This window comes from Streptomyces sp. GbtcB7, from assembly GCF_019091445.1.
Taxonomy (GTDB): domain Bacteria; phylum Actinomycetota; class Actinomycetes; order Streptomycetales; family Streptomycetaceae; genus Streptomyces; species Streptomyces mirabilis.
The window spans coordinates 401,199-457,350 of the sequence record NZ_JAGXJM010000001.1; the positions used below are offsets into that span (position 1 = coordinate 401,199).

Here is a 56,152-nt window from a genome sequence, read left to right on the forward strand (position 1 = left end):
ACACGGGCCGGTTAGTTCGCGGTTCGTACTGTGATGCTTCCGTCGTTCGCGTGGGCGGACACCACGTGCGAACTGGCCGGGTCCCGGGGCACGGACACCCGTACGGACCCGTCCCCGCTCTCGGCCGTCACCCGGTACGTGTCGTGGGGCAGCCCGATGGTGAGCGAACCGTCCTGGCTGCGGGCCTCGACCAGGTCGGGTACGACGCCGAGTTCGAGTTGTACGGACCCGTCCGAGGTCTGGGCGCGCACGTGGCGCGAGTCGATGCCGAGGGCGTGGATCGAGCCGTCGGCGGTACGCAGGTCCAGCGCGCCGGAGGAGTTCGTCACGCGGACACTCCCGTCCGACGTACGGATCCCGAGCGCCTCCTTGAACCCCTCCGCCCGTACGCTCCCGTCCCCGTCCACGACCTTCACCGCGACACCGCGCGGCACGACGATCCGGTGCTTGGCGCTGCAGTCGGCGACCACGCCGGAGCACTTCATCCGCAGCGTCAGCCGGTCGTCCTTCATCGCCCAGGTCACGCGCGGATCCCCACCGACGACGATGTGCCCCTGGAACCACCGGGTGACCTCGACCTTGTCCGCCCCGGCCGACGCGGCGACCACGAGCTCCAGCGCGGAGTCGTCCGAGTCCACGGTGAGCGTACGACCGTGCAGCGCGAACGCCCGATGCTCCGGATGCCTGTCGTCCCCGGCACTCGCCCCGCAGCCTGCGGCGGTCGCGACGAGAGCGCCGACGGCACCGGCGACGGCCGCGGTCCGCGCAGCTGTCCGTGTCCGAGTCCGAGCCATGAAGATCTCCCCCTGGAATGAAACGCCGACGCGCTCCGATGCCCTTCGCGCCTTTCGACCGTACGGTTCCGGGGTCCGCCGGGGGATCCGGGCTGCTCCCGGACCGGAGGTGGGGTTAACCCCCGGATACGGGTTTGCGGGGCATCCCCCCGGGCAATGTAGGCTGTCGACTCGTCCTGGGCGCGTAGCTCAGCGGTAGAGCGCCGCCCTTACAAGGCGGATGTCGGCGGTTCGAAACCGTCCGCGCCCACCAGGCAAAAGACCCCCAGCCGATCATGGCTGGGGGTCTTTGACATCCGGATCTGACATCAGCGCCGGGACTACTCGCGCTGCAGGCGCCTCGTGAGCAGCCGGTCCATGTGGCTGACCGCCTCGCGCTGCGTGTCCTGGACCACGTGGGCGTAGACGTTCATCGTGACGGCGATCTGGCTGTGCCCCAAGATCTCCATGACGACGCGTGGCGCCATGCCAGCCGCGGTGAGCAGGGTCGCGCGGCCATGCCGAGCATCGTGCAGTCGGATCACCCGCAGGTCCGCGTTCTTGGCGACCCGGGTGAAAGAGCGGTAGACGTTGCGCGGCTCGATCGGTCGCCCCGTTCGCGTGGTGAAGACGTGACCACTCTCTTCCCAGCGATCACCCGCACGCTCACGCATCGCGGTTTGCCGCATGCGCTGGTACCTCAGAGGCGCCACGCAGATGGCCGGCAGTGGCAGCACCTGCCTACGACGTCGGCCCTTGGGATCGTCCTCGTATGCCTCCCCTCCGACCCGTTGTCGCTGCTTGCGGATCCTGATCTCGCGCTTGTCGAGGTCGACGTCCTGCCACCGGAGCCCGATGACCTCACCACGACGGAGACCGAGCGCGATGGAGAGCACGAACGCCGGATAGAGCGGATCAGTCCGGGCGGCGGTGAGGAAAGCGAGCGTCTCGTCCAGACTCCAGGGATCGAGGCTGCGGGACTCGACCCGAGGCGCGTCGACGAGGGTGACGACGTTCCTGGCGATCAGCTCCTCGCGGCACGCTGCCGAGAGCGCCGTCCGGCGCGTCCTTTGGTTTTCGTCACACAATTCCAACGGCCGCCGGGGGCACCGCGGTTACGCTCGCGCCGGACTGCTCCGGGCGACAGCGTCCCCGGTCACGGGCGGGTGGTGAACCGGCCGTCGGGCAGTTTGCGCAGCCAGCCGCGATCAACGAGTCTGACCAGTCTCCCGCGCAGCGGTTCCAGCTTGGCCCGCACGCTGACGTCGACTCCCAGCATCTCGCCGACATGCCGGGCCATGACGGGTCCGGCAGTCTGCCGCACAGCGGCGAGGATGCGCTGGTAGTCCGGCGGGAGCATGGTCTCCTCCAGGTCCGGCTCGCGGTGCGGAATCAGCATCACCGACCGTCCACCCACCTGCCCGGGCATCGGCGCGGCTGAGGCGCGCTCGTCGGCGAGTTGTTCGCTCACCTGCTCCAGGACCCGCTCGGCGACGGCAAGTTCGTCCCGCTCGGCCCGCACCTCTGCCAACTGCTTGGCCAGCTGTTCTTCGAGTTCGTCCAGTTCCGCACGCCGCGCGGTGATCCGTTCCAGCAGCTCGGGATCCATGCACTGGGTCGTAGAAGGCCACCCGGCCTCAGCGAGCGGGAACCGCAGAGCTGTCCGCTCCTCCTCGGCGGCCTCCCGCACGTCTTCCACCCGCGCTGGCTGTCGGCGCCCTCGCGTCGTCGTTGATTCACGTGGCGGTGCAGGCCGTCTCCCAGCGCCATCCGGCCGCCGAGAAAGCGACCTGGATTGGCCAGTAGGTTCCGTCGGCCTCGACGTCGGAGCGACGGTGAAGGCGCCCCACACCGGATCGTCCACCCGGCGCCCTTGAAGGGCGAGTGCCGTACGCCGGGCCGCATCCACGCTGGACAACGTCATGCTTCGTGGTCGGGGTCGAGCACCACCATAAACCTGTTGCCTTCCGGATCCGTCATCAGGGCGTGCATACAATCGTGAGGTTCCACGAGAGAGGCACCCTTGGCGATCAGCGTCTGAACCTGTTCGGCGATCGTTCCGACAAGGACGGTGACGACCGGTAGCACAGCCGGAGATTCCGCTTCGCCGACGCTGTACCCACCCCAACCCGGGATGCCGCCCCAGAACCTGATCATTTTCTCTGGGTCTACTGCTTCAAAATGAACGTGCATGCTGCTGTCTCACTTTCATCTGTGCGACCGAAGCCGAAAACGGCCTACCGAAGCAATCCGGCAGGCCGTTACGGGTGAACGGACTTCAGCAGTCGATCACGGTGTTGTGCGTGTCTGCGATTCCGGGTTCGCTGAAGCGTCCGTGGTACTCGACCTGAAGGGTCACCTGAGTGTTGTACGTTTCCTTCTCTCCATCATGCACGCACGTGAGCCCTGGAGTGGTGTAGCGCCCGCTGCACCTCGTCCACCCGCTGTCCTTGTGCTTCACCGCGCGCCAGTACCCGTCGCGCACGTACTCCTGAAGATCGACCTGGACCCGGCACTGGTCGGGTGCCGGAGTTGAGCAACCCGTGTAATGGCCCTGGGCGTACAGCGGGCCGCCATGGGTGACCTGGAACGGTTTCTCACCCTGGAACGTGCACCACACGGGAAAGGCAGCAGTCCTCGCGACGGCCCTTCCCGTGCTGCCGCTCGGAGCTGCCGCAGCCGATGCCGTGGCAGCCGGCACCAGCAGGGCCCCCGCCGCGAGAAGCGGGACGACAAAACGTGCTTTCACTTTTCCCCCTAAGAAAAATCGAACGCGTGTTGCGCCGCCGACCACCCTCATGGGTTCACAGGCGCCACACAAGATCCGTGGCGCGAACTTTCCGCTGTTTGTCCGGTTCTCAGTCGTGGAATTGGCCGTTCCCTCCCGTCCACTGGCAGCGGGCCGGTAGAAACGACGAAGCCCCCGCCGGCCGAGAAGCTGACTGGGGCTGCCTGTGCGGTTTCGTGATCACAGATGCACGTGCGGATCACCTCGTTCAGCTCCTACGCCTGCTCGGGCGTCGACTTATTCGGGCCGTTGGTGAACGCCTCGACCGTCCGCTCCACGGCGTCCGGACGGTTCAGTACTGGGCACTGCCTGCGCCCCCACTCGACCAATGATCAGCGGGGCGAAGCAGACCCCGAATTGGCAACAGCGTCTGAGGAAAGCAGCCGGGGCCCAGTTGCCGCCCGACGATACATGCTCGGCTGCGCGCCTCTGGCGGAGAACGGCGGACCTCGAAGTCAACCGCTGACAGACGATCCACTCCAGAGACTCCCGCCCACGACCAGCGTGAGCATCCTGAGTACCGGTCACACCAGCCCTTTGACCTGCGACTTCAAGTTGGCGGAGGCTCAATGAGTTACACAAGACTGGTGAAGCGCGTGCCGCGGAGCTGCCCGAGCGATGCCGGATGTTGTGGCGCTGGCAGAGATCACAGCGGTGCCGCAGGATGTGGACCGCCCGGCCCTAGGGGGCCTTTTTAGCGAGGAGCTCTTATGGCACGCCACCCACAACCACCAGGTCAGGGTCCGGCTTGACGAGTGGTGGGCAGTCGACGAGTGATCGCTTTTGGGCCGTCCCTGGGCCGTCCAACGCCGCTCAGTGGCGACCGGTGATGACTACTAACGACAGCCGTAGCGAGCGACAGTCGCAGGTCGCACCATTCGATCTGCGACACACTGGTATGGCCATGCCTAAGCCTGGAGAACTGAGCTGACGTGCGCTGATCCCGCGCACCGGGAGCCGCACCAGGCCCCCGGATGCCTGCGGACCATCAGCGCAAGTGAAGAGCACACCGACCCAAGGCCGAGCGCCCACCCAAGTTGCTTCGGGACGAAGAGGTCTATCCGTCTTGCTCGCACGGACGTGCCAAACTTCCGCGCAGGGAGCGAAGCAACCAGTCCACCGGGGGACGACCATGGTGACATCGTTTGCGGGCTTTCTTCTGCCGCTGGTGATTCTGGTCGGGACGCTCTGGCTCGCGTGTGTTGTTGTCGGCCTGCATGGCCTGCTCCTCGGACGGATGCCGGGCCGATGGCTACAGCGCCACGTTCTACAGCCGAGGCTCTGGGGAGCGGGTGCCCTGCTCATTGCATGCGCCGGGTTCGAGCATCCATCGTTGACAGCAGTCGGAGTCGGCCTCGTCGCGCTAGGCCATGCGGTGAAGCCAACTTCGTGATCAGGCTCGTGCCAGATGCGTGCCAGGTTGTACGGGGAACAGCGGGGAACCCATCGACCGTCCAGCAGGCGTCTGCGTCCCTCCGTCGCAGATCAGCCCCGGAGCAAGCCCCAGATGCCCTGAGCTTCCCAAGCTGAGGTCCACAGCGGTCTCTGCTGTGCTCGCGGCCGCCGCAGTGTTGCGCACTCCGGGGTACGTCGTGAGCCGCAGGCCGCTGATCGAGCTACGTGCCGGGCCAGCCAATAGTCACATCGATGGCACGAGCCTCCCAGCCCGGGTTGTCCACCGCCACACGGACGTTCCAGGCTCCCCGGTCCCCCACCAGGCGTACGAAGCGGGTGAGCCCCTCGACGTCGCCGACAGCCAGGCGCCCATCCGGCAGGAGGAGTTGGCCGTCAAACACGGTCGTAAATCTCGGATCGGCCCCCGCGGGATCGTCGGAGTTCCGGAAGACGCGCACTCGGATGAGATCCAGCTGAGGCCGTACGCGGACTGCGACATGGGTGTCACAGCTTGCCGCATCCGCGTCTCCCAGGTCGAGGGAGGTCGGAACCCAGTCAGTCGCGCCCAGGTGGAGCACTGGGTGATTGACATACACCTCAACGCCTGCGATCTGCACCTGTGTTCTCCACTCGCCACGATCGATGGTCGTGCCAAAACCTAGCCAGCCAGGTGGGCCAGAGCCAACGCGGGGCGGGATCGCACCCACTAAGGCTGTCCGCCTGACATCACCGGCTGACATCAACGGCGCCGAACAGTGGCGGACAGGGACGACCACGGTCGGAACGAATGGCAAACCCAGAACCGCGTTCCAGGAGGCTATGGCACAGAGTGATCGAACTCACAAGGCGGATGTCGGCGGTTCGAAACCGTCCGCGCCCACCAGTCCTAGGACACGAGAAAGGCCCAGATCAGCGGGTGGGTACCCGGAGGTCTGGGCCTTGGTCTTTCTCGGCGAGATCGAGCAGCGCTCGACGGGGGCGGCGGGTGTGTGAGGGCGAGGGTGGCGTCATGTGCGTCGGATGACCAGCACGGCCACGTCGTCGAGGTGGTCTACCGCGACCGCGGCGTCGAGGACGCGGTCGGCGGTCTGCTCGGCGTTCAGTCCGTCGTGGAGGGCCGCGCCGGCCAGTGTTCCGGCTCGCTCCAGTCCGGCATCCAACGTGAGGCCCGGTCCTTCGACCACTCCGTCGGTGACCATCACCAGCGCGCTGTCCTCGTCCAGGGTGAAGGTCTCCTCGTCGTACTCGGTGTCGGGCACGACTCCCAGGACCGGGCCGCCCGGCAGCTCGTGGACGCTGTGGCTGCCGTCCTTCCGTGCGCACAGCAACGGCACGTGGCCGGCGCTGGTGCCGATGACCTGTCCGTCGCGTGGGTCGAAACGCAGCATGGTGCAGCTGGCGAATCGTGGGGGAACCATCGTCGTCAGCAGCTCGTTGGTGCGCATCAGCACGGTCCCCGGATCCCGTTCCTGGGCGGCGATCGCGCGCATGGACAAGCGCACCTGTCCCATGAGGGCGGCGGCGTCCACGTCATGCCCTTGAACATCGCCGATCTCCAGGGCGACCGCGCCGTCGGGCATCTCGAAGGCGTCGTACCAGTCTCCGCCGATGTCCAGCCCGTCCCGGCTCGGCCGGTAGCGGGCGGCGACCTCCAGGCCCGCGAGGTGCTCGGGCAGCCTGGGGAGCATGGTCTTCTGCAGCGCCGTGGCCAGCTCGACTCGTGCCTGCTGCAACCTGATGCGCCTCAGTGCCTGGCCTGCCAGGTCGGCCAGAGTACCCATGAGGGTCCGCTCATCCAGGGATGGCTGGTGTCCGCTGCCGTAGGTCACCAGCCATGCCCCGAGCGGTTGATTGCCTGCCTCGCTGAGGGGGGTGATCGAGGTGGCGTAGTCGGAGCCGAGTCGGCCGAGCCGCGGAAATTCGGCCCCGTGTGGCCAGCGGCGGATGTAATCCTCCCGGTCGGGGATGAACTGCGGCTTGCCGGTGCGGATCGACTCGGGCAGGGCGCTCGGATGGTCCAGCGGCAGGCCGTGCAGGACGCCGGCCTCCCACATGGCTATCCCGGCATCGGTGGAGACGCGCAGGCGGCCTTCGTCGACGAGTGCGAGCAGGGCGCCGCTGGCGCCGAAGGTTGCGGCGAGCCGGGTCAGGACGACCTGCTGCAGTTCCTGCTCCGTGGCCGCGGTGATCAAGGCGGAAGAGAAGTCGGCGATGTCCTTGGCGCGCTGTCGCTCGGCAGTCAGTGCGGCCTGCGCCTCCTCCTTGCGCTTCTCCTGCTTGGTGTCGTCTCGGACCAGCCCGAAGATCCGCTCGGGGCCGCCATATCCCAACTGGATCCGACGGGTCTGGGCGGCCAGTTGGTGCCAGCCCTCGTGCTGGGGGAGGTACCGCACCTTCACCCAGGGGGACTCCTGGGTGGAGGCCGAGCGCAGGAGCTGCCGCAAGGCCTCCCGGTCGTCAGGGTGCACCGCCGATACCACTCTGGAAAGCGACGTAGTGGGATCAGGGAAGAGCGCGGCCACGGCGGGTGCGCCACCGAGCCACTCCATCTGGTGGTCATTGGGCGAATACATCCACAGGCCGAGGTGGGCGGCCGTGGTGGCCATCCGGAACGGGATCAACAGACTGGTCAGGTCGTTCCGCGCATCCAGTGCGTGCACCCAGACCAACTGCTCGTCACCGGTGGGATCCTCGACCGGCCGCGCCTCGATCAAGCTGGCAACGGGTGCTCCGTCGCGCGCGGGGAAGTCCAGCACCCGCATCGTGACCGCCTTCGTCTTGGCGGCGTGGGCCACGAGGCTCTCGGCCGACATTCGCTGGCCTGCGGGCCACAGATCACCGAAGTCACGTCCCACGGACTGCTCCGCAGACCTGCCCAGTGCTGCGGCCATCGCGGCGTTGAGGCCGCGGATAGTACCGTCCAGCGTCAGAAGAGCCGCCGGGTCAGCCCCTTGAAGGAGTTCGTCCGAGGTGTCCATCTGCGGCTCCCTGGCCCATTACAGAACAGCCCCTTCATCCATAATCGCGCATTTTGCCGCGCCTTTGGGTTGCACGATGGAGATCTGAGGCCCAGGTCGGCCTGGTGCTCCGCCGCTGGATCAGGACCGCGCCGGACATGCCGTAGCGGGACCCGAGGGCGCCGGAAAATCGGTGGTCGCGCTTGTGGGTGCTGGCCATACTGCGGCCATGGATCCCGTGACTCTGGAGACCGCGCGACTTCTGCTCAGGCCCTTCGACCCCTCCGACGCGGACGCGGTGTACGCGGCCTGTCAGGACGAGGACATCCAGTACTACACGCCGGCGCCGTCACCGTTTCGGCGTGAGGATGCCGAGAAGTACGTCGGGGAGACCGCGCCCCGGGGCTGGGCCGGGGATCGCGACCACATTCTGGGTGCCTTCCGGTCGGACAACGGTGCGCTGGTCGGTTCGTTCTGTCTGACGAGGCTCTCCGAGGGGGTCTACGAACTCGGCTACTGGGCGGCCAAGGAGCAGCGCGGCCGGGGGTACTCCGCGGAAGCGGCCCGGGTCCTGTGCGACTGGGGTTTCGCCGTACTCGGGGCACACCGGATCGAGTGGTGGGCGATGGTCGGGAACGTGCCCTCCCGCGCACTCGCCGAGAAGCTCGGCTTCACCGTCGAGGGAACGCTGCGCCATCGCACCGTGGTCAGGGGTGAACCGCGTGACTGGTGGGTGGGCGGACTTCTGAAGCCCTGATGGCCGAAAGTTCTGGTGGTCGGAGAGCGCTCAGACAGTTGAGAGCTCTGACGGTTGGTTGAGATCTCTGACGGTCGAGAGTTCTGACGGTCGGACGTCCGGCCCCGTCATTCCTCGGCGAAGACCAGGTCCTCGATCGGGTGGGTCATGCGTACCGTCCCGCCGTCGACCTCGACCACGTGGTGCAGGCCGGTGAGGGTCTTGGCGGTGGGGCCCTGGGAGAGGATGCGGAATCGGTCGGCGCCGCCGAAGAGGTAGCTGGGGAAGCAGTCCAGCGAGGAGTCGGGCGCGAAGCGCAGGTGGTCCGCGAGGCGGCGGAAGAGCTTCGGGAGCAGCACCAGGTCGTCCGTGAGGGAGGACAGGCCGGTGATCGCCGCCCCGGTGGTCGTCGTGTCCTTGGCCCATACGCCGAGGCCCGCCGACCTCGCCTGCTGGGACACCGTGGTCAGCTCGGTGCGCAGGTCGGGGAAGAGGTTCGAGTAGAAGGTCGGGAAGACCAGGCCGAGCGTGAGCAGGTGGTGGTTGGCGGTGGTGCGGAGCAGCGGTACGTCCACGGTGATCCAGTCGCCGCTCTTCTTCCCCGCGGGTGGTGCGCCGCGACCGGCCAGCGCGACGCAGCGGCTGTGTACGTCGATCGCGCTCGCCAGGATGAAACCGGGCACGCTCTCCGGGGTGCTGGCGGTGACCTTCTCGCCGACGTGCTGGACGGTGGTGAAACCGAGCCAGCCCAGCAGCTCGTCCCGGGCGGCGTGGGCGAGGTCCAGCGGCTGGTGGACCTCGTGCGGGCCCGTGCCCAGATAGTGGGTCTCCAGCGCGTCGATCGCGTCGAGCCGCAGGTTGGCGCCGCCACGGCTGTTCCGGTGTGTCTTGTCGATCTTGTGCGTGCCGGGGATGTCGTACCAGAAGGCCGCGTCGTGCGGGTCGAAGCGGACGGTGTCGCCGTCCGGTTTCGCGTTCAGGATCCGGTAGTCGCCTTCGATGAGGAGCATGGGCATGAGTACCTCCGCGTCAACGCCGGTGACTCATTGTTGCCGCGCGGAGGCTCCCTCGTACCCGGAGAGGCACGGAATTACGACGTTTGTGGCGGGCCTTCGTGGGCGTGCTTCAGCTTCGTGCGGGCGTCCACCGTGTCCGGTGGGGCGACCTCCGACCAGAAGCGGTGGCAGGTGACGAAGACGGCGAGTTCTCGTTCGCGTTGGCGGAGCTTCTCGACCTCGGCCTGTTCGTCGGGTGTCCAGCCGGGGGAGGCGGGGCGTTCCACCTTGCGCCAGCCCTTGTCGTCGCTGAAGCCGTCCAGGGGTTCCACCGACCAGGGGAGCCTCTTGAGCAGGGCCAGGAGCTCCGCCCGGACCTGGTGCAGCTCCTCCTGGCCTGCCAGGAGGTCACTCGGGAAGTCATAGGTCGCAGCCACGCGGCAATGGTACGCCTGTTCGAATTTGAGGTGCGAGTTCCTTCGGGGACTTCACGCGAACGGGTGGGGCGTCCAGGGCGGACGGCTTCCTGTCGCGGCGGCCCGAACGGTCAGTCGTCGTCGGCGAGTTCGCGGCTGCGCGCGTTGGCTCGGTCCACCTCGGCCATGTGCTCCTCGGCCCAGGCCCTGACCATGGCCAGCGGGCCCTCCAGTGACAGGCCGAGCGGAGTGAGCCGGTAGTACACGCGCGGCGGCACCGACGGTTCCACCCTGCGGTCGACCAGGCCGTCGCGGGTCATGCCCTGGAGAGTGACCGACAGCATCTTCTGTGAGATCCCGGGCATCCTGCGCTGCAGTTCCGCGAAGCGCACCTCCTCCGGGGACGCCTCCGCCAGCACTTTGACGGCCATCGACATCCACTTCGTACCGATCCGGTCGAGCAGGCGACGGGTCGGGCACTGCGGATCGAACAGATCCCCGCGGTTCCCGTCGCGGGGCTGTGGCGGAGAAGGGGTCATGAGGGGGTCACCTGGGGCTCACTACCTGTCGTGGAAGTGCGGTCTTGGCGTCTCCAGGTTAGTTACCTAGTTTTTGGTTGTCACCATTCGTAACCGCCCCCCAGTACCTGGAGGTCTCGTGTCCGTCGCACTCCGGCAGGTCAAAGCCAACGGTGTCGAACTCAACGTGGCCCTGGCCGGCGAGGGCCCGGCCGTTCTGCTGCTCCACGGCTTCCCGCACACCTGGCAGCTGTGGACCCATGTCCTGGACGGGCTCGCCGGGCGGTACCGAGTCATCGCACCGGACCTGCGCGGATGCGGCGCGAGCGCGCGCACGGCGGACGGCTACGACGCCGGTACGCTCGCGGCCGATGCCGAAGCCCTCCTCGACGCCCTCGGAGAGACCTCGGCCGCCGTGGTCGGCATCGACGCGGGCACCCCGCCGGCCTTCCTGCTCGCCATGCGCCGCCCCGACCTCGTCCGGCGACTCGTCGTCATGGAGTCACTGGTGGGCAGGCTGCCGGGCGCCGAGGAGTTCCTCGCCCACGGTGCGCCGTGGTGGTTCGGCTTCCACGCGGAATCCGGCCTCGCGAAACCCGGCCTCGCGGAATCCGTCCTGACCGGGCACGAGGACCGGTACATCGACTGGTTCCTCGACGCGGGCACCCTCGGGCAGGGGGTGGATCCCGCCGTCCGTGACGCCTTCGTCCACGCGTACACCGGGACCGAGGCCCTGCGCTGCGCCTTCTCGTACTACCGGGCCCTGCCCGAAAGTTCCCGGCAGATCCAGGACGCCGTCCGTACGGCCCGGCTGACCGTGCCCACCATGGCCATCGGCGCCCACCCCGTGGGCAGCGCGCTCGAACAACAACTGCGGCCGGTGACCGACCACTTGATCGGCCACGTCATCGAGAACTGCGGGCACATCATCCCGCTGCACCGCCCGGACCGGCTTCTCGGTCTGCTGGAGCCGTTCCTTGCCCCGGCGGGGTCAAGGGGTCAGCTTCAGCATCATGGCCGGCGGCAGTGACGGGTTGGCCGCGGCCGCCTCCGCCACGCGGCCCTCGGCGTCGCTGAGCAGTTCGACGATGACCGGTACGGGCAGGGACGGGTGGGCGGCGGCCACCGGTCGCGCCTGTCGGTCGGTCAGGCAGGCGAGCAGGGCCGGCGCCGTCGCGTTGCGATGGCGGGCCACCTCGCGGAACGCCTTCGGGACCGGTGGGTCGTGTCTCGTCACGTACTCCAGGAGGGACGGCGACGCGTCCGGGTTCGTCGCCACCTTGGCCAGCACCCGGACTCCGTGACGGTCGATCATGTCGCGCAGCCGGGCCTCGGAGAGGCCGGGGTGAGGGGCGATGGACTTGAGCACCTTCGCGTCGGTGTCGGCGGCCAGCGCGTCGCGTGTCCCGGGCGGCAGATCACGTCGTGCGGCCAGGAGCATCCGTACGGCCGGGTCGGGAGACTCGGCCAGGTTCTCGACCTCGGCAGGGGTGGCGGCGGCGATCCGTGGCAGCAGGGTCGCGCCGATCTTGGCGGTGCCCGCCAGGGAGGTGAGCAGATCCAGTGGCACACGGGGATTGTGGGCCAGGCTGCGCCGCACGTCGGGGCTCACGTCGGTGGCCAGCGCGCGCAGGTGGGTGGCGTCGACCGCGGGGTTCTCGGCGAGGTCGCCCCGTATGCCGGGCAGCGGGTCGTCGGCCAGCCGTCCCCATACCTCCGGGGGCAGATCGGGGCGGCCGGCGAGCGACCAGCGCAGCAGCGCCGAGGAATGGCCGGCGAAGCCCGCGGCGGCCCGGGCGGGAGTGGCCGGGTTGCTCAGTGCCTGCCGCCACATGTCGTGCACGGTGGACTCGTGGGAACCGGTGCAGAACGCGCCCGGCGGCAGGTCGTCGGGCGGGTGCGGGTGCGGGTGCAGGTGCGGATGCGGATGCGGGCGAGCGTGAGCGGCCGGAGTCCGCTCCCGGTCGCAGACCAGACAGCGCCGCGCCGGAGGCAGCCCGTCCCCGGTCAGCAGCATCTCCAGTACGGCCGGCGGTGTCGCCTCGTTGGCCGCCACCGCGCGGCGGACCTCCGCATGCGGGTGTCGCGCGAGCCGGGCGGCCATGTCCGGCGTGGTCCACAGCGCGAGCTCGGCCACCACCGCGATCTCTGAGTCGGCGGCGAGCGTGTCCGTCACATCGGGGGGAAGGTCCGGGCAGGCGGCCAGCTTCGCGCGGCGCTCGATGACCGGATCCGTCGCGAAGCGGCGCGCCCACTCCGGGAGGCCGGCCCTCGTGTCGAGCAGGGCGAGCGCGGCCTGCGGCCGGGCCACGGGGTCGATGTCGGCGGACGTCAGCCGTCCCTCGTACGCGAGGTGTACGGCGGTGTCCTCGTCGCGGGCGGCCAGCGCGAGTACCTGGGCGCGGCCGAGGCCCGGGCGGGCGGCGAGTTCCGCGGCGATCTCGTCGTCGGCGACCGTGATCAGCCGGTCGACCAGCTCGGAGGGGAGGGCCGGGTTGGCGGCGAGCCCGCACAGGATGTGGTTCACGGGGGCACATCCTGCCCGGGGCGGGCGGGAAGCGCCCGTGGATTTCTTTCCGGTTCCATTGGCTCCCCGTATCACCAGAAATTGCTCAGCCCAGTAATTTGCTCAGCCCAGACTGTGCAGTTTGAACTGGACAGTCTGAACTGAAGGTCCTAGCGTGGGGGCATGGACGACAGCAGGGATGACACCGAAGGTGTCGACGGCGTCTCCGGGTCCGCCGCCCGTGCCGCGCGGGATCTGCGGGTCGCGTTCAACCGGCTGCGGCGGCGGATTCGGGAAGTCGCCGAGACGGAGGGTGAGGCGCAGGACCTCACGCCCTCCCAGGTGTCCGCGCTCACGCTGGTGAGCAAGAGCGGCGCCGCGACGGCCAGTGGACTTGCGGCCTCCGAGGGGGTGCGCCCGCAGTCGATGGCCGCCACGCTCGCCGCGCTCGACCAGTACGGGCTGATCGAGCGCAACCCCGACCCCGGGGACGGCCGGCGGCAGCTCGTCACGCTCACCGAGGCGGGGCGCGAGCGCATCGAGGGCACCCGGCAGGCTCGTGCGGAGTGGCTGGCCCGGGCCTTCGAGGACCGCTGCACGGAGGCCGAGCGGCAGACCGTCATCGAGGCCATGGCCGTACTGGACCGGCTCACCCGGCCGTGATGCCCAAGATATCCGGGCTTGCTCGCTCCGACCGGGCCTCGCGCCCCCGCCCCGCGGACTCCTTCGACCGGCGGCTGATCGCCCCGATGGTCCTGGGGTCGGTGCTGAACCCCATCAACTCCGCCATGATCGCGGTGGCGTTGGTGCCGATCGGGGCCGCGCTCGGGGCACCGCCCGCGCAGACGGCCTGGCTGGTCACGGGGCTCTACCTGGCCACCGCCGTGGGGCAGCCCGTCATCGGACGGCTCGTGGACACGTACGGACCTCGTCGTCTCTATCTCATCGGGACGGCGCTCGTGGGGATCGCCGGGCTGCTCGGCGCCCTCGCTCCGAGCCTCGGCGCGCTGGTCGCCGCCCGGGTGCTGCTAGGAGTCGGCACCTCCGCCGCCTACCCCGCCTCGATGAGCCTCACCCGCAGTGAGGCCGAGCGCACCGGGCGGGACAGCCCGGCCGGAGTGCTGACCGCGCTCGCCGTCTCCGCCCAGACCGTCTCCGTCGTCGGCCCCACCCTGGGCGGACTGCTGATCGGCGTGGGCGGCTGGCGCACCATCTTCCTCGTCAACGTGCCGCTGTCGGGGGCCTGTCTGGTCCTCGGTGTGCTGCGGCTGCCGAAGAGCCCGGGCGGGCGGCGGGAGAGGCGGAGCGTCGATCCGCTCGGCATGGCGCTGTTCGCCGGCCTGCTCGCCGCCCTCATGTTCTTCCTGATGGAACCGCGGGCCGACCACTGGTGGCTGCTCGTCCTCGCCGTCGGCGCGGCAACGGCCTTCGCCCTGCGGGAGGTTCGCGTCGCGGAGCCGTTCATCGACCTGCGGGTGCTCGGCGGCAACGTCCCCATGCTGGCGACCTTCCTGCGTCAATTCCTCAGCTTCACGACGGCGTACGCGTTCCTGTACGGCTTCACGCAGTGGCTGGAGGAGGGGCGGGACCTGTCCGCCGCCACCGCCGGACTCGTACTGCTGCCCCTGTCGCTCAGCGCGCTGGCCGTCTCCGCCGTCACCGGGCGCCGCGAGGCGATCCGGGGCAAGCTCGTCGTGGGCAGTCTGGTGCAGATCGCCGGCTGTGCCGCGCTGTTGGGCGCGAACTCCGGCAGTGCGATCTGGCTGCTCGGCGCCGTCGGGATCGTCATGGGCATCCCGCAGGGCCTCAACGGCCTCGCCAACCAGAACGCCCTCTACCGGCAGGCCGACCCCGCCCGCATGGGCTCCGCGGCCGGACTCCTGCGCACCTTCATGTACCTCGGCGCGATGGTCGCCTCCGCCGCCGACGCGGCCGTCTTCCCCCATGGCGCCGACACCGGGGGCCTGCACGACCTGGCCCTCTTCATGCTCGCCGGAGCCACGCTGCTCCTGGCGGTGACCCTGCTCGACCGATCCCTGCGCACCCTCGCGCCCTCCACCCCCCGAAAGGCCTGACCATGGCTGTCACCACGCTCGACCCGAAGACCGCGCTCGTCGTGATCGACCTGCAGAACGGCATCGCCGGAAACCCGGGCCTCGCCCCGCACCCGGCCGCCGAGGTCGTGGAGCGGGCGGCCCGGCTCGCGGACGCGTTCCGCGAGCAGAGCCTCCCCGTCGTCCTCGTCCGGGTCACCGCCGCCGCCGACGGCGCGGACGGCGTCCCCGGGCGCATCGACGGCCCCGCCCGCGCCCCCCGTGTCTGGCCGGAGGGCTGGGACGTCCTCGTCGACGAGCTCGCCGGTCACCCGGAGGACATCGTCGTCACCAAGCGGAACTGGGGCGCGTTCTACGGCACCGACCTCGACCTGCAGCTGCGTCGCCGCGGGATCACCCAGATCGTGGTGGTCGGCATCGCCACCAGCATCGGCGTCGAGTCCAGCGCCCGCGCCGCCCACGAGCACGGCTACCACGTCACCCTGGCCACCGACGCGATGTCCGACATCGACGCCGAGACCCACCGCAACAGCGTCGAGCGGATCTTCCCGCGTCTCGGTGAGACGGGCACGACGGACGAGATCCTGGAAGTGCTGGCCAAGAGCCACGCCTGAGCCGCGCGTCGGGTGAACCGTAGTCGGGGTGAACCGTAGTCAGGGTGAGCCGTAGTCGGGCTCAGTGGCGGCGGTTGCCCTCCAGCTCCTCCAGCTCCTCCAACTCCCGCACCAGCCCCCGCGCCACCGGCACGGCCACCCCGTGCCGGTCCGCGGCCCGCAGCAACGCGCCGCCGATCGCGTCCAGTTCCAGCGGACGGCCCGCCTCGGCGTCGCGCTGCATGGAGGACTTGGTGTCCGGCGGGAAGGCGTCGTAGCGGGCGAGGGCCACGGCCGGGTCCGCCGGGGCGCCGCACGCCCGGCTGACGGCGGCCGTCTCCGCCACCAGGGCCGTCAACTCCTCGCGGTGGCTCGTACGGACCTCGCCCAGCGGTACCCCGTAACGGGTCGTCAGGAGCGCGAACGGTGCGAGGAACGACATCTTCGCCCACAGCGTCGCCGCCTCGTCGTCCAGCACGCGGACGGTGGGGCCGGCCGCCGCCAACACCCCGGCGAGCGCGTCCAGTCGGCCGCGCGGCACGCTCTCGCCGGTCAGGTCGATCTCGGCGAAGGGGCTGCCGTGTTCGATGACCCCGGGGGCGGTCCGGGTCGACTCGACGCGGATGACGGCGGGGGCGACACGGGCGGCGCCGTAGCGGGCGCGCAGCGTCGCGGGGTGTTCGACACCGTTCAGGAACGGGACCAGCAGGCCGTCCCCGAGCACGTCCGGCCGTACCCGCTCCAGGGCCGCGTCGAGCGCCGTGTGCTTGACGGTGATCAGGCAGGCGTCGACCGGTTCGCGCAGTTCGGTGTCGGCCTCCACGGCCGCGGTGAAGTCCCCGAACCGGCCGCTGCGGACGCGGATGCCGTCCGTGCGCAGCGCCCGCGCCGTTTCGTCCCCGGCCAGACAGATCACCCGGTGTCCGGCCCGGGCCACCAGCGCCGCCAGCAGTCCGCCGACGCCGCCCGGGCCCAGTACCGCCACGGTCGACCGTTCCTGAGACCGTTCGTCGGCCCGTTCCTTCGACTGGTCCTTCGTCATGGCTGTTCGATCCTCTCGTCGGTCGGCCCCGGAAGGTGGCCGCCTCGACGTAGATCATCCCGCTACGGCAACAGGACCGACGCCCCGGGTTCCCACAGGTGTGCGCGAGACTGGACGCATGTGCCGCAGCATCAAGACACTCCGCCCGCCCGTGCTCCCCGAAGAGGCCACCGAGGAGGAGATCCGGGCCGCCGCCCTCCAGTACGTCCGCAAGGTGTCCGGATTCCGCGCCCCGGCCGCCCACAACCGTGAGGTGTTCGACCGCGCGGTCGAGGCGATCGCCGCCGCCACGGCCGAACTGCTGGACGGCCTGGAGGTACGGGGAGCCGCTCAGCCGCAGCGCGCCGGATAGCGCCTCACGCGCCCGCAGGTCCGCGTATCCGCAGGTCCGCGTATCCGCAGGTCCGCGTGTCCGCGTGTCCGCGTGTCCGCTGGTTCGTGGGTCAGGCGCCGGTGCCCGACTCCTGGGGTTCGGGACGGCGCATCAGGTACGCCGCGCCCGCCCCCGCGCCGAACAGTGCCAGGAACGACACCCCGGTCGCGAACCAGCTCGCGCCCAGCCACTGGCCGCCGAAGTAGCCGAGGGCGACGCTGTAGGCGGCCCAGGCCAGGCCCGCCACGATCGACCACGGCAGGAACTCGCGGACCCGGCGGTGGGCCGCGCCCGCGCCGAGCGAGACGACCGAGCGTCCGGCGGGCGCGAAGCGGGCGAGGACGACCAGTGCGCCCCGGGCGCCGCCGCCGCGCGCGAGGACCGCGCCGAGACGTTCCTGTGCGCTGGACAGCCGGCGCGAGCGGGCTATGGCCCGGTCCAGACGTTCGCCGCCGCGCCAGGCCAGCCGGTAGGCCACCAGGTCGCCGAGGACCGAGGCGGTGGCCGCGGAGAGGGTGAGCGCCATGATGTTGGGCACCGCCTGCCCGACGGCGGCCCCCGCGGAGCCCGCCGCCGCTGCCGTGGCCGCCGTGATGACGAGGACGCCGCTCGGCAGGACCGGCAGGAAGACGTCCAGCAGGACCGAGACGGCCACCGCCGCGTAGATCCATGGGCTGCCCGTCAGCGGCCCCACACTCTCCAACACCGAAACTCCCCTGTACTCCCCCGTTGGCACGACCTCGCCGCTACGTCGCGGGGGAGCGGCAGGCGGCCTGTGACAGCCATACAGCGTACGCGGCGGGTGTGACAGGAGGGTCACTGGGGGTTCATGTGCTCCTCACGGCGGGAGCGAGTAGGGGAGGGGCGAAGTCAGGGCGGGGACGAGTATCGGAGGAGTGGGACAGCGATGGTGGCAGGGATGATCGCCGGCGCCCTGGCGTCGGCCGTACTGACGGTGGGTGGCGGCGCGGGAGCGGACGGCTACTGGATGACGACGGACGCGCGGTTCGCGCCGCCCGGCGCCTTCGTTCCGTCGGCGGCGCTGACGTACGACATGCGGGTCGTTCCGGCGGCCGGCTGGATCGAGGTGAGCCAGCTGATGGACGAGCGAGGCGCCACGACCGTACGGCTGCGGGTGACCGGAGTGAGGGCGGGCCACGCGTTCGGGGCGCGGGTGCACCAGAAGTCCTGCGCCGCCGATCCGGCCGCGGCGGGCGGGGTCTACCAGCACCTCGCGGACCCGGCTCACGCTGATCCGGACAACGAGGTGTGGCTGGACTTCACCGCCGACGAGAACGGGACGGGTGAGGCGAGGAGCCGGCACGACTGGGGCTTCAGGCCGGGCGGGGCCGGTTCGGTCGTGCTCTACGACGGGCCGGGCGCGGGAGGCGCGCGGCTGGCGTGCTTCACCGTCCCGTTCGGATGGGTCGCCGGGACCGCCTGAGCGAGGGCCGTACGGGACGGCCTGAGAGAGCGCGGTACGGGACGGCGCCCACCTCCGGGTGAGGGAGGTGGGCGCCGTCCCGGGTTGCGGCCGGGTGGCGGCCGGGTCAGGCCGCGACGGGCTCCGAGGCACGCTCGTCCGCACGGGACGCGGCCGTGCGCCCGGCGAAGAGACGGTCGAGGCCGAGCGCGCCGGAGCCGGTGAAGACCAGCAGCAGCATGGTCCAGCAGAACAGCACGGAGAGCTCGCCGCCGTTCTGGATCGGCCACAGGGCCATCGACTGGTGCACGTCGAAGTACGCGTACGCCATCGAGCCCGACGCGATGAACGCCGCGCCGCGGGTGCCGAGGCCCAGCAGCACCAGGGCACCGCCGACGAGCTGGATCACGGCCGCGTACCAGCCCGGCCAGGTGCCGGACGGGATGGAGCCGCCGTCGGTGCCGGCCGCGCCGCCGAGGACACCGAAGAGCGAGGCGGCGCCGTGCACGGCGAAGAGCAGGCCTATGACGATGCGGAACAGGCCGATGGCGTACGGCTGAGCGCTGTTGAGGCGGTTGGTCATGTGGGGGACTCCTTCGGTCTGGTCCGGTCCGTGGGGAACCGGATCCTGGGGGCGGAACCGAGTGAGTCACCAACGTTAGGTGAACCTAATCAATGCTTGCAAGTTCAACATTTAGCCATGCTCCGGGTTCCGCTTGAGCTTCCGTTTCCGCTGTCGCCGCACGTAGCGCGGCCCGCGCCACCGTGTCGGCGTCCGAAAGCGTGACCGAATCCACCCCTGGCCGGGCCCCGGCCGCGGTCACCCAGTGCACGCCCTCCGTAGGCACCCCGAAGGCGAACCGCCGTGCGTGCGCACGACCTTGACGGTCAATCAGACGGTAGGGGCGCGGTGTTACGTCCAGCCCTCCGGTTTCGTAACCGTCGCTCGTGTGCGGGCGGCACCCGCCCGTCCTCAGCAGCCGGGTGAGCAGCTCGTCGCCCGTCCGCCTGAGGTCCGGTTCCGGCAGCCGCGCCTCTATCAGCGTCGTCGCGCGCACGGTCGAACCCGGCACGTCGGGGGAGTGCGCGACCCACGCCCCGTCCTCGGCCCGCACCTCCAGCCGGGGGCCCAGGACGTCCAGGACACCCGCCTCGATCAGCGCGGCCATCTCCTCGACGCGGCGGCGGGGCGGCCCGATGGAGAGGAAGGCGTTGAGCGGTGTGTACCAGCGGTCCAGGTGGTCACGCCGCGAGCCGCCCGGCAGGCCCCCGTGGTCCACGATCCGCCGCACCTCGTTGCGCAGGTCGCGCAGTACGTCCAGGGCGGCCTTCAGGGGACCGTCGACGTTCCCGAGCGCGGCCTGCTCGGCGTCCTCGCGCAGATGCGCCAGCAGCCAGGAGCGCCAGGCGCCGGGCGTGGCGAAGTCGCGGCCGGCGTACGGGCGCGAAACGCGGTCCCAGCACCAGCGCTCGCCCTCCAGGACGCCGAACTCGTCCAGGACGCGGGCCTCTTGAGGGCTCCGGTGCGGGGCGGCGAGGAAACGGTCCCTGAACTCCAGCAGCCTCGGACGCTCCCACCGCCCGGCGCACACCCCCTCGTAGTAGACCGTCTCCACCTCCTTCGCGATCAACGGCCATATCTCGCCCAGGAAGTCCGGCGCCTCACCGGAGTCGGCGCGCTTGCGGAAGCCGGCGATGGCCTCGTCGGTGAGGACGAGGGGGAGGTGGCGGCCGTAGGGCCCCTTCGCGTTGTCGCCGCGGGCCTGGTACGGGACACCGCGGCGCGAGCCCGCGTACAGACGGGGCTCGCGGCCGGAGGGGAGGTAGCGCAGGCCCTCGGCGGTGCGGGTGAAACGGCCGCCGCGGCCCGTCGTGAGCAGGGCCATGTGGTCGAAGAAGTTGAGACCGAGGCCGCGCAGCAGGACCGGCTCGCCGGGAGTGGGTACGGCGGCGGAGAGGTCGACGTCCGCCGGGTTGGCGGGCGGGATGTGGCGCAGGCCGTGCCGTTCGGCGTACGCCGTGAGGTCGCGTTGGGCACGGTCCGGGGCCGCCGGCAGATGGCCCTGGGCGAGGACGACCGCGGACAGCTCCGGCAGTGCGCGCCCGTTGTCGAGGGTGAGGGTCTGGCGGCCGTCGGGGTCGTCGTCGAGCCGTACCGCGCGCGCCGGGTGCACCTCGACGCGCACTCCGGGCGGCGCCGCGCGCACCACCTCGGCGAACACCCACTCCAGGTAGCGGCCGTAGTGCGCGCGGGTCGGGTAGTCGTCCGGGCCCAGTTCGCCACCCGCCCAGGTGTGCAGGCTCGGCCCGGGGCGGACCGGGCCCGAGCAGTCCACGCTGTCGTCGGTGAAGAGGGTCACCTGCGAGGCCACGGTGTTCATCAGCAGATGCGGCGACTGCGCCGTGCGCCAGACGCGGCCGGGGCCGGGCGGCGACGGGTCGACCATGTGGACCGTCAGCCGTGCTCCGGGCGGGAGCAGCTCCGGCGCGGAGGCGCACAGGCGTTCAAGGACGCTGGTGCCCCGCGGTCCCGCGCCGACGACGGCGAGGGACACATCGACGGCAGGGGTGGTCCCGGAGGGCGCGGCGCTCACTGCAGACAAAGGTGTGACTCCCGGGCATGGAGGGCGCATGACGGCGAACCGCCTGCTGGGGGCTCCACGGGAAGGCCCCCTGGAAGCGGACGGTCCGCCTCATCATGCCGTCGGCGAGAACCCGAACCGAGCCCCGGGCGGGAGGATCGCCGCCCGCTGTGGGATGCGTCACGGGTACCTCACGCGGCCCTCACGCACCTCTCGCACAGCTATCACGCTTGCTTCACAAGCGTGTTGTGAACGACAGGGGACGGCAGAGGACGACAAGGGGCGGCAGAGGACGACAGCGCATGACCGTGCACGACGGTGCACGACCGTGGACGTTCACGAAGCGATCTCGGACTCCATGACCGTCCGCAGCCGGGCGGCGCCCCCGCCCTTCCCTGCCCGCGCCTGCTCCAGCCGCAGCCGGGCCGAACGTCCGTGCAGGGTCAGGGTCATGAGCTGGTTCCCGAACCAAGGGCCGCCCGTCTTGCGCCAGTCGACGGGCGGCCGGTCGCACTTGCCGTGCCGGGCGAACCGGCGGCCGATCGCCCGGCCGACCGCGCTCCACCCGAAGCGGAAGCCGAGCCGTATGGACAGGGGGATGGAGTTGTGGACGGGGGAGCAGGTCAGCTGGAGGACGCGGGCGTCGGGGGAGCGGGGGGAGGGCGTTCCGGGGGTCGCGGAAGGCCACTGGGGCTCGGCGATGTAGGCGTGGTGGACGTCTCCGGACAGCACGGACACCGTCGCCGGGGCGTCCGGCCCGGAACCGGCCTCGGCGATCAGCTCCGCGAGCGCGGCGAAGGACGCGGGGAAGGCCGCCCAGTGCTCGAGGTCGGCCCGGCGGCGCAGCTTCTCCCCGAACCGGGCCCAGCGCGCGCCCCGTTCACCCCGGCACAGAGCGGCGTCCCATGCCTCGGCCTCGTGCACGAGGTGGGGGAGCAGCCAGGGCAGTGAGGTGCCGATCAGGAGGTGGTCGCAGGAGCCCGGCGCGTCCAGCGCCTGCTCGCGCAGCCACCGCTCCTCGCCCGCGTCCAGCATCGCCCGCTGGTCCTCGGCCAGCACGCGGGCCGCCCGGGTGTCCACCATCAGCAGCCGTACGCGGCCGAAGTCGCGGCGGTAGCTCCAGCGGACGGAGGCCGGGTCGGCGTCGGACTGGGCGGCGAAGGCGCTCAGCACGTCGGTGCCGTCGGGGGTCTCGCGGACGGCGGCGTACAGGGCGTCCTCGGCGAGTTCGCGCGGGGAGAGGTTGCCGAGGTGCTGGTGGACCCAGTACGACATCAGTCCGCTCAGCAGCCGCTCGCGCCACCACGCCGTGGCCCGCATGTCGGCGAGCCAGGAGGCGCTGGTGTTCCAGTCGTCGATGACGTCGTGGTCGTCGAAGATCATGCAGCTCGGCACGGTCGACAGCAGCCAGCGCACTTCCGGGTCGAGCCAGGATTCGTAGTAGAGGCGGGTGTACTCCTCGTAGTCCGCGACCTGGTCGCCCGGGGGGTCCGCGAGGTTGCGGCGGGCGGCGAGCCAGCGCTGGGTGGCCTTCGAGGTCTCGTCGGCGTACACCTGGTCGCCCAACAGGACCAGGACGTCCGGCCGTTCGCTCTCGGGCTCGCCCGCGATACGGGCCGCCAGCGTGTCCAGCGCGTCGGGCCCGACCGGGTCCTTCTCGCCGGCGGGCGGCGCGGCCCAGCGGCAGGAGCCGAAGGTGACACGGACGGCGTCCTCCTCGCCCCGGCTGCGGACGACGGAGGGCGGGAAGGGGGAGCCGGGCAGCGGCCAGACATCGACGCCGTCCAGCAGCACCTCGTAGGTGGTGTCCGTGCCCGGGGTCAGACCGCTCACCGGCACCAACGCGTAGTGGTGACCCGCGACTTGGAAGGTGCGGGCCGAGCCGCGGGCGCCGTCGGCGCAGCGCACCTCGGCGGTGCACGGACGGCTCGCCTCGACCCAGAAGGTCGCGGACGAGCCGTCGACGTACCTCAACAGCGGTCCCAGGCGCAGCTCCGCCAAGGTGATCACCCCTCTCCGTCGCCCCGTACGGTACGGAACGACGGAGATGAGCGGGGAGGTTCCGGGAACTGCGCCGGTTTCCGTGGGGGGAGGGGACCGGTGGGGATCCGTGGGGGGAGAGGTGCGGGGATCGGTGCGGGGATCAGCAGCCGCTGAGGACCGAGCTGAGCTTGCTCTTCTCCGCCGAGTCGACCTTGAGGTTGTAGTAGTACTTCACCTGGACCCAGGCGCGGACGTAGGTGCAGGCGTAGGAGCTGAGCGGGGGCATCCACTCGGCCGGGTCCTGGTCGCTCTTCTGCTGGTTCACGTTGTCCGTGACGGCGATGAGCTGCGGACGGGTCACGTCGTTGGCGAAGGCCTGGCGCTGGGCGGTGGTCCAGGCGCTGGCGCCGGAGTCCCAGGCCTCGGCGAGCGGGACGAGGTGGTCGATGTCGAGGTCGGAGGCGGCGGTCCAGGTGGCGCCGTCGTAGACCGAGTACCAGGTGCCGCTGGTGGCGGTGCAGGCGGAGTTGGTGACGACGTTCGAACCGTCGCGCTTGAGGACGTACTCACGGGTGTTGCAGGTGCCGCTGATGGTGATCCAGGTGGGGAAGAGATCACGGTCGTAGCCGGTGCGGTTCTCCGTCGCCACGGTGAGCGAGGCGAGGTAGGTGCGCGCGGTGGCGGCGCTGACCGGGGTGGGGAGCGCGGCGGAGGCGGCCGGGCCGTTGAAAATCCCGACCATGGCTATCAGGCCGGTGAAGGCTGCGAGTATGCTCAGCCGTCGACGCGCGTAGACCTTTGGCATGCGAACTCCCTTGAGGTGGGGGGACGTTGGGGCGAGCGGGCCCATGCTCGCGGTGGCGCATTTCCGGAAGGTGTGAGACAGGTAAGAAGCTAGTGACGTGGGCATGACATGCCAAGAGGTTCGGGGTAATCGGTTTCTGTGGATCGGGGAAGGCGGGCTCCGAGGGTGCGGCGGTGTGGCCGGTCCGAGGGGCTCGGGACCTTTGGCCCTGTCCGGCTCGTTTCGTCATCCCGTACGATGGGTGGCGCAGAAGGGGAGTAGCTCTTCGCCGGACCGTCGACATACTGCTCAGCTCGTCTGAGCCGGCGCCCGGAGGCAGACCGTCACGGTCGGCCAGCGAGACCTTCGGCAGAGCAGTGCACTGTCCGCGCGTACGTCCTCGTGCGGGCGCCGATGTGTGCTGCCGTGCCGAGGTGTCGCGTAGCAGTCACAGCACTCTCGGTGGGGCAGCCCCGACCGATTGAGGGATTTTGATCAGCATCACCGTGATGGCGCTCGTCTTCGGCGTCGTCTTCCTCGCCGAGCTGCCGGACAAGACCGCGCTCGCCGGGCTCGTCCTCGGCACCCGCTACCGCGCCTCGTACGTCTTCGTGGGCGTCGCCGCCGCCTTCGCCGTGCATGTCGCGCTCGCCGTCGCCGCGGGCAGTGTGCTGACCCTGCTGCCGCAGCAGATCGTGCACGCGATCACGGGTGTGCTGTTCCTCGCCGGTGCCGCCGTGCTGCTCCTGAAGAAGGGCGAGGACGAGGAGGAGATCCGCGATCCCGCGAACCAGAGCTTCTGGAAGGTCTCGGGGGCGGGCTTCATGCTCATCCTGGTCGCCGAGTTCGGTGACCTCACGCAGATCATGACGGCGAACCTCGCGGCCCGGTACGACGACCCGCTCTCGGTCGGTCTCGGTGCGGTGCTCGCGCTCTGGGCGGTGGCCGGACTCGGCATCGTCGGCGGCAAGGCCCTGATGAAGCGGGTTCCGCTGGAGCTCATCACCAAGGTCGCGGCCGTGCTGATGCTGGCGCTGGGGGTCTGGAGTCTGTACGAGGCGGTGGCGGCCTGAGCCACTGGTGCCCCGCTCGTCGGGGTGTTGTCGAGGGGTCCGACGCTCGTCCTGGTCGGAGGTGGTGGCGCCGATCCCTCTCGTTTTGTATCGTAGAGAAACAAAGTGGCTCCCGTCCGCACTCCCTGACCGGCGGGCGGGGCCGCCTTGTCCCCGGGGGACCCGGTGCTGATCCAATGGACGCCCCCGGCCCCTTCCCCCATGCTCTGGAGCCTGCCGATGACGGCCACCACCGTTCTGACCGCCCGCGCCCTCCTGCTCGACATGGACGGCACCCTCGTCAACTCGGACGCCGTGGTCGAGCGCTGCTGGCGCCGTTGGGCCGAGCGGCACGGGCTGGACGGGGACGAGGTCATGAAGGTCGTCCACGGGCGGCAGGGGTACGCGTCGATGGCGGTGCTGCTGCCGAACCGGCCCATGGAGCAGAACTACGCCGACAACGCGCGCATGCTCGCCGAGGAGACCGCGGACATGGACGGGGTCGTCGCGATTCCGGGTGCCGCGGAGTTTCTCGCCTCGCTGGACGGGGTGCCGCATGCCCTTGTCACCTCCGCGGATGTGGGGCTGTCCACGGCGCGGATGGCTGCCGCCGGGCTGGGGTTGCCGGATGTGCGGGTCACCGCGGAGTCCGTCGGTGCGAGCAAGCCTGATCCCGAGGGTTTTCTGAAGGGTGCTGCCGAGTTGGGTGTGGCGCCTGAGGAGTGTGTGGTTTTCGAGGACTCGGGGGCCGGGATTTCTGCGGGGCGGGCTGCCGGGATGCGGGTGGTGGGGGTGGGGCCCCGGGCCGGCTTTCATCGGCCGGATGTCGTCGTGCGTGATCTGACGCAGGTGCGGGTGGAGGTTGTCGGGGGCGGGACGATACGCCTGCACATCGCCTGACACCCGTTTTCCTCGCCCCCGCCGCCCCTACCCGTCCCATCCGCACCTGGGGGCTCCGCCCCCAGACCCCCGGGTGGGTTCGTCGGCTGCGGGCCGGTGGGGGCCGATCGCGCAGTTCCCCGCGCCCCTGGGGGCCGGGGCTGCGCCCCAGGCTCCCCATCGGCCTCAACGGCCTCGTCGATGCGCGGCGGCACTCTCAAAGGGCGCGGGGGATGCGGGGCGAAGCCCCCGCCTCAGGGGCGCGGGGAACTGCGCGAGCAACCCCCGCCGGGCCGCAGCCGAAGAACCCGCCGAACCCCTACGGCGTCCGCGTCTCGCCCTCGAGGCTCGTCCGCGTCGCCGCCCCGTACACCCCGGACTTGTCGCCCGTGATGCCACGGGCCCACTGGTAGCGGCGTACCGCGTCCTCGACCTGACCGGAGTACGTGCCGTCGGCCTTGCCGGTGTAGAGGGACAACTGGCGCAGGCGCAGTTGGAGTTCGGTGACCTCGGGGCCCTGGTCGCCACGGCGCAGGGTCTGGGCGGGCTGATCGCCCGTGGAGCCCTGGCCCGGAGCCAGGGAGGCGGCCGTGGTGGGCGTGGGTGTGGGTGTAGGTGACTGCGAGGGGGTGGGCGGCTGCGATCGCGTCGCCGACGCCGACGCTGATGCCGAGCGTGATGGACTTCCGCTGGGTGATGGGGGTGCCGTGGTCATGGGGGATGCGGCGCTCTCGGGGGCCGACCCCGAGCCCGATCGCGGCGACGGGGACGGCGGCGTCGACGTCGGCGTCGGTGACGGGTCCGGGACGCTGGCCCGTACGTCGTCCGGCAGCGCCCTGTCCCGCGCGGGGGCGTCGTACGAGAACAGCCCGCTCGCGAACCCCGCCGCCGCCACGACCGCCACCGCGGCCCCGGTCACGGCCAGCAGGGCCGTACGCCGTCGGCGCCGGGGAGGTTCCTCCGCGAGGGGGAGTGGGGGTGGGTATGGGGGCTCGTTCCCGGGGTCGACGTGTCGTACGGGGGTGAGGGCCTCCGACGGCACCGTACGCAGGCGCATGGTGGCGGGGGAGGGGGCGGACTCGTTCGCTGTCAGGTCCACGTACGGGCGGATGCGCAGGGGATCGAAGTCCTCCGCCGCTGCCGCCTCCGCGGTGCGCGCGTCGCGCAGGGCGTCGGACGCGCGCCGGGTGCAGGCGCAGGACGGGGTGCCGTCCGGCGTCCGGGGCGCGGCGCACTCGGGGCAGACATGCCCGTTCGGTTCAGTCACGCGTTGGGTCCCTCCCCCTGAGACTCGCCCCCTCGGAACTCCCGAGGTTAGTCACATCCACCACACCTTCTCCCAGGAGCCCCCGGAATCCCGCCTTCCGCACCCGTTACAAGCTTCAACAGGCCATAACCCGCCATACCGACCACCATGGAGGGTGACCGAGACCCCAGGGGCTCATGGGAGGTCCGCATGACGGGCGAGACACCCGGTGATGTGCACGACCCGGACGCACCGCCGCACGACCCCCCGTACGGTGTGAACGAGTCGGCCGTGCGGAGGCGCTCGGCGGCCGCCGTCGACGCCAAGGAGGCGCCGGTGCACGGCAGCGTCGTCGTCTCGATCGGCGCGCTGCTGCTCGGCATGCTGCTGGCCGCCCTCGACCAGACGATCGTGTCGACCGCGCTGCCCACCATCGTCAGCGACCTGGGCGGGCTCGAACATCTGTCGTGGGTGGTCACCGCGTATCTGCTCGCGTCGACCGCGGCCACTCCGCTGTGGGGCAAACTCGGCGATCAGTATGGCCGGAAGAAGCTGTTCCAGGCCGCGATCGTGATCTTCCTCGTCGGGTCCGCATTGTGCGGAATGGCGCAGAACATGGGCGAGTTGATCGGCTTCCGGGCCCTTCAGGGCCTCGGTGGCGGTGGGCTCATCGTGCTGTCCATGGCGATCGTCGGCGACATCGTCTCGCCGCGCGAACGGGGCAAGTACCAGGGGCTGTTCGGGGCCGTCTTCGGTGCGACGAGCGTGCTCGGGCCACTGCTCGGCGGGCTGTTCACCGAGCACCTCAGCTGGCGCTGGGTCTTCTACGTCAACCTGCCGGTCGGCGTGGTCGCGCTCATCGTGATCGCGGCGGTCCTGCACATCCCGAGGAAGTCCGCCCAGCACGTCATCGACTACCTCGGCACGTTCCTCATCGCCGCGGTCGCCACCTGTCTCGTTCTCGTGGCCTCGCTCGGCGGTAGCACCTGGGGGTGGAGCTCGCCGCAGATCATCGGTCTCGCGGTGCTCGGTGTCCTGCTCGCCGTGGCCTTCGTGGCGGTGGAGCAGCGGGCGGCCGAACCCGTCCTGCCCCTGAGGCTCTTCCGCGTCCGCACCTTCTCCCTCTCCGCCGTCATCAGCTTCATCGTTGGTTTCGCGATGTTCGGCGCGATGACCTATCTGCCGACCTTCCTCCAGGTCGTCCGGGGCGTGAGCCCCACCCTGTCCGGCGTGTACATGCTGCCCATGGTGTTCGGGCTGCTGCTGTCCTCGACCGTCTCCGGGCAGATCGTCAGCCGTACCGGACGCTGGAAGGTCTTCCCCATCGCGGGCACCGGTGTCACGGCGATCGGTCTGCTCCTGCTCCACAAGCTCGACGAGCACAGCAGCACCGGCGAGATGAGTGTGTACTTCCTCGTCTTCGGCCTGGGCCTCGGCCTGGTCATGCAGGTCCTGGTCCTGATCGTGCAGAACGCGGTCTCGTACGAGGATCTGGGCGTCGCCACCTCCGGCGCCACCTTCTTCCGCTCCATCGGCGCCTCGTTCGGCGTGGCCATCTTCGGCTCCGTCTTCGCGAGCCGCCTCGGCGACAACCTGGTGGCGGTGCTGAGCGGAAGGCAACTGCCCGTCGGCATCACGCCGAACAGTCTCAAGGCCGACCCGAAGGGCATCGCCGACCTGCCGTCCGCGCTCCGCCAGCCCGTCCTGCACGCGTACGCCTCGTCGATCACCGACGTCTTCCTGTACGCCGCCCCGGTCGCCCTGCTCGGCTTCGTCCTGGCCTGGTTCCTGCGCGAGGACAAGCTGCGGGGTTCGGTCACGGCACCCGACATCACCGAGACGCTCGCCACCAATCCGGTGGAGCGGTCGTCGTACGACGAGGTGTGCCGCGCGCTGTCCGTGCTCGGCACCCGGGAGGGGCAGCGGGAGATCTACGAGAAGATCACCGAGCGGGCCGGGTACGACCTGCTGCCCGCCGCGAGCTGGCTGCTGCTGCGGATCAAGAAGTACGGCTGGGCGGAGCCCGCGCTGCTGGCCGAGCGCAGCACCGTACCGCTGCCCGTCGTACTGGCCGCGGCCCGGCAGCTGGAGGAGCGCCGCCTCGCCGCCCGCGAAGGGCTCGACCTCGTCCTCACGGACGAAGGCCGCGAGGTCGCCGGGAAGCTGGCCAAGGCCCGTGAGGAGTCCTTGGCGGAGCTGCTCGGCGACTGGTGGGGCCCGGACCGCCCGACCGATCTGACCAAGCTGGTCAAGGAGCTGAACGGCGAGCTGTGCGGGTCCGACGCGGAGCGGCCGCACGACGGGACGGTGCCGCGTACGCATCCGCGCGGGACACCGGCGTGAGTCCTCCGTCGGACTTCAGGGCGTCAGCTTCTTCGTGAACCAGTGGTCGGCGTAGGTCTCGTCGTTGTGCGGCTCGGTCTCCTCGTAGCCGTGCCGCGCGTACAGGGCGCGTGCCTCCACCAGGTCGCCCCGGGTGTCGAGGATCAGCCGCTCGGCGCCGAGGCCGCGCGCCGCCTCCTCGGCCGCGTCGAGCAGCAGCGTGGCGCCGCCCCTGCCGCGCACTTCCTCGCGCACGAACACGCGCTTCAGCTCACCCGTCGTGGCGTCGAGCATCCGCACCCCGGCCATGCCGCCGGGGTCGCCGCCGTACCGCGCGACCAGCAGCACCCCGCCGGGTGCCTGGAACTCGGCACCCGGGGTCGCCGCGATCTCCCGCTCCAGTTCCTCGGGGTCGGTCGGGTGCCCCTCGTGCAGCAGGTACCAGCGGTCGCTGACCTCCGTGTAGTACGCGCGCCACAGCGCGGCGGCGACGGACGAGTCGAAGGGCTCGGGGGCGATGGTCCAGGTCATGCCGGTCATTGTCGGGAGGCGCGGCCCCCGGTTCGCAAGCGGATTTCGGCGGGGCGCCGGTGCGGGGTTCGTTTGAGTGCGGGGTTCCGGGCAACCCGGTCCTCGAACCGGCCCGTCGGGTCGAGAACCCCGGAAGGCACCCATGTCCACAGGCCTCATCATCGCTTTGATCGTGATCGTGGCGGTCGCCGTCGTCGCGGCCGCGCTGATCCTTTTGGCCCGCAGGCCGCAGGGCGGGCGCACACTGCGGCGGCGCTTCGGGCCCGAGTACGACCGGGCCGTCGCCCAGCACGACGGCGACGCCAGGGCCGCCGAGCGTGACCTCGCGGAGCGGGTGAAGCGACACGGCTCGCTGCGTGAACGGCCGCTGGAGCCCGCGGCCCGCGACGAGTACGCGGCCCGCTGGGGGGCCGTTCAGGAGCGCTTCGTCGACTCGCCCCAGGAGGCGGTGGCAGAGGCGGACCGGCTGGTCGCCGAGCTGGCCGGCGCACGCGGCTTCCCCGACGGTGAGCGCTACGAGGAGCAGCTCGACGCGCTCTCCGTCCACCACGGACACCATCTGCACGGCTACCGGCGCGTCCACCAGGCCACGTACGCCCCCACCGCGGGCGCCGACGGCAGCACGGAGGAGCTCCGCGCGTCCATGGTGGAGGCCCGCGCCCTCTTCGAGGAGCTGCTGGCCCCGGTTCGCGAGGACGCCCGCCAGGACACCGCCGACACCGCCCCGGCCGCGGCATCCGTCCCGGACGACCGTTCCCGCCGAGCCCACGTTCCGTCGGTACTGACCAGGCGTCATGCGAAGGGGAGTTGAGGAAGTGAAGAAGATGACTTCGGACAACGGCAATGAGAACACTCCGCGTCGTGAGGCGATGACGGGTCGCGGCGACGTCGACCCCCTCGTCCACCGGCACGCCCAGGACGCCCGGAACGCTCCGCTGGCCGCACCCGGCACCCCCGCCGACCCGGCCGTCCGCGACCCTGGCGAGGCCCCCGGCGGTATGGGGTCCCGCGAGACCGCGAACCCGTCCCGTTCGACGGCCGACGGCACGCGGAGCATGCCGTCCGGCGCCCGCGACACCCGCGCCGGACAGGGCGGCGACATGCGGGCCGGGCCGCAGGAAGCCATGCGCGCCGCGCAGCCGGATTCCGCCCGCGCCGGGCAGGGCGGTGACCCCACCCGCGCCGGGCAGCCGGAATCCAGGCGCGCCGAGGAAGCGGAGTTCGCCCGCGGTGGTGCGCGGGGTGAACCCACTCGTGCCGGGCAGCAGGAATCGGCCCGTGCCGGGCAGAGCGGTCCCACCTCCGCGGGGCAGCGCGGTACCGGTCCGCAGGGGGGCGGCGACGGGGCGTTGCTGTCGCACGACGAGTGCGACAAGTACGCGTTGCGGATGCAGCACGCCGTCGGTGGGTTCGTGGACGGCCCGCGGGCGTCCGTCGAGGAGGCGGACCACGTCCTGGAGGAGCTGACCACCGAGTTCACCGACGCCATGAACCGGCGCCGCCGCAACCTGCGGACGACCTGGCAGGCGGCCGGGGAGAGCGACACGGCCGACACCGAGAAGCTGCGGCTCGCCCTGCGCGACTACCGCGAGGTGACCGAGCGACTCCTGCACCTGTAGGAGACCGAGCGCCTCCTGCACCGGTCAGGAGGCCGAACCGACGAGTACCACCGTGAGGCCGCGCCCCGGACCATGTTCCGGGGCGCGGCCTCACCCGTCGACGGGGTCATCCGGCCCGGCGCTCGCGCCACTCCCGGACGATCTCGTCCACGTCGTACGGCTTGAGGCCGAGGGGAGGTCCCGGCGGCGGCTTGAACATGACCTCGCGGATCTTGGCGTTGATGTCCTCGACGATCCGGCGCACGACGCGCTCCGAGGGCGCCACCGAGGCCGCCGCGAGCGCGTCCTCGGCCTCCTTGCGCAGGGCCAGCGTCGGCGGCAGCACGGACAGTCCCTCACGGGCCATCTTCCGCTTGATCCACCACAGTTCGTCGTACGGCGTGTCGGTCACGCCGGGCATGGGCTTGCCCGCACCGGGCAGGTCCGCGAACTCGCCGCGGGCCTCCGCCTCACGGATCTGTCGGTCGACCCAGGTCTCGAAGCTGACCCCGGGTGGCTTCCGTTCGGTCATGCGTCCATTGTGCCGTACGACACACGATCGGACGATCGGGAGATTTATCATGCGGCGGCGGCGCGTCAACCACGCTCGGTACCAGGAGGGTTGAAGCGCCGCGGACCGGATGAACGCTGGAACTCGAAGGAGCGCACGTGCTCGAACTCACCATGGCCTCGGTCACCGGGGCGGACGCTGGTGCGACGGCCGGAATGCTGATGGCCGACGCGCCGAGCGACCCCGGAGCCGTGCTGCGGGTGGGCCGGGACCGGGCCGTGTGCCGGCTCGCGACCCCCGACGACTGGCTGTTCGTCTCCCGGGTCCACCTGGAGTTCCTGTGCGGCCCGGACGGTACCTGGCAGGTCACCTGGCTGCACGGGTCACGCCCGGAGCCCTCCGCCGAGGTACGGCTGACGCTGGCCGGACTGCCGACCCAGGCCGTCCCGTACGGCGGGACGGCGAAGCTCCCCGCGGGCGGGTCGGGGGAGATAGTCATCCTCGACCGCACAGGACCGCACAGCGTGAACGTGGGTTTCTATCACGAGACCTGAGCCCCCCCGAAGCGCGAGCCTGAGCCCCCGGAGTGCACGCCTCCCCCCCCGGAGTGCACGCCTCCCCCCCCGGAGCGCACGCCCGAGCGCCCCGGAGGGGGAAGCGGACGTCAGGCCAGCACGCGCGCCAGCGCGAACCCGTCGTACCCCTTGCTGCCCACCGTCTGGATCGCCGTACCGCTCAACTTCGGGTGGGCGGCGATCAGTTCGAGCGCGGCCCGGGTGCCCCGCACGCTCGGTTCGGCGCTGCCCACCTCGGTGACCCGCCCGCTGCGCACGACGTTGTCGACGACGATCAGGCTGCCGGGGCGGGTGAGCTTGAGGGCCCACTCGACGTAGTGCGGGTTGTTCACCTTGTCGGCGTCGATGAACACGAAGTCGAACGGCTCCGGGTTCTCCTCGGCCAGCTTCGGCAGCGACTCCAGCGCGGGTCCGACCCGCACCTCGGCGATCTTGTCGAGGCCCGCGCGGGCGAGGTTGCGGCGGGCGACCTCGGCGTGCGTGGCGTCGTACTCGAAGGTGATCAGCCGGCCGTCGGCCGGGAGCGCGCGGCCCAGCCAGATGGTGCTGTAGCCGCCGAGGGTGCCGATCTCCAGGATGCGGCGGGCGCCCTGGATCTCGGCGAGCAGCTGGAGCAGCTTGCCCTGGTTCGGCGCGACGGCGATCTGCGGCAGCCCCGCGGCGTCGCTGTCGCGCAGGGCCGCCGTCAGTGTCTCGTCGGCGGGGGCGAGGAGGGTGGCGAAGTAGTCGTCGACTTCGTTCCAGAGCTGCGACTCGCTCATGAACCATGCCTTTCGTATGCCTAGTTAGATGTCCTAACTAGTCCCGCGGCCCAACCTACACGGCGGGCGCGGAGCCCGGCAGCGGGCGACCCGCGGACTCGGTCATGAACCACACCGCCACGCCACCGACGACGGCCGCGGCCATCATGTAGTAGGCGGGCATCATCATGTTCCCGGTCGCCCCGATGAGCGCCGTGGTCACCAGCGGGGTCGTACCGCCGAAGAGCGAGACGGAGACGTTGAAGCCGATGGACAGCGAGCCGTAGCGGACCTTCGTCGGGAAGAGCGCCGGGAGCGCGGCGGGCATCGCGGAGGTGAAGCAGACCAGCAGCAGGCCCAGCGCGCCCATGCCGAGCGCGACCGCGAGCAGACTGCCCTGGCGGATCAGCAGGAGCGCCGGTACGGACAGGGCGAGGAAGCCGACGCAGCCCGCGGCGATCACCGGGCGGCGGCCGATCCGGTCGGTCAGCGCGCCCGCGAAGGGCTGGACGATCATCATCAGCGCCATCACGCCGAGGACGACCAGCAGGCCGTGCGTCTCGTCGTACTTCAGCTCGCTCGTCAGATAGCTCGGCATGTACGACAGCAGCATGTAGTCGGTGACGTTGAAGACCAGCACCAGGCCGACGCAGAGCAGCAGCGCGCGCCACTGGCCCGCGACCATCTCGCGCAGCCGCACCTTGGGGCGGTCCGCCTCCTTCTTCGAGGCCTTCGCCAGTTCCGCCGCGAACGCCGGGGTCTCCTCCAGGCGCATCCGCAGATACAGGCCGATGATCCCCATCGGGCCCGCGATCAGGAACGGCACGCGCCAGCCCCAGGACAGCAGGTCCTCGGTGGACAGGAAGGCGGTCATGAGGGTGACCAGGCCGGCGCCGCCGATGTATCCGGCGAGGGTGCCGAACTCCAGCCAGCTCCCGAAGAAGCCGCGTTTCTTGTCGGGCGCGTACTCGGCGATGAAGGTGGAGGCGCCCGCGTACTCGCCGCCGGTGGAGAAGCCCTGGACGAGCCGGGCCGCGAGCAGCAGCAGGGGAGCGCCGACGCCGATCGTGGCGTACGAGGGGATCAGGCCGATCGCGAAGGTGCCCGCCGCCATCATGATCATGGTGAGGGCGAGGACCTTCTGACGGCCGACGCGGTCGCCGAGCGGGCCGAAGACCATGCCGCCGAGCGGGCGGACGAGGAAGGCCGCGGCGAAGGCACCGAAGGTGGACAGCAGCTGCGCGGTGGGGTTGCCGGAGGGGAAGAAGACCTTGCCCAGCGTCACCGCGATGTAGCTGTAGACACCGAAGTCGAACCACTCCATCGCGTTGCCGAGGGCCGCCGCCTTGACGGCCCGCTTGACCAGGGCCGGATCGGTGACGTAGGCCTCGGGCGGCGCGGGGGTCCGGGGTCGGGGTACGGCGGGGGTGACTGCTGTGGCGGACGGCAAGGGCATGCCCTTCGTAGGGGACGGGGACGTGGCTCACCCGGAAGTGGGCCGAAAAGCGACCATAGGGGCACTCGTCCGCATCACGTGTCGTAGGCAACTCGATGCATAGTGCAAGTAAATGCGCCGTACGCAGGGGTGTCGGCCTGTTCGCGCGCCGCTTTTCCGGGGCCCCTTTGTGAGCTAAGTCGCGAACGAAGGGGGGAACCGGAACCATGCGCGCACTATCGTCATCCGGACAAAAGGCGGGAGGCCGTCAGGTGAAGAGGGGGTTGCCTGCGTCTCTCCATCGGGGCGTGCGAGCCTCATAAGGGTCCGGGCGGAGTCCGGCCGCACGGGACGCACGGGGTGAACGGGACAAACGGGGTGGGAGGGTCGGCGGGGCGTGGCGAACGTTGAGCACGGCGGGACAGCGGGCAATGCCTTCGGGGCGGGGGCGGCGGAATCGGCGAGAGCGAGACTGCGCGCGATCCGGATCGGACTGTGGGTGATCGCCGCGGTCCTCGCGATACGGCAGCTCACCGTCGTGCTGAGCACCCCGAAAGGGGAACGGCTGACGGACCTGGAGACCTGGGTCGGACCCAACGGCGTCCTGCATGTGAAGGGATCGCTGTACGACTCGACGCAGTTCACCGGCACCCCCTTCGGAGGACTCGTCCTCAAACCCCTCACCCGCGCCGCCGAACAGGCGCTCGGCTGGGGCTGGACCTTCGGCAGTCTCTCGCTGGTCGTCGTGCTCGGCCTGGTCGTCGCACGCGCCCTGCCCCAGCCGGTGAGCCGGCGCACCGCCCTGCTCGCCGCGCCCGTCGCGATCAGCCTGCTGATGCTGTCGCTGCCGGTGCGCAACGCCCTCTACCTCGGCCAGACCAGCATCATCCCGGTACTGCTCGTCCTGCTGGGCTGCTTCGCCGTCCGGGGCGAGCGCGCCAGTGGCCTGCTGATCGGCGTCGCCGCCGCCCTGCAGCCCACCATGCTGCTCTTCGCGCCGCTGCTCTGGTTCACCGGGCGCCGCCGCGCCGTCGAGTCCACCGCGATCACCTTCGCCGGCCTCGGCGCGCTCGCCTGGGCCGTGATGCCGCACGACTCCACCACCTACTGGGTGCACCACCTGGCGGGCGTCGGCCTCGGCGGGGACGCCGACGACCTCTCCAACCAGTCGCTGCACGGCGCGCTGTTGCGGCTCGGCCTCAACGGCCCGCTGGAGATCACCCTGTTCCTGCTGCTGGGCGCCGCGGTCGCCGCCCTCGGCCTGCGCCGCGCCATCCGCTACGCACGGGACGGGCAGCTGCTGCTGGCCGTTGCGATCACCGGCTGTGTCGCCGTCGTCGTCTCGCCCACGTCCTGGCAGCACCAGCTGCTGTGGGTGCTGCTCGCGCTGGTCGGCAGGGTCGGCAAGAAGACCTCGGACCGCCCCATGTGGCCCGTCGCCGTCATCCTCGTCATGACGCTGCCCGCGAAGATGATGCTGCCGAACATGGCGGCGCTCTTCCCGCTGCGCGACAACGTGGTGCTGCTCGCCGCGCTCGCCGCCGCCACGATCGTGCCCTTCCTCTCCCGCACCTCGGAGTACTACCGGGCGCCGATCCCCACCGACTACGCCCGGCCCGTCCCCACGCGCTGGAAGCGGGTGCCGCTGCTCCCCTTCCTGGGCCGCGTGTTCACCCGCCCGAACCTGCTGCTCGAACTGCTCCTGATCCGCGTCGGCTACTCCGCCTACCAGCAGGTCAGGCTCGCCGCGACGGGCGGCACCAACGCGGGCGGCCGGACCACCGCCGAACACCACGGCGACCAGATCCTCTCCATCGAGCGGTTCCTGCACATCGACATCGAACACTGGGTCAACCACGCCGTGTTCAAGGTCGAGTGGCTGCGGGACTTCTTCGACTTCTACTACGAGTCGTTCCACTTCGTCGTCCCGCTCACCGTCCTCGCCGTGCTCTACGCCCGCCGCCCCGGCGACTACCGCTGGGCGCGCTCGGCGCTCGGCTTCGCCACCCTCATAGCGCTCCTCGGCTTCTGGCTCTTCCCGCTCGCCCCGCCGCGCCTGATGCCGGGCCTCGGCATGATCGACACCGTGCACGGCGTGCAGGACTTCTCCAAGCCGGACTACGGCACGCTGACCGCGCTGACCAACCAGTACGCGGCGATGCCCTCGCTGCACTTCGGCTGGTCCCTGTGGTGCGGAGTCGTCATCGCGGTCCTGGCGCCCAAGTGGTGGATGAAGGCGCTCGGTCTGCTGCACCCGCTGTTCACGGTCTCCGCGATCGTGGCGACCGGCAACCACTGGGTGTTGGACGCGGTGGGCGGCGCGGCCGTCGTCGGCGCGGGCTTCGGTCTGACCTACCTCCTCCAGGGGCCGCGGCCGAGACCGCTGATGAAGCCCGTGGAGGTCAGCATGAAGGAGCCGGTCCCGGCGACGGGCCGTACCCCGAGCTGATCCGGTACTCACCCGGCTCGGTCACCGTCAGCCGCGTGAACTCGCCGTCCCGTGTCAGGCAGCCGCCCGGCGCGCGCAGCCACGGCGAGTACGCGACCCGCACGGTCACCGGGCCGGGCACCGGCACCCGTACGTCCACCTCGGCGCTCGTCGTGCGCAGCACGGAGCCGGGCGCCGACACCAGCGGCACGGCGTCGCGCACCCGCAGCACCTGCCAGTTGGCGTCGCTCCACACCGGCTCCAGCCACGCGGGCCGGCTCCTCACGAGCCGCGCCTCCGCCTCGGCGAACCCGTCCGGCTTCCCCGCCGGCAGCACGACGTATCCCACCGCCCAGCGGTCCAGCCAGGCCCGATAGGTCGCCTCCGAGAACGTGCCGTCGTAGAAGAGCCGCCCCCGCTCCATGTCCAGCTGACGGTTCCAGCCGCGCGCCAGGTTCACATGCGGGGCGAGCGTGGAGGCCTCGCGGTGGTTGCGGGCCGGGACCACCTCGACACGGCCGCGGCCGGCGCCGAGCCGCTCCAGCGTCCGTACGACGCCGTGTGTGTCGGCGGCCCAGGCGGGCACGGCCGTGGACACCTCCAGGTCGTCCACGGTCTTCTGCCCGACCCAGGCGACGGAGAGCACGAGCGCCACCAGCAGCGCCACGCGCCGCACCACATGCCGCCCCCCGGGCGCGGTGAGCAGCGCCGCGAGGAGCGCGGCGGGCGCGAACAGCTCCGCGAACCGCTCCACGTTCGTCCCCACCGGGGAGGCGATCAGATACGTCAGCACGGTCCCGACCGCGTACACGAGCCCGCACCACCGGGCCACCCGCCAGCCGCGCGGGGCCAGCGTGGCGACGGTCAGCCCCAGCAGCACGGGCGGCCAGATCCGTCCCGAGGGCATCAACTGCTGTCCGGCGAAGGGGAAGAGCAGCGTGGTCGCCCCGACGACGACCACCGGCGGCACCAGCAGCACCCCGGCCCGCACGCGGTCCCGTACGGCGAGATGTCCGGCGCCCACCACCACCAGGAACAGTCCGGCCACCGGGCTCGCCATGGTCGCCAGTGCCGCGTACGCCGCCGCCGGCAGCGTCCGCCGCTCGCCCGTGAGCAGCACACAGGCGGCGAGACCGAGGGCGACGCCCAGCGCGAAGGTGGTGCGCCCCGAGGCGACGTTGCACCACAGCGCGAGCGAGGCCAGCAGCGCGGGGCCCACCGGCCGCCGTATCCCCGTGCGGGCGATCAGCACGGCGGCCAGCCAGGTGGCGGCGAGCCCGGAGACCACCGTCACCGGGCGCACACCCAGCGCGGCCATCAGATACGGCGAGATCAGGCTGTAGTTGGCGGTGTGCATCCCGCCGTACCAGAAGAGGTTGTACGCCGATCCGCCGTGCCGCGCCACGAACTCCGCCCACGCCACCTGGGCCGCGAGATCACCACCGCCGGTCGCGAGGAAGGCCCACCACACCGCGTACAGCGGCAGCACGGGGAGGGTGACGAGGAGGGGGAGACGGTGGCGCAGCCAGAACGCGTGATGCGGGTGTTTTCGGCGTACGGCCGGGTGGTCGGGCCGGAGGGGGGTCAGCTCGGCAGAGACCACGGTGCACCGGTTCCGTTCGAAGCGTCGGTTGTCTTCGGAGGTGGGGGGATGGCTGAGCCACCGGTGAAGACGCGAATCGGAACGGAGACGTTCATCGGAGGATCGGATGATCGGGGGATCGTCTCGGGGGAGGCAGGGGCGGGGCGTAGGGGGGATGCCCCTGCCTCCCGCGGGACGGGCCGACGGACACCGGGAGTCCGTCGGCCCGAGCGTGCGGTGCGGTCAGCCGGCGTCGACCTGGAGTTCCTTGACGCCGTTGATCCAGGCGGAGCGCAGTCGGCGCGGGTCGCCGACCAGGGTGAGGTCCGGCATCGCGTCGGCGATCGCGTTGAAGATGAGGTCGATCTCGAGGACGGCCAGGGACTTGCCGAGGCAGTAGTGGGGGCCTCCGCCGCCGAAGCCGAGGTGGGGGTTGGGGTCGCGGGTGATGTCGAAGGTGTCCGGGTTCTCGAACACCTCGGGGTCGTGGTTGGCGGAGGCGTAGAAGATGCCGACGCGGTCGCCCTTCTTGATCTGTTTGCCGCCGAGTTCGGTGTCCTGGGTGGCGGTGCGCTGGAAGGAGACCACCGGCGTCGCCCACCGCACGATCTCCTCGGCCGTGGTCGCCGGGCGGGTGCTCTTGTACAGCTCCCACTGCTCGGGGTGGGTGAGGAAGGCGTGCATGCCGTGGGTGATGGCGTTACGGGTGGTCTCGTTGCCGGCGACCGACAGCATCAGCACGAAGAAGCCGAACTCGTCGGAACCGAGGTTGCCCTCGTCCTCGGCCGCCACCAGCGTGCTGACGATGTCCTTGGCCGGGCACTGCTTGCGGTCGGCGGCCATGTTCATGGCGTACGAGATCAGCTCGGCCGCCGACTCGGCGCCGACCTCCTCGGTGATGGCGTACTCCGGGTCGTCGTACGCGATCATCTTGTTGGACCACTCGAAGATCTTGATGCGGTCGTCCTGGGGGACGCCGATCAGCTCGGCTATCGCCTGGAGGGGCAGTTCGCAGGCGACCTCGGTGACGAAGTCGAAGGGTCCCGAGTGGGCGCGGGCGCCCTCGACGATCGCGTGGGCGCGGGAGCGGAGCCGTTCCTCCAGCGCCCGGATGGCCCTTGGCGTGAAACCGCGTTGCACGATCTGGCGGACGCGGGTGTGCTCGGGCGGGTCCATGTTGAGCAGGATCAGCCGCTGGGCGTCGATCGCGTCGCGCTGCATGTGCTCGTGGAAGCGGATGATCGCGGTGTTGAGGTAGGAGGAGTAGATCTCCGGGTGCGTGGAGACGTACTTGACGTCCGCGTGTCGGGTCACCGCCCAGTAGCCCTCGTCCTGGAAACCGGCCAGACCGGCGGGCTGGGGAATCCAGCGGACGGGTTCGGCCCGGCGCAGTTCGGCGAACTCCGGCAGGGGCACGCGGTGGTGCAGCAGATCGGGGTCGGTGAAGTCGAACCCGTCGGGCAGCGCGGGACAGGGCATCGGCGACCACCCACCATTCTGACGGTCCATCAGGAATCCGGAATTGCCGTGAAGGTAGTAACGGGTTCTACAAGTCGCAAGGGGTACGGCGCCCCGAATTCCGTGGGGAGTTCGTGCAGATCACGACTTCGGGCGCTGCACGACCCTTGCGGCGCGGGGGCTCCGATCCGCAGACTGCACACAGAACTGGTACGCGTTCTAGTTCTGCGCGGTGGGTGGGCCGGGACGCCCCGCGCTGCGCGGGTCAGCAGGGCCTGGCCGCCGGACAGGCCTGAGGAGAGGACGAGCCCCCATGGCCGCGGAACCCGTGATCGTCGAAGCCGTACGCACCCCCATCGGCAAGCGAGGTGGCGCGCTCGCCAACCTCCACCCCGCCTATCTCCTGGGCGAGACCTACCGTGAACTCCTCGGCCGCACCGGCATCCACGCCGACTGCGTCGAGCAGATCGTCGGCGGCACGGTGACGCACGCCGGCGAGCAGTCCATGAACCCCGCGCGCACGGCCTGGCTCGCCATGGGCCTGCCGTACGAGACGGCGGCGACGACGGTCGACTGCCAGTGCGGCTCCTCGCAGCAGGCCTCGCACATGGTGGCCAACATGGTCGCGGCGGGCGTCATCGACGTCGGGATCTCGTGCGGCGTCGAGGCGATGTCGAGGGTGCCGCTGGGCTCCGGCTCCAAGCACGGCCCCGGGAAGCCGTTCCCGGACGAGTGGAACGTGGACCTGCCCAATCAGTTCGAGGCCGCGGAGCGCATCGCGCGGAATCGTGGCCTGACGCGCGAGAACGTCGACTCGCTCGGGCTCGTCTCCCAGGAGCGTGCCGCGAACGCCTGGGCGGAGGAGCGCTTCAAGCGCGAGACCTTCGCCGTGCAGGTGCCGACCACCGAGGACGAGCAGCGGGCCGGACAGGGCATGTGGCGCCTCGTCGACCGCGACGAGGGACTCCGCGACACGACCATGGAGGCGCTGGCCGGCCTCAAGCCGGTGATGCCCACGGCCGTCCACACGGCGGGCAACTCCTCGCAGATCTCGGACGGTGCGGCGGCGATCCTCTGGGCGTCCAAGCGGATGGCTCGGGCGCTGAAGCTGCGCCCGAGGGCGCGGATCGTGGCCCAGGCGCTGGTGGGTTCGGACCCGCACTTCCATCTGGACGGCCCGATCGACGCGACGCGCGCGGTGCTGGGCAAGGCGGGGATGTCCTTGAAGGACATCGACCTCGTGGAGATCAACGAGGCGTTCGCTTCAGTGGTGTTGAGCTGGGCGCAGGTCTTCGAACAGGACCTGGAGAAGGTCAACGTGAACGGCGGTGCGATCGCGCTCGGGCACCCGGTCGGGGCGACGGGTGCCCGGCTGATCACTACCGCTCTGCACGAACTGGAGCGACGGGACAAGGAGTTCGCGCTGATCACGATGTGCGCGGGCGGTGGACTGGCCACCGGGACGATCATCCAGCGGTTGTAGTCCACGAGACGAAGGTGGCGAAGGTGGCGGGGGCGATCGTGAGGATCGGGCCGGTGGGGTTTTTTGAGTCTCGTACGGCGATGGTGGCGTCCGGGGTGTCGGCGATCTCTAGGCAGTCGCCGCCCTGGTCGCCGCTGTAGCTGGACTTACGCCACCGGGCCCCGGTCGGGATCGAGTTGCTCTCCATAGCGTTCCTCCATCACGTGCCGGATCAGCGCCGCCGAGTCCTTGAGGGAGAGTGCGGCGGCTTGAAGATGATCGTAACGGAGTGAGCAGTCCTGGACGGTGTCCGGGTTGGCGGTCGGTTGCCCGCTTCCGTAGCCCTCGGTGTAGACGATGGCCGGGTCGTTCGTGAAGCGGTAGAGGTTGAATGAGCCTTGAAGTCCTGCGTGTGCACCGGCTGAGTACGGCAACACCTGGATGTTGATCCGGGGGTTGCCCTCGAATGACAACAGGTGGGCCAGTTGCTCCCGCATGGTCTCCGTGCCGCCGATCTCCTGGCGTAGAGCGGCCTCGCTGATGACCGCCCAGAAGACGGGCGGCACCTCCTTCTCGAAGATGCGCTGACGGGCCAGTCGTACTGCGGTTCGGTCGTCGAGGTCACTGTCGTCCAGTGCGCCGAGCACGGCACGTACGTACGCCCCGGTCTGAAGAAGACCATGGACCATGTGGGTCTGGAACGTGCAGATCTCGACCGCCCGCGCCTCCAACTCCGCCACCTGTTGGAACCAGGCCGGAAGTTGACTACGCATCACCAGTCCGACCAGCCGGGACAGTAACCCACCCGTTCCCAGCGCCGCGTCCACCCGCTCGCTGAACTCCGGCGTCGGTAGCTTCCTCGCCGTCTCGATCTGGCCGACCAGTGAGCCGGTGTAGTTGACGATGTCGCCGAGCTGCCGCTGTGTCAGGCCTGCGGACTCACGATGGCGCCGCAACTCGAACCCGTAGTAGTCGAGCGGCGACGCGCCCGGGTCGAGGATGTTGATATGGGTCACGTACGGCCCCTCTCGCGCGCAACTCGGTCCACTCCGGGACCCGTTGTATTCGTTCCGTAGCCGAGCGTAGTCGCGCGAGGTCAGTCTCGTAGCGTGAACGAACACATTCCCCCCACCCTCCTGGGCCCCCGCCCCGCCCAGTACGCGATGCGGATCACCGTCGGCGCACACTCGGCCCGGCACATCCGGCGGATCGTCAGGTCGCTGCTGGAGGAGTGGGACTTGGCGGAGTTGGCCGACTCCGTGGAGCTGGCCGTGACCGAGCTGGTCGCCAACGTCGTACGTCATGTCCCGGACCGGCGCTGCGCGTTGCTGGTGGTGCGGCAGACGGCAGGTGTGAGGGTGGAGGTCGCGGACGGCTCCCCGCAACCACCCCACGTGCCCACCGAGTTGTCGCCGGAGGCGGAGGGCGGTCGCGGGCTCGTGCTGCTCGACGCGGTGGTCGACAAGTGGGGTGTGGGGCCCGGGCCCGGGGGCGGCAAGACGGTCTGGTTCGAGTGCCGACCGACTCGGCCGCCAGGCCAAACCCGTGGGGCTGGGAATCACTCATGGTGATGATGATCGTGCGAGGGAACCCGAACATCCGTTTTTGTCCCCTGATGATGAGCCTCACATCCAAGTCGCACGACCCCGGGGCATATGCCCCGGGGTCTTCGTGCGGCCCGAAGGAAGGGGATCCACCGCAGTGAGCAATGAGAAGGCGGCCCGCGAGCAGCAGTACGTCGGTTCGATCGGGCTGATGGCCCCGCTGGACCAGCCGAAGCCGCCACCGGCCCCGGCGCCGGACGAGACGTGGCACTTCGGACGGCACCTGAACGCGGACGAGGAGGGCGAGGAAGGTTACGTGCCGGTCTACGACGGCACCGCCTGGGTGTACTACGGCAAGGGCCACAGCGGTGTGCAGCGGCCGGTGCTGATGTCCGACGGCTTCAACATGGGGCCCAGCAGTCTGGACGAGCTCTACGACGGCTTCGAGCGGGGCGAGTACCCGTTGATGAGCCAGTTGCGCGAGCGCGGGCGGGACGCGGTCATCTTCGGCTACGGGGAGCGCTCCGCGTCGATCCTCGACAACGCCGGGTACGTGATCGAGGCGATCACGAGGCTGATCGACGAGCGCAAGGGCAAGGAACCGCTGGTGGTCGGCGGGTTCAGCATGGGCGGTCTGGTCACGCGCTATGCCCTGGCGCGGATGGAGACCCAGAAGATGGACCACCAGACCGGGATGTACTTCTCGTACGACAGCCCCCACCGCGGCGCGTGGGTGCCGATCGGTCTGCAGGCGTTCGCGCACTACATCAAGCGCGGCAACCCGGCCAACAGCGCGCTGTCGGACCAGATCAACAGCCCGGCCTCGCGCGAGCTGATGTGGCGGCACATCGAGACGGTGGACGGCACTCCCGGGCAGGACAAGGCCCGCTCCGACTTCCTGGCCGCCCTGGACCGCGTCGGCGGTTGGCCGATGCGACCGCGGAAGATCGGCGTCGCCAACGGCACCGGGAACGGCCAGGGCACGGGGATCCAGCCCGGCGCGCAGGCGTTCCGCACCACCGGGATTCTGTTCCCCGGCACCATCATCTACACCCAGTCCGAGGGTGATGACGCCCTGGTCGCCGAACTGAAGGCGAACTTCGGGAAGGACGAGACGATCACCACCGACGGGTTCCCGGAGATCGACGGCGCTCCCGGCGGCACCCTGGCGACCTTCGCCATCGCCGCCAACACGCTCAACAAGCTGATCCCCGGCAGCGCCGTGGCCCCGGTCCCCGAGATCTGCTTCGTGCCCTCGGTCAGCGCGGTGGCCGTCCGCGACCTGGACACCACCGCCCTGCTGAACACCGACATCGACGCCCTCGACCCCGACGAGAGCGAACTCGACGCGTTCCTGTGCGCCTCCCAGAACGAGGAGCACACCAAGATCACCGAAGAGCTGTGCACCTGGCTCCTCGCCGAAATCGACCAGCGGTAGCCCTGCCGGGATCCGTGACGGTCACGGCCGGTTCCGCGTCACTCGCGTCCGGACGTCGCGATCGCCAGTACCCCCGCCAGCACTGCCGCGAGCAGCAGGGGGATGCCCAGGCCGTGGTTGATGACCAGCCATGCGCCGAGTGTCGCGCCCGCCATCATGGCGATGACGGCCGCCGTGCGGCGGGGGGAGCGGTGGCCCGAGCCGTCGCCGACCGCGGACTCGGAGGCGAGGCCGGTCAGGGTCATCGTCAGGACGGTGGTCGTGAGGTCCGGCACACCGAGTTTGCGGACCGTCGCGTTGCGCAGGCCCATCGCGAAGGCCGTGAGGGTGATCAGGGCGTAGGTGGTCGCGGTGGCGCCCGGCGCGACGAAGGCCACCAGCGCGGACACGCCCACGAACACCGCCTCCGCGACGAGTGTGACCCGCGCCCAGGTCCGGCGTGAGCCGCCGCCGTACCGCCCCGCGATCCGGCCCCCGGCCGCCGCGCCCGCCAGGAAGCAGGCCAGCGAGGTCGAGGTGTGCGGGATCGAGAAGCCGGGGGCGCCGGCCGCGGCGAAGCCGAGTACCACCACGTTGCCGGTCATGTTCGCCGTGAAGACGTGCCCGAGTCCGAGATAGCTCACCGCGTCGATCAGCCCGCTGACCACGGTCAGCGACAGCAGCACCACCACCAGACGCACCCCGCGCGCCTCGGGGTCGTGCGTCTTCTTCGTCTCGGTGCTCATACGGCCTCCGGTCAGCGGGACGGGCCCGGCGCGCCGCGCCCCTGGGGCAGCCGTGCCCGTGGGGTCCTGCGGGCTGCCCCTTGTGTCCTTCCCTGCGCGCGTGTCCCGGAGTCACCATGACCCCTTACACCTTCGGGGGCAACGGAAGCCGGCGCTCAGGCGTACGACGGGAGCCCGGTGGATGAAGAGGTGGGTGGAGGGGCGTATGGACAGGCGGCAGTACGGCGAGGGCGGGCGCTCACGGGCGGGATCACCGGCACGTACCGCGCCCCTGCCACGCCCCGCCTCCCCGGGCCCCCACCAGGCCCGGACCGTCTCGGACGCCACACCCAGGACGCCCGCCGAGATGACGGCGATCCAGCGCACGGCCGGCAACCGGGCGGCGTCCGTGACCGTGCAGAGGGTGGGGGAGTCGAGCACGAGCGCGCCTCCCGCCACCGAGGAGTCCGGCCGGGAGGACCAGGGCGCGGCCGTGATCACGCGGCTGAGCCGGTCGATCGAGGGCCATGTCGTCGTGGCGAAGATGAAGGTGAACCCTCTGGCGCCGGGCACGTGGTGGCCGGAGCACTGGATGCCGGAGGGGCCCGCGCGCCTGAAGCGCACCCTGGAGCGGCGGGTGATCAGCGGCGAGCTGTTCGGCGCCCAGGACCTGGAGGACATCAGGACGCTCTCCCAGGTGAACCCCCAGTGGCTCGCGAAGGTGGGTATCGGCACCTTCAAGGAGTCCGAGGAGTACATCAAGGGCGACCACAAGGACTGGCTGCGGAACCTTCCGGGCAAACGCATCCTCGCCGCGACCCTGGCCTTCCAGCGGAACGCGCCGGGCACGCGCCCGGCGGGCGCGCCCACCCCGATCGCCCCGGACTACACCCTCGGCCGTTTCATGACCACCAAGGCTCCCGGAGTCTCGGACGCGGAGAAGCAGCCCCTGCGGGCCGAGCGGGACGAGCAGATACGGCAGACCGCCGTCGACACCCTGCACCCGGCCGGACTCCCGTCCGAACGCCTCCACCCCGACGCCGACAAGGACGAGACGGTGAAGCACGCGGCGAAGGACGCGAAGGCTCGTGACGTCTTCACCTCCGTCCTGCTCCTGCTCCAGCACGGACTGAAGACCTACGACCCGGGGGCGGGCGTGGCCGCGCATGTCGACTACCGCGAGGGTGACGTCGTGCGGGCGCTCGCCCACGGCGGCCGGGTCAACATCCGCATCCCCGCGCTGCGCGCGGGCGAGTCGCCCCAGTCGTTGACGGACTTCCTGGGCGTCACGGATCGGGGCCGACGCGCGGGGTTCGTCGACAAGCGTGATTTCGCCACGCACCGCACCGCCATCGAGAAGAACAAGGAGGGGGGCGAGCCGGGCAAGTTCCAGGAGAAGGGCGGTATCGGCGCGTCCGTCGCGAACTTTCTGACGCCGTCCGTGCCCCATGTCGGGCCCGAGCGTCCGCAGCTCATGGGCATGGACATCTCCGGCGGCGGGTTCGGCTCGCAGGACTGGAACGGCGACGTGGTCCTGCCGAACGGCTCGTACGGCCACATGCTGCTGATTCTCACTCCGCCCACCGCCGCCAAGGACGGCTCCCTGCTGGTCGGCATCGAGACGATCAAACCCCATGCCGCGAGCCCGGTCGGCTATGTGCACAACGCCCGGTCCACCGAGGCCACGGCCAACCCCGAGTCGGTCCTGCACGGTCACAAGGGGGACAAGGTCGGCACCGGCGGACTGAAGCACAACGAGCGCCTGGTGGAGCTGCGGGAGCTGGGGAAGGCCCAGGGAAGCGGGGACTGGCGCGCGTTCCTGGACCAGATCAAGCGGGAGTGGCTCGACGAGCTGGAGAAGAACAAGGACGACGTCGCCGAGCAGCGGAAGATGTACGAGCGGCTCGTCGGTCGGCGGCAGCACTTCTACGAGCAGACCGACCAGGCTGAGTAGACCGAGCGGGCTGAGTGGACCGACCAGGCCGAGCGGGCCGGTTGGGTCCATGGGGTCGATGGGCATGGCGAAGGCGGCGGCCCCGGGGATCGGGGGGCCGCCGCCTTCGCGTATGCGGGTGCCGTGGGGCGCCGGTGGTTACCGGTGGGCCGCTCAGTACCAGTTGTGGGCCTGCCAGAAGTTCCAGGCGGCGGCCGGGCTGCCGTAGCGGGAGTTCATGTAGTCCAGCCCCCACTTGATCTGGGTGGCCGGGTTCGTCTTCCAGTCGGAACCGGCGGCCGACATCTTCGAGCCGGGCAGGGCCTGGACCAGGCCGTAGGCGCCGGAGGAGGAGTTCGAAGCGCTGGGGTTCCAGCCGCTCTCGTGCTCGACGATCTTGCTGAAGGCACTGAACTGCGCGGCGTCCGGGATCATCTTGTGCGCGATCGCCTGGGCGGAGGAGGCCTGGCCGGTGGCGGCCTGAGCGGGGCTCGCGGCGAGGACCATGCCGGTGGCGGCGGCGGCCACGGCGGCGGTGGTGAGGACCTTCTTCGGGGAAGCGGCGATGTTGCGGATGAAGGAGACGGACACGCGGAGAACCTCTCTTAGGAAACAGGGCGGTCGCGGTGCGCCCTGTTCCACACGACGTGTGGTGGAGGCGTACATCGGCGCCGCGACCCGGGTGGGTTCGTGGCGCCTGGCGACTGCTTCAGAGAAACAGGCTCAGGGGGGTGTCCGCAATGACCCCTTTTACTAGTGGTGGTCGCATCCGGGGGAAACGCCCCTTGTGTGACCTGGGTCTCAAACCCCAGGTCAGAGGGGTTGACGACGCGTGCATGCCACGCCTTTGGGGCTACTAGCCCGCTTCGTATGTGACGTGGGTCCTATGGGCTGCTTCACCCCGCGACTGGCAGAAGGTGTGCGGGCGGCTACGGGGCGCGTCCGAGTGGTGTGACCTGGGTCGCACGTCACCGGGGTTCGAAGGTGACCGGGGTCTCAAAGGCGGCCCGCCGCGTCGCCCGGCGCAGCGCCTTGAGGAGGGTCGCGCCGAGCGCGAGGGTCAGGGCGACGGTGACGACGGCCCGGCCCAGGTCCCAGCCGAGGGAGGTGGCCAGGCAGTAGGCGAGGAAACGGGCCAGGTTGGCGGGCACGTCGGCGTGCGGGTCGAAGGCGACGTTCGAGGCCAGCGCCCCCATGAAGGGCCAGCCGGCCAGGTTCATGACCGTGCCGTACGCGAACGCGGCGCAGAACCCGTACGCCGCGAGCAGGGCGAGTTCCCCGCGCCCGCGCAGCCGGTCGGGGCCCGGCAGCAGCCCGGCGCCCATCGTGAACCAGCCCATCGCGAGCATCTGGAACGGCAGCCACGGACCCACCCCGCCCGTGAGCAGCGCGGAGGAGAACATGGTCACGGACCCGAGCACGAACCCGAACCCCGGTCCGAGCACCCGGCCGCTCAGCACCATCAGGAAGAACATCGGCTCGATCCCGGCCGTCCCGGCGCCGATCGGCCGCAGCGCGGCGCCGGTCGCGGCCAGCACTCCGAGCATGGCCACCGCCTTCGGGCCGAGCCCGGACTCGGAGATCGTCGCCGTGACGACGGCGACGAGCAGCACCAGCAGCCCCGCGAACAGCCAGGGCGCGTCCTGCGCGTGCGCGGCGACCTGCGAGGTGGGATCGGCGAAGAGCGGCCAGCCGAACCCGGCGACCCCGACGGCGCTCACGAGACAGAGGGCGGCGAGGGAGCGGGGGCCGAGGCGGACGGCTTTCGTCCGGAGCGGGCCTTCCACCGGCGTCATGAGAGGGCCTCCCTGACCTGGGTGACCGTGAGCCACGGCTGCGGCGCGAGCACCTTCGTGACCTGCGGGGCGAAGGACGGGGAGGCGACGACCACCTCGGCCGTCGGGCCGTCGGCGACGATCTCGCCGTCCGCGAGGACGACGACACGGTGTGCGAGCTCGGCGGCGAGTTCCACGTCGTGGGTGGCCAGAACGATCGTGTGACCCTCGGCGGCCAGGCCGCGCAGGACCGTGACCAGACGGGCCTTCGCCGCGTAGTCCAGGCCGCGGGTCGGTTCGTCGAGGAGCAGGAGCGGGGGGCGGGCCGTCAGGACGACGGCCAGCGCGAGCGCCAGCCGCTGACCCTCCGACAGGTCACGGGGGTGGGTGCCGTCCCCGATGTCCGGCAGCAGCTCGGACACCAGGGCCCGGCAGGTACCGGGCTCGGCCCCCGCGTCCTCGTCGGCCGCCGCGCACTCGGCGGCGACCGTGTCGGCGTACAGCAGGTCGCGCGGTTCCTGCGGTACGAGACCCACCCGGCGTACGAGGTCCCGTGGTGCCGTCCGGTGCGGGACCGCGCCCCCGACCAGGACCGAACCGGCCGCCGGTGCGACCAGCCCGACCAGCGTGCCGAGCAGGGTGGACTTCCCGGCCCCGTTGCGGCCCATCAGCGCGATGATCTCGCCGGGGGCGGTGGTGAGGTCGACGCGCCGGAGCGCCTCGACGCGGCCGTGGCGGACGGCGAGCGCTTCGATCGAGGCCGGGGCCGTCGCCCGTGGAACCGTCGTCTGTGGGACCGTCGCCCGCGGGGCTGTCGGCTGCGGGGTCCTCGGCTGCGGGGTCCTCGGCTTGGGGACGAGTTCCGTGAGCCGCTCCCGCAGGGACCCCGCCCTGCGCCGTGCGTCGCGCACCGTGAGGGGGAGCGGGGACCAGTCGGCCAGCCGGCCCAGGTCCACCACCGGCGGGTACACCGGAGAGACGGCCATGATCTCGGACGGGGTGCCGAGCGTCGGCGCGGCGCCCGGGGACGGGAACAGGGCGACCTGGTCGGCGTACTGGATGACCCGTTCGAGGCGGTGTTCGGCCATGAGGACGGTCGTGCCGAGGTCGTGGACGAGGCGTTGCAGGACGGCGAGGACCTCCTCGGCGGCGGCCGGGTCCAGGGCCGAGGTGGGCTCGTCGAGGACCAGGACGCGCGGGTGGGGGGTCAGGACCGAGCCGATGGCGACGCGCTGCTGCTGGCCGCCGGAGAGCGTGGCGATCGGGCGGTCGCGGAGGTCCGCCAGGCCCAGCAGGTCCAGCGTCTCCTCGACGCGGCGGCGCATCACGGCCGGCGCGAGGCCCAACGACTCCATGCCGTAGGCGAGTTCGTCCTCGACCGTGTCCGTCACGAAGTGGGACAGCGGGTCCTGGCCCACCGTGCCGACCACGTCCGCGAGCTCGCGCGGCTTGTGGGTGCGGGTGTCCCGTCCGGCGACCGTGACCCGGCCGCGCAGGGTGCCGCCCGTGAAGTGCGGCACGAGACCGGAGACCGCGCCGAGCACGGTCGACTTGCCGACGCCGGAGGGCCCCACGATCAGGACGAGTTCACCCTCCGGGACCTCGAAGTCCACGCCCTGGACAGTGGGTTCGACAGCTCCGTCGTACGTCACGGAGACATCCTCGAAGCGGATCATGAGGGGTCCTTGGGGGTGGAGGGTTCCCGCGAGTGGGGTGTCGGGGCGACGAAGGCGGGGAGCAGGCCGAGCAGGATCGCCGCCGCGGGCCAGAGGGGCAGGGCCGGGGCGGTCAGCGGGAGGACACCGGGGCTCAGGGCCGAGGCGTCGTACGCGGCGGAGACGATCAGTCCGGCGGCGACCGCGACTCCGGAGCCCGCCACCAGCCAGGCCCGTACGCCCCACACGTCCGGGCGGTAGCGCGTGCGGACCGAGCGGCGCCCGCCCAGCCACAGCCCGCCGAGCGCCGCGGCCACTCCGGCGAGCAGCGCGGGCAGGCCGTAGGTGCCGCCCTCGGCGGTCAGCACTCCGTACGTGCCCGCGCAGACGCCGAGCAGACCGCCCAGCGTCAGAACGGTGGTCGTACGGCGGACGGCGGGCGCCACCTCGGCGGTGCGGCCGTAGCCGCGGGCGTCCATCGCCGCCGCGAGGGCGACCGAACGCTCCAACGCGCCCTCCAGGACCGGGAGCCCGACGTGCAGCAGGCCGCGCAGCCCACGGTCGGGGCGGCCCCGCAGACGGCGGGCGGCGCGCAGCCGCCGGCCGTCCGCGATCAGGTTCGGCGCGAACGTGAGGGCGACGACCACCGCGACGCCCGCCTCGTACAGGGCGCCCGGGAGCGACTTCAGCAGCCGTGCCGGGTTCGCGAGGGCGTTCGCCGCGCCGACGCAGATGAGGAGCGTGGCCAGTTTCAGGCCGTCGTACAGCGCGAAGAGCAGGCCCTCGGCGGTGACCCGGCCGCCGACACGGATGCCCTGGGCCCAGTGGGGGAGGGGGAGTTCGGGGAGGGTGACGAGGAGGTGGGTGCCGGGGATGGGGGAGCCGAGGAAGACGGCGAACGCCAGCCGGATGCCGAGGACCGCGATGCCGAGTTTGACGAACGCGGTGTAGGAGCGGGCCCAGGGGGCGTCGGTCCGGCGGGCGGCCACCACGTAACCGGCCACGGCTATGAGGAGGGCGAGCAGGAGGGGGTTGGTGGTGCGGGAGGCGGCGGTTCCCAGGCCCAGGGCCCAGATCCACCAGGCTCCTGGGGGGAGGGCGTTGGAACGGTGTGCCTTCGGTGCGCGTGTCATCGTCGGTCGCCGTACTCAGGGCCGGCGGCGGCGGGTCTGCCAGACTGCCGCCCCGCCGAGGGCGGCGACCGCGACGACTCCCGCGAGCAGGCCGAGCGACGGGCCGTGCCGGGTCGGCTCGGACGTGGACTTGGCTTTGGCGGTGGTGGGGCTCGGGGTGTGCGGGGTCGTGACCTGGTCGCCGCAGCCCGTCCCCGGGTAGCCCGCGATGGCGCACAGGAGGGCGTTGGTGTCGTAGCGGAGAGGCTTGGCGACCGTCGCGAGGGCCTCGGCCGTGGTCGCGTCGGCGGGGACGCGGGCGCAGACCGTCCGCGGTGCGGGCGGCGTCTCACCGCCCGGGGCGTCCGCGGTCGTGCCGGAGTCGATGACGAGGGCCACCCGCTTGTGGCCCGCCTGGGCGGGCGTCTTCGCGCAGATGGACGCGAAGTCGGCGTGGCCGCGCGGCTTGGAGGCGTCCTGCGAGTCCGCGCTCACCGCGAATCGGAAGCCCTGTACATCGCCGTCGGACGGTCGCGCGGTCGACGGGCCCTGCGTCGCGTAATTCCACTTCCCGCCGGTCAGGTCCCAGAACGACCAGTAGCGGTAGCCGACGGCCCGGGCCTGTCCCGCGCCGCCGAGTACGAGCAGGAGCAGGGACAGGACCAGCGCGCACGTCCGACGGCGGCTCACGGCTGCTGCTTCTTGTTGCGGGCGCTGATCAGGAAGCCGATGCCGATACCCCCGACGAGACCGACGCCGATGATCCACCAGACGCTGACGCCGCTGTCGTCCTGCTTCTTCGCGGCTTCCGCGGCGGACGCGGAGGCCGTGGGCTCGGTCGGGAGGGACGCGGGCGCGGGGCCGGTGGCGTCGAGCTGCTTGACGAGGTCCTGGCCGCCGAAGTCGCGCGGGTCGAACGTCGCCGCGTCGGCGGCGAGGACGAGCTGCGCGTACGCGGCGGGTCCGGACTGCTCGGCCCACTGCGCGGAGTGGGTCTCCAGCCAGCGCATCGCGTCGGCCGCCTTGTCGCCGTGTCCGGCGGTCGCGAGCGCGACGACCGCGTCCGCCGTGTTGCCGTAGTCGGGCTGGTTCTTGGCGCCGGGCATCACCGACGTGAGGTGCTGGTCCTTGGCGAGTGCCTTGACGAGGTACGCGGCACCGTTCTGGGCCGCCCGCTCGGCGCTGTCGGCGGTCCCGCAGGAGAGGGGGTCGGCCACGGGCTTCAGGGGCGCACCGGCGAGGCCCTTGCCCAGGGCTCCGACCACGGCCGCCGCCGTCGCGTCCGCGTTGGCCGCGAGCTTGCCCTTCTTGTCCGGCTGGTAGGCGAACGCGCCCCCGTCGGCCCCGCCGCACGGGATCGACAGCTTCACGAGGGCGTCGTACGGCGACTTGCCGTCCTTGGAGACGTCCGCCGGCTTCGTGCCCACCGCCGCCAGCGCCCCGATCACCACGGACGTGGAGTTCGCGTCGCTCGCGCCGCCCGCCGTGTAGCCCCAGCCGCCGTCCTTGTTCTGCACGGACTTCAGCCATGCGACGGCCTTGCCCGTCTCGCCGCCGTGGCCGCCGAGCGCGGCGAGGGCCTGCACGGCCGCCGAGGTGCTGTTGGTGTCGACCATCGTCTTGGCGTCGCACTTCGCCGACGCGTCGGCGCGGTACGCCGCGAACGCCCCGTTCGCGCACTGCTGCCCGGCCAGCCAGTCGACGGCCTTCGCCGCGGGCTTCACACCGACGGTGTGCTGGGCGAGCAGTGCGAGGGACTGCCGCCAGACGCCGTCGTACGTGGGGTCGGAGGTGCCGTAGAGGCCGGAGGGTATCGCCGGGGCGGGCGAAGGCGAGGCGCCCTCGGCCACGGCGGCCGGCGCCAGGGCCGTGCCGATCACTACGGTGGCGGCCAGTACCGCGGCGCTGCGGCGAACAATCATGACTCTCCCTGCGGGAGCCGGGCAGCACCGGGCGCAGGCTTGGCCCCGAGCGGCTCCGGCCCCGTATCCCTCGACGGTGCCGGCCACCGACGGGCTGCCGGTGGCACGAGCCGGTCACGTCCCGGACGAGGCGATCCGGCTCACCACCGTGCGGCTTCGCGCAGGTGGTTCACGGTTGCGGGTCAGCGCCGGAATTGCACCGGCTTCTCCGCGTACGGGTGTGATGACGACCTGCTCACTGTACCGGCCCGTAGGAACCGCCTGAGGAGTGGCTGCGACGGTGGATAGGTTCGGCGGCATGCGGACGGGGAGACTGATCGGTTCGGGGCGTTCGGCGGATGTCTTCGAGGTGGAGGGGGAGCGGGGCTGGGTGGTGCGGCGGGATCGGGACGGGTGGGGGGACGCGGCGGCCGAGGCGGCGGTGATGGAGTACGTGCGGGGGCACGGGTATCCGGTGCCGGCCGTGCGGGCGGCGAGCCGGACCGAGATGGTGATGGAGCGGCTTTCGGGGCCGACCATGCTGGCGGCGTTCGAGGCGGGGGAGATCGGCGCGCGGGAGGGTGGTGGCGTGCTTGCCGGACTGCTGCGCGCGCTGCACGCCGTGCCCGGTCGGGGTTCCGGCGACGCGGGCGTCCGCGTACTGCACCTGGATCTGCACCCGGACAACGTGATGCTCACCCCGGACGGCCCGAAGGTCATCGACTGGTCCAACGCCGAGGACGGGCCGCCCGGCCTGGACTGGGGCATGTCCGCCGTGATCCTCGCGCAGGTCGCCGTCGGTGGTGAGGTCTACGCGGAGTTGGCCCGCGAGACGCTGGTCGCGATGCTCGACGGGAACGCGGACCGGGTGACGCGGCAGGGGCTTGCGGAGGCGCGGGTGCGGCGGGCCGCCAATCCGACCATGAGCGCACATGAGGTCCAACTCCTCGGGGATGCCGAGGAGTTGATCCGGGCGTTGCTTCACTGAGTGGTGTGGCGCCAGATGTCTCGCATCAACGGCATCGGTCACGGCACGGCTGCCGGAATCGTTGCCTCCGTGGGCTGGCACAGGACCAGGGCGAGATCGTCGGCGAGGGCGGTGCCGGTGTGGGCGAGCAGGCGGGCGTGCAGGACTCGCAGGGCGTCGTCGGGGAGCGGCTCGCGCAGGGCGAGCGCCGCCTCGCCGAGGAGGGGGAAGTGGGCGCCCTCCGCGTCACGGGCCTCGGTGAGGCCGTCGGTGTAGAGGAGCAGCCGGTCGCCGGGCTGGAGCCGGACGCGGTACTGGCGCGGATCGGGACCGAGGCCCAACGGCGTGGTGGGGACGAGGGGTTCGAGGAGTTCGATGCGCCGGCCGGAGCGCAGCGGGGGCGGATGGCCGCAGTTGACGAGCCGCACCTCGCCGGGCGCGAACTCGGCGAGCACCGCGGTGACGAAGTCCTCGGGGCCCAGTTCGGGGGTGAGAAGGGCGTCGAGTTCGGCGGTGAGGGTCGTCAGGTCGGGCGAGGTGTAGGCGAGTTCACGGAAGGCCGTGATGGTGTCGGCGGCCAGCCGGAGCCCCTCGACGCCGTGGCCGCGTACGTCGCCGACGAGGACCCGCAGGCCGTACGGCGTCACCGCGACGTCGTACAGGTCGCCGCCGACGGCCGATTCGTGGGAGACGCTGTGGTACCGGGTACAGACCCGGGTGCCGTCGAAGGTACGGGAGATGGGCCGCAGGATCGCCGTCTGGGTGACCCGGGCCACCTCGTGGGCCCGCGCCAGCCGGTCGCGGAGGCGGTCCCGCTGCCGGGCCGCGTACACGGTGAGCGCGCAGCCGACGAGGAGTCCGCCCCAGCGGATGCCGAAGCCGGTGCTCGGCACCGCGTCGTTGCCGACCCCCATGGCCAGGCCCAGGACGGCCGACCAACAGCACACCAGCACGGTGTGCCGGACATCGAGCCGGGCGCAGGCCAGCAGCGGGCCGATGAGCAGCAGGGTGATGAGTGGCGGTACCCGGTCGAAGAGCAGATCCGGGACGGCGATCAGCAGACAGATGACGAGCGGCGCGAGCAGCATCCGGCGTTCCCGCCGCTCCGGCCGATCCCGCTGTTCTTGATGTCCTTGGTCTTCTTGGCGTTCTCGTCGATCTCGCTGCCCCTGCTCCCTCGTGCCCATCACCCGACGATCTCCGAACGAAGACCGCCGCACCCTCACCAACAGGGAGTTGATCGCATCTCGTCGAAAGGTGCCCGGAACTGTCGAGGTGCCGACGCTCTTCTGTCCGAGTTCTCGGACCGTCGCCGGAGCCGGTCATGATCCGTCCAGACTGGTTGCTGTGTCCGACAAAACGACCGAGCCGACGCATCCGACCGGC

The 56,152-nt window shown here is 71.0% G+C and carries 53 protein-coding genes, 1 tRNA gene, 1 pseudogene and 1 riboswitch (1 of these 56 running past the window's edge); of the genes and pseudogenes, 21 read left to right on the forward strand and 34 right to left on the reverse strand.

Translation table 11 applies throughout. The features are described from left to right. Positions 1-11: 11 nt before the first annotated feature. Positions 12-794, reverse strand: a complete 783-nt coding sequence (locus KVT44_RS01780; RefSeq protein ID WP_217565805.1) for a DUF4097 family beta strand repeat-containing protein — start codon at positions 792-794, stop codon at positions 12-14. 178 nt (positions 795-972) lie between these two features. Here KVT44_RS01780 and KVT44_RS01785 point away from each other — a divergent pair. After that, positions 973-1,047 (forward strand) — tRNA-Val (locus tag KVT44_RS01785). 67 nt (positions 1,048-1,114) lie between these two features. Here the strand turns inward: KVT44_RS01785 and KVT44_RS01790 are convergent. The 6 genes and pseudogenes from KVT44_RS01790 to KVT44_RS01815 all read right to left on the reverse strand — a co-directional run. After that, positions 1,115-1,852 (reverse strand): annotated as a pseudogene (locus KVT44_RS01790) (tyrosine-type recombinase/integrase); the annotation flags it as partial. A gap of 77 nt (positions 1,853-1,929) precedes the next feature. After that, on the reverse strand, positions 1,930-2,382 hold the full coding sequence (locus tag KVT44_RS01795; protein ID WP_254648802.1) for a hypothetical protein: 453 nt from the start codon (positions 2,380-2,382) through the stop codon (positions 1,930-1,932). Between the two features lie 311 nt (positions 2,383-2,693). Continuing rightward, positions 2,694-2,966 (reverse strand): VOC family protein, encoded by a 273-nt coding sequence (locus KVT44_RS01800; RefSeq protein WP_143138195.1) that lies wholly within the window; start codon positions 2,964-2,966, stop codon positions 2,694-2,696. Between the two features lie 85 nt (positions 2,967-3,051). Next, complete coding sequence (locus KVT44_RS01805; RefSeq protein WP_217565806.1) at positions 3,052-3,573, reverse strand: hypothetical protein; 522 nt, start codon at positions 3,571-3,573, stop codon at positions 3,052-3,054. A gap of 1,604 nt (positions 3,574-5,177) precedes the next feature. Next, positions 5,178-5,357, reverse strand: coding sequence for a hypothetical protein (locus tag KVT44_RS57750; protein WP_254648803.1), 180 nt, complete (start codon positions 5,355-5,357; stop codon positions 5,178-5,180). A gap of 606 nt (positions 5,358-5,963) precedes the next feature. After that, complete coding sequence (locus tag KVT44_RS01815) at positions 5,964-7,934, reverse strand: SpoIIE family protein phosphatase (RefSeq protein WP_217565808.1); 1,971 nt, start codon at positions 7,932-7,934, stop codon at positions 5,964-5,966. 208 nt (positions 7,935-8,142) lie between these two features. Here KVT44_RS01815 and KVT44_RS01820 point away from each other — a divergent pair, with 208 nt between their 5' ends. Further along, positions 8,143-8,670 carry a GNAT family N-acetyltransferase gene (locus KVT44_RS01820; protein WP_217565809.1) on the forward strand — a complete coding sequence of 176 codons (528 nt, stop codon included), beginning with the start codon at positions 8,143-8,145 and terminating at the stop codon, positions 8,668-8,670. A gap of 107 nt (positions 8,671-8,777) precedes the next feature. Here the strand turns inward: KVT44_RS01820 and KVT44_RS01825 are convergent, their stop codons facing one another. The 3 genes from KVT44_RS01825 to KVT44_RS01835 form a co-directional block, all read right to left on the reverse strand. After that, positions 8,778-9,665 carry a nuclease gene (locus tag KVT44_RS01825; RefSeq protein WP_217565810.1) on the reverse strand — a complete coding sequence of 296 codons (888 nt, stop codon included), beginning with the start codon at positions 9,663-9,665 and terminating at the stop codon, positions 8,778-8,780. 74 nt (positions 9,666-9,739) lie between these two features. After that, the gene (locus KVT44_RS01830; RefSeq protein ID WP_099922904.1) at positions 9,740-10,081 is read right to left on the reverse strand and encodes a hypothetical protein; all 342 of its coding nucleotides are present in this window, start codon (positions 10,079-10,081) and stop codon (positions 9,740-9,742) included. 110 nt (positions 10,082-10,191) lie between these two features. Then, complete coding sequence (locus tag KVT44_RS01835; protein ID WP_217565811.1) at positions 10,192-10,599, reverse strand: helix-turn-helix domain-containing protein; 408 nt, start codon at positions 10,597-10,599, stop codon at positions 10,192-10,194. 118 nt (positions 10,600-10,717) lie between these two features. Here KVT44_RS01835 and KVT44_RS01840 point away from each other — a divergent pair, with 118 nt between their 5' ends. Further along, positions 10,718-11,608 carry an alpha/beta hydrolase gene (locus KVT44_RS01840; RefSeq protein ID WP_308313889.1) on the forward strand — a complete coding sequence of 297 codons (891 nt, stop codon included), beginning with the start codon at positions 10,718-10,720 and terminating at the stop codon, positions 11,606-11,608. On the opposite strand, the gene KVT44_RS01845 is transcribed toward KVT44_RS01840, so the two are convergent. Then, entirely contained in the window at positions 11,570-13,105 is a 1,536-nt protein-coding gene (locus KVT44_RS01845) for a hypothetical protein (RefSeq protein ID WP_217565812.1), read from the reverse strand. The two genes, KVT44_RS01840 and KVT44_RS01845, sit on opposite strands and share 39 nt — an antisense overlap. Positions 13,106-13,267: 162 nt before the next feature. On the opposite strand from KVT44_RS01845, the gene KVT44_RS01850 reads away from it, so the two are divergent. The 3 genes from KVT44_RS01850 to KVT44_RS01860 are packed head-to-tail and all read left to right on the forward strand — an operon-like array spanning position 13,268 to position 15,752. After that, positions 13,268-13,747 (forward strand): MarR family winged helix-turn-helix transcriptional regulator, encoded by a 480-nt coding sequence (locus KVT44_RS01850; RefSeq protein ID WP_217565813.1) that lies wholly within the window; start codon positions 13,268-13,270, stop codon positions 13,745-13,747. Then, on the forward strand, positions 13,747-15,159 hold the full coding sequence (locus tag KVT44_RS01855) for an MFS transporter (protein WP_217565814.1): 1,413 nt from the start codon (positions 13,747-13,749) through the stop codon (positions 15,157-15,159). Before KVT44_RS01850 ends, KVT44_RS01855 begins: the two co-directional genes overlap by 1 nt. Before the next feature lie 2 nt (positions 15,160-15,161). Further along, positions 15,162-15,752 (forward strand): hydrolase, encoded by a 591-nt coding sequence (locus KVT44_RS01860; RefSeq protein ID WP_217565815.1) that lies wholly within the window; start codon positions 15,162-15,164, stop codon positions 15,750-15,752. Between the two features lie 61 nt (positions 15,753-15,813). Here KVT44_RS01860 and KVT44_RS01865 read toward each other — a convergent pair whose 3' ends face one another. Beyond that, positions 15,814-16,773 (reverse strand): ketopantoate reductase family protein, encoded by a 960-nt coding sequence (locus KVT44_RS01865; RefSeq protein ID WP_217565816.1) that lies wholly within the window; start codon positions 16,771-16,773, stop codon positions 15,814-15,816. A gap of 118 nt (positions 16,774-16,891) precedes the next feature. Between KVT44_RS01865 and KVT44_RS01870 the strand changes: the two genes are divergently transcribed. Further along, positions 16,892-17,125 carry a DUF2277 domain-containing protein gene (locus KVT44_RS01870; protein WP_054230973.1) on the forward strand — a complete coding sequence of 78 codons (234 nt, stop codon included), beginning with the start codon at positions 16,892-16,894 and terminating at the stop codon, positions 17,123-17,125. Positions 17,126-17,216: 91 nt separating this feature from the next. On the opposite strand, the gene KVT44_RS01875 is transcribed toward KVT44_RS01870, so the two are convergent. Then, positions 17,217-17,852 carry a DedA family protein gene (locus KVT44_RS01875; RefSeq protein ID WP_099922913.1) on the reverse strand — a complete coding sequence of 212 codons (636 nt, stop codon included), beginning with the start codon at positions 17,850-17,852 and terminating at the stop codon, positions 17,217-17,219. A gap of 201 nt (positions 17,853-18,053) precedes the next feature. Here KVT44_RS01875 and KVT44_RS01880 point away from each other — a divergent pair, with 201 nt between their 5' ends. After that, positions 18,054-18,590 carry a superoxide dismutase family protein gene (locus KVT44_RS01880; protein ID WP_217565817.1) on the forward strand — a complete coding sequence of 179 codons (537 nt, stop codon included), beginning with the start codon at positions 18,054-18,056 and terminating at the stop codon, positions 18,588-18,590. Between the two features lie 106 nt (positions 18,591-18,696). Here KVT44_RS01880 and KVT44_RS01885 read toward each other — a convergent pair whose 3' ends face one another. From KVT44_RS01885 to KVT44_RS01900, 4 genes are all read right to left on the reverse strand, one after another. After that, entirely contained in the window at positions 18,697-19,152 is a 456-nt protein-coding gene (locus tag KVT44_RS01885) for a DoxX family protein (RefSeq protein ID WP_217565818.1), read from the reverse strand. 85 nt (positions 19,153-19,237) lie between these two features. Continuing rightward, complete coding sequence (locus KVT44_RS01890) at positions 19,238-21,202, reverse strand: FAD/NAD(P)-binding protein (RefSeq protein WP_217565819.1); 1,965 nt, start codon at positions 21,200-21,202, stop codon at positions 19,238-19,240. A 285-nt stretch (positions 21,203-21,487) separates the two neighbouring features. Then, positions 21,488-23,152, reverse strand: coding sequence for an alkaline phosphatase D family protein (locus KVT44_RS01895; RefSeq protein WP_217565957.1), 1,665 nt, complete (start codon positions 23,150-23,152; stop codon positions 21,488-21,490). Positions 23,153-23,294: 142 nt separating this feature from the next. After that, positions 23,295-23,939 (reverse strand): HNH endonuclease family protein, encoded by a 645-nt coding sequence (locus tag KVT44_RS01900; protein WP_217565820.1) that lies wholly within the window; start codon positions 23,937-23,939, stop codon positions 23,295-23,297. Positions 23,940-24,409: 470 nt separating this feature from the next. Between KVT44_RS01900 and KVT44_RS01905 the strand changes: the two genes are divergently transcribed. Further along, positions 24,410-24,991, forward strand: a complete 582-nt coding sequence (locus tag KVT44_RS01905) for a TMEM165/GDT1 family protein (RefSeq protein WP_190168646.1) — start codon at positions 24,410-24,412, stop codon at positions 24,989-24,991. 219 nt (positions 24,992-25,210) lie between these two features. Further along, entirely contained in the window at positions 25,211-25,870 is a 660-nt protein-coding gene (locus KVT44_RS01910; RefSeq protein WP_217565821.1) for an HAD family hydrolase, read from the forward strand. A 298-nt stretch (positions 25,871-26,168) separates the two neighbouring features. On the opposite strand, the gene KVT44_RS01915 is transcribed toward KVT44_RS01910, so the two are convergent. After that, a complete protein-coding gene (locus KVT44_RS01915) occupies positions 26,169-27,116 on the reverse strand; it encodes a peptidoglycan-binding protein (protein WP_217565822.1) in 948 nt (315 codons plus the stop codon). Between the two features lie 189 nt (positions 27,117-27,305). Between KVT44_RS01915 and KVT44_RS01920 the strand changes: the two genes are divergently transcribed. Beyond that, positions 27,306-29,438 (forward strand): MDR family MFS transporter, encoded by a 2,133-nt coding sequence (locus KVT44_RS01920; protein ID WP_217565823.1) that lies wholly within the window; start codon positions 27,306-27,308, stop codon positions 29,436-29,438. Between the two features lie 15 nt (positions 29,439-29,453). Here the strand turns inward: KVT44_RS01920 and KVT44_RS01925 are convergent, their stop codons facing one another. Next, the gene (locus tag KVT44_RS01925; protein WP_217565824.1) at positions 29,454-29,957 is read right to left on the reverse strand and encodes a GNAT family N-acetyltransferase; all 504 of its coding nucleotides are present in this window, start codon (positions 29,955-29,957) and stop codon (positions 29,454-29,456) included. 133 nt (positions 29,958-30,090) lie between these two features. On the opposite strand from KVT44_RS01925, the gene KVT44_RS01930 reads away from it, so the two are divergent. Together KVT44_RS01930 and KVT44_RS01935 are read left to right on the forward strand one after the other, a co-directional pair. Next, positions 30,091-30,759, forward strand: coding sequence for a hypothetical protein (locus KVT44_RS01930; RefSeq protein ID WP_217565825.1), 669 nt, complete (start codon positions 30,091-30,093; stop codon positions 30,757-30,759). Positions 30,760-30,772: 13 nt separating this feature from the next. Beyond that, a complete protein-coding gene (locus KVT44_RS01935) occupies positions 30,773-31,567 on the forward strand; it encodes a hypothetical protein (protein WP_254648877.1) in 795 nt (264 codons plus the stop codon). 106 nt (positions 31,568-31,673) lie between these two features. Here the strand turns inward: KVT44_RS01935 and KVT44_RS01940 are convergent, their stop codons facing one another. Further along, positions 31,674-32,078 (reverse strand): DUF1992 domain-containing protein, encoded by a 405-nt coding sequence (locus KVT44_RS01940; RefSeq protein WP_099922923.1) that lies wholly within the window; start codon positions 32,076-32,078, stop codon positions 31,674-31,676. A 137-nt stretch (positions 32,079-32,215) separates the two neighbouring features. Here KVT44_RS01940 and KVT44_RS01945 point away from each other — a divergent pair, with 137 nt between their 5' ends. Next, on the forward strand, positions 32,216-32,611 hold the full coding sequence (locus KVT44_RS01945) for an FHA domain-containing protein (RefSeq protein ID WP_054230963.1): 396 nt from the start codon (positions 32,216-32,218) through the stop codon (positions 32,609-32,611). 110 nt (positions 32,612-32,721) lie between these two features. On the opposite strand, the gene KVT44_RS01950 is transcribed toward KVT44_RS01945, so the two are convergent. Continuing rightward, entirely contained in the window at positions 32,722-33,393 is a 672-nt protein-coding gene (locus KVT44_RS01950) for an O-methyltransferase (RefSeq protein WP_217565827.1), read from the reverse strand. A gap of 55 nt (positions 33,394-33,448) precedes the next feature. Further along, complete coding sequence (gene proP / locus KVT44_RS01955; protein WP_099922925.1) at positions 33,449-34,822, reverse strand: glycine betaine/L-proline transporter ProP; 1,374 nt, start codon at positions 34,820-34,822, stop codon at positions 33,449-33,451. Between the two features lie 382 nt (positions 34,823-35,204). On the opposite strand from proP, the gene KVT44_RS01960 reads away from it, so the two are divergent. Next, positions 35,205-37,256: a bifunctional glycosyltransferase 87/phosphatase PAP2 family protein gene (locus KVT44_RS01960; protein WP_217565828.1), complete on the forward strand. Its 2,052-nt coding sequence runs from the start codon at positions 35,205-35,207 to the stop codon at positions 37,254-37,256. Here the strand turns inward: KVT44_RS01960 and KVT44_RS01965 are convergent. Together KVT44_RS01965 and KVT44_RS01970 are read right to left on the reverse strand one after the other, a co-directional pair. Next, positions 37,210-38,760, reverse strand: coding sequence for a hypothetical protein (locus tag KVT44_RS01965; protein ID WP_254648879.1), 1,551 nt, complete (start codon positions 38,758-38,760; stop codon positions 37,210-37,212). The genes KVT44_RS01960 and KVT44_RS01965 overlap by 47 nt on opposite strands. Before the next feature lie 300 nt (positions 38,761-39,060). Beyond that, positions 39,061-40,296: a cytochrome P450 gene (locus KVT44_RS01970; RefSeq protein ID WP_217565829.1), complete on the reverse strand. Its 1,236-nt coding sequence runs from the start codon at positions 40,294-40,296 to the stop codon at positions 39,061-39,063. A gap of 292 nt (positions 40,297-40,588) precedes the next feature. On the opposite strand from KVT44_RS01970, the gene KVT44_RS01975 reads away from it, so the two are divergent. Beyond that, positions 40,589-41,758, forward strand: a complete 1,170-nt coding sequence (locus KVT44_RS01975; protein ID WP_217565830.1) for a steroid 3-ketoacyl-CoA thiolase — start codon at positions 40,589-40,591, stop codon at positions 41,756-41,758. On the opposite strand, the gene KVT44_RS01980 is transcribed toward KVT44_RS01975, so the two are convergent. Both KVT44_RS01980 and KVT44_RS01985 read right to left on the reverse strand, forming a co-directional pair. Next, entirely contained in the window at positions 41,742-41,945 is a 204-nt protein-coding gene (locus KVT44_RS01980) for a DUF397 domain-containing protein (protein ID WP_217565831.1), read from the reverse strand. The genes KVT44_RS01975 and KVT44_RS01980 overlap by 17 nt on opposite strands. Beyond that, complete coding sequence (locus KVT44_RS01985; protein ID WP_217565832.1) at positions 41,905-42,753, reverse strand: helix-turn-helix transcriptional regulator; 849 nt, start codon at positions 42,751-42,753, stop codon at positions 41,905-41,907. Before KVT44_RS01985 ends, KVT44_RS01980 begins: the two co-directional genes overlap by 41 nt. 93 nt (positions 42,754-42,846) lie before the next feature. Here KVT44_RS01985 and KVT44_RS01990 point away from each other — a divergent pair, with 93 nt between their 5' ends. Both KVT44_RS01990 and KVT44_RS01995 read left to right on the forward strand, forming a co-directional pair. Next, the gene (locus tag KVT44_RS01990) at positions 42,847-43,308 is read left to right on the forward strand and encodes an ATP-binding protein (protein WP_308313890.1); all 462 of its coding nucleotides are present in this window, start codon (positions 42,847-42,849) and stop codon (positions 43,306-43,308) included. A gap of 130 nt (positions 43,309-43,438) precedes the next feature. Beyond that, on the forward strand, positions 43,439-44,719 hold the full coding sequence (locus tag KVT44_RS01995) for a triacylglycerol lipase (protein ID WP_217565833.1): 1,281 nt from the start codon (positions 43,439-43,441) through the stop codon (positions 44,717-44,719). 38 nt (positions 44,720-44,757) lie between these two features. Here the strand turns inward: KVT44_RS01995 and KVT44_RS02000 are convergent, their stop codons facing one another. Beyond that, positions 44,758-45,444 (reverse strand): YoaK family protein, encoded by a 687-nt coding sequence (locus KVT44_RS02000; protein WP_217565834.1) that lies wholly within the window; start codon positions 45,442-45,444, stop codon positions 44,758-44,760. A gap of 205 nt (positions 45,445-45,649) precedes the next feature. Here KVT44_RS02000 and KVT44_RS02005 point away from each other — a divergent pair, with 205 nt between their 5' ends. Next, entirely contained in the window at positions 45,650-47,377 is a 1,728-nt protein-coding gene (locus KVT44_RS02005; RefSeq protein ID WP_254648804.1) for a PE-PGRS family protein, read from the forward strand. Between the two features lie 153 nt (positions 47,378-47,530). Here the strand turns inward: KVT44_RS02005 and KVT44_RS02010 are convergent, their stop codons facing one another. The 6 genes from KVT44_RS02010 to KVT44_RS02035 form a co-directional block, all read right to left on the reverse strand. After that, a complete protein-coding gene (locus tag KVT44_RS02010) occupies positions 47,531-47,947 on the reverse strand; it encodes a transglycosylase SLT domain-containing protein (protein ID WP_190168635.1) in 417 nt (138 codons plus the stop codon). A gap of 377 nt (positions 47,948-48,324) precedes the next feature. Next, positions 48,325-49,152: an ECF transporter S component gene (locus KVT44_RS02015; protein ID WP_190168634.1), complete on the reverse strand. Its 828-nt coding sequence runs from the start codon at positions 49,150-49,152 to the stop codon at positions 48,325-48,327. Further along, complete coding sequence (locus KVT44_RS02020) at positions 49,149-50,807, reverse strand: ABC transporter ATP-binding protein (protein ID WP_217565835.1); 1,659 nt, start codon at positions 50,805-50,807, stop codon at positions 49,149-49,151. The genes KVT44_RS02015 and KVT44_RS02020 overlap by 4 nt, the downstream gene beginning before the upstream one ends. Next, complete coding sequence (locus KVT44_RS02025) at positions 50,804-51,919, reverse strand: CbiQ family ECF transporter T component (RefSeq protein ID WP_217565836.1); 1,116 nt, start codon at positions 51,917-51,919, stop codon at positions 50,804-50,806. Before KVT44_RS02025 ends, KVT44_RS02020 begins: the two co-directional genes overlap by 4 nt. 15 nt (positions 51,920-51,934) lie before the next feature. After that, on the reverse strand, positions 51,935-52,588 hold the full coding sequence (locus KVT44_RS02030; protein ID WP_217565837.1) for an SCO2322 family protein: 654 nt from the start codon (positions 52,586-52,588) through the stop codon (positions 51,935-51,937). Continuing rightward, a complete protein-coding gene (locus tag KVT44_RS02035) occupies positions 52,585-53,820 on the reverse strand; it encodes a prenyltransferase/squalene oxidase repeat-containing protein (protein ID WP_217565838.1) in 1,236 nt (411 codons plus the stop codon). Before KVT44_RS02035 ends, KVT44_RS02030 begins: the two co-directional genes overlap by 4 nt. 111 nt (positions 53,821-53,931) lie before the next feature. Continuing rightward, positions 53,932-54,070, reverse strand: a riboswitch (cobalamin riboswitch). Between the two features lie 48 nt (positions 54,071-54,118). On the opposite strand from KVT44_RS02035, the gene KVT44_RS02040 reads away from it, so the two are divergent. Beyond that, a complete protein-coding gene (locus tag KVT44_RS02040; protein WP_217565839.1) occupies positions 54,119-54,787 on the forward strand; it encodes a phosphotransferase family protein in 669 nt (222 codons plus the stop codon). Between the two features lie 38 nt (positions 54,788-54,825). Here the strand turns inward: KVT44_RS02040 and KVT44_RS02045 are convergent, their stop codons facing one another. Next, a complete protein-coding gene (locus tag KVT44_RS02045) occupies positions 54,826-55,854 on the reverse strand; it encodes a PP2C family protein-serine/threonine phosphatase (protein WP_254648806.1) in 1,029 nt (342 codons plus the stop codon). A gap of 259 nt (positions 55,855-56,113) precedes the next feature. Here KVT44_RS02045 and KVT44_RS02050 point away from each other — a divergent pair, with 259 nt between their 5' ends. Continuing rightward, on the forward strand, positions 56,114-56,152 hold the 5' portion of the coding sequence (locus KVT44_RS02050) for a hypothetical protein (protein ID WP_217565841.1). 2,055 nt of this gene lie beyond the right edge of the window; the window shows 39 of its 2,094 coding nt (coding positions 1-39); its start codon is at positions 56,114-56,116; the stop codon falls past the right edge of the window.

Coding starts and splice junctions, on each gene's coding strand:
- KVT44_RS01780 (WP_217565805.1), bottom strand. CDS start 794: ATGGCTCGGACTCGGACACGGACAGCTGCGCGGACCGCGGCCGTCGCC.
- KVT44_RS01795 (WP_254648802.1), bottom strand. CDS start 2,382: ATGGATCCCGAGCTGCTGGAACGGATCACCGCGCGGCGTGCGGAACTG.
- KVT44_RS01800 (WP_143138195.1), bottom strand. CDS start 2,966: ATGCACGTTCATTTTGAAGCAGTAGACCCAGAGAAAATGATCAGGTTC.
- KVT44_RS01805 (WP_217565806.1), bottom strand. CDS start 3,573: ATGAGGGTGGTCGGCGGCGCAACACGCGTTCGATTTTTCTTAGGGGGA.
- KVT44_RS01815 (WP_217565808.1), bottom strand. CDS start 7,934: ATGGACACCTCGGACGAACTCCTTCAAGGGGCTGACCCGGCGGCTCTT.
- KVT44_RS01820 (WP_217565809.1), top strand. CDS start 8,143: ATGGATCCCGTGACTCTGGAGACCGCGCGACTTCTGCTCAGGCCCTTC.
- KVT44_RS01825 (WP_217565810.1), bottom strand. CDS start 9,665: ATGCCCATGCTCCTCATCGAAGGCGACTACCGGATCCTGAACGCGAAA.
- KVT44_RS01835 (WP_217565811.1), bottom strand. CDS start 10,599: ATGACCCCTTCTCCGCCACAGCCCCGCGACGGGAACCGCGGGGATCTG.
- KVT44_RS01850 (WP_217565813.1), top strand. CDS start 13,268: ATGGACGACAGCAGGGATGACACCGAAGGTGTCGACGGCGTCTCCGGG.
- KVT44_RS01855 (WP_217565814.1), top strand. CDS start 13,747: ATGCCCAAGATATCCGGGCTTGCTCGCTCCGACCGGGCCTCGCGCCCC.
- KVT44_RS01860 (WP_217565815.1), top strand. CDS start 15,162: ATGGCTGTCACCACGCTCGACCCGAAGACCGCGCTCGTCGTGATCGAC.
- KVT44_RS01865 (WP_217565816.1), bottom strand. CDS start 16,773: ATGACGAAGGACCAGTCGAAGGAACGGGCCGACGAACGGTCTCAGGAA.
- KVT44_RS01870 (WP_054230973.1), top strand. CDS start 16,892: ATGTGCCGCAGCATCAAGACACTCCGCCCGCCCGTGCTCCCCGAAGAG.
- KVT44_RS01880 (WP_217565817.1), top strand. CDS start 18,054: ATGGTGGCAGGGATGATCGCCGGCGCCCTGGCGTCGGCCGTACTGACG.
- KVT44_RS01885 (WP_217565818.1), bottom strand. CDS start 19,152: ATGACCAACCGCCTCAACAGCGCTCAGCCGTACGCCATCGGCCTGTTC.
- KVT44_RS01890 (WP_217565819.1), bottom strand. CDS start 21,202: ATGCGCCCTCCATGCCCGGGAGTCACACCTTTGTCTGCAGTGAGCGCC.
- KVT44_RS01900 (WP_217565820.1), bottom strand. CDS start 23,939: ATGCCAAAGGTCTACGCGCGTCGACGGCTGAGCATACTCGCAGCCTTC.
- KVT44_RS01910 (WP_217565821.1), top strand. CDS start 25,211: ATGACGGCCACCACCGTTCTGACCGCCCGCGCCCTCCTGCTCGACATG.
- KVT44_RS01920 (WP_217565823.1), top strand. CDS start 27,306: ATGACGGGCGAGACACCCGGTGATGTGCACGACCCGGACGCACCGCCG.
- KVT44_RS01925 (WP_217565824.1), bottom strand. CDS start 29,957: ATGACCGGCATGACCTGGACCATCGCCCCCGAGCCCTTCGACTCGTCC.
- KVT44_RS01930 (WP_217565825.1), top strand. CDS start 30,091: ATGTCCACAGGCCTCATCATCGCTTTGATCGTGATCGTGGCGGTCGCC.
- KVT44_RS01935 (WP_254648877.1), top strand. CDS start 30,773: ATGACTTCGGACAACGGCAATGAGAACACTCCGCGTCGTGAGGCGATG.
- KVT44_RS01940 (WP_099922923.1), bottom strand. CDS start 32,078: ATGACCGAACGGAAGCCACCCGGGGTCAGCTTCGAGACCTGGGTCGAC.
- KVT44_RS01950 (WP_217565827.1), bottom strand. CDS start 33,393: ATGAGCGAGTCGCAGCTCTGGAACGAAGTCGACGACTACTTCGCCACC.
- KVT44_RS01970 (WP_217565829.1), bottom strand. CDS start 40,296: ATGCCCTGTCCCGCGCTGCCCGACGGGTTCGACTTCACCGACCCCGAT.
- KVT44_RS01975 (WP_217565830.1), top strand. CDS start 40,589: ATGGCCGCGGAACCCGTGATCGTCGAAGCCGTACGCACCCCCATCGGC.
- KVT44_RS01980 (WP_217565831.1), bottom strand. CDS start 41,945: ATGGAGAGCAACTCGATCCCGACCGGGGCCCGGTGGCGTAAGTCCAGC.
- KVT44_RS02000 (WP_217565834.1), bottom strand. CDS start 45,444: ATGAGCACCGAGACGAAGAAGACGCACGACCCCGAGGCGCGCGGGGTG.
- KVT44_RS02005 (WP_254648804.1), top strand. CDS start 45,650: ATGGACAGGCGGCAGTACGGCGAGGGCGGGCGCTCACGGGCGGGATCA.
- KVT44_RS02015 (WP_190168634.1), bottom strand. CDS start 49,152: ATGACGCCGGTGGAAGGCCCGCTCCGGACGAAAGCCGTCCGCCTCGGC.
- KVT44_RS02020 (WP_217565835.1), bottom strand. CDS start 50,807: ATGATCCGCTTCGAGGATGTCTCCGTGACGTACGACGGAGCTGTCGAA.
- KVT44_RS02025 (WP_217565836.1), bottom strand. CDS start 51,919: ATGACACGCGCACCGAAGGCACACCGTTCCAACGCCCTCCCCCCAGGA.
- KVT44_RS02035 (WP_217565838.1), bottom strand. CDS start 53,820: ATGATTGTTCGCCGCAGCGCCGCGGTACTGGCCGCCACCGTAGTGATC.
- KVT44_RS02040 (WP_217565839.1), top strand. CDS start 54,119: ATGCGGACGGGGAGACTGATCGGTTCGGGGCGTTCGGCGGATGTCTTC.
- KVT44_RS02045 (WP_254648806.1), bottom strand. CDS start 55,854: ATGCTGCTCGCGCCGCTCGTCATCTGTCTGCTGATCGCCGTCCCGGAT.